Here is a 55,736-nt window from a genome sequence, read left to right as displayed (position 1 = left end):
GCGGTCACGCGCGTCGGGAATGGCCGAAGCAGCGCGCTCCACGCCCTTGTCCAGGCCCAGCTCGCGCATGCTCTCGCGCAGCATGCGCGTGAGATGGCCAATGCGCTGCAGCATCTCGGGCATGTCGCCGTGGTCGGCACCCTGTGCGGCGCTCGCCTGGGCGCCGTCGTGCATCTCGCTCATCAGGCCCCCGCTTTTTCCAGTTTCTCGAAGATCTTGCCCAGCTTTTCGTCCAGCGTGGCGGCCGTGAACGGCTTGACCACGTAGCCGCTGGCGCCGGCCTGCGCGGCGGCGATGATGTTTTCCTTCTTGGCTTCGGCCGTCACCATCAGCACCGGCAGCTTGCTGATGGACGGGTTGGCATCCGCGCGGATGCTCTGCAGCATCTGCAGACCGTCCATGTTCGGCATGTTCCAGTCCGAGATCACGAAATCGAACCGGCCTTCCTTGACCTTGGCCAGGCCGGCCGCGCCATCTTCGGCTTCGTCGACGTTGGCAAAACCGAGTTCCTTGAGCAGGTTACGCACGATCCGGCGCATCGTCGGAAAGTCATCGACGACGAGGAATCGGAACTGGCTCTTGTCCATGGACACAATCTCCACTTACTAAAATTTTGGGGGGGTCGGGCTTCCTTGGCTGTCTTATCGGCGCTCCTGGCCGATTCTTGAGCGCCGCCGATGCAACGACCCGGTTCGCGGCCCATGGCGGGCGGCCCCACGGGCCGCACCGAAGGCGCGGCCAGCCTGAGAGCCGGCCGGCTACACCCGCGTCACGCGGCCATGGGCGGACAGCCGGGCCAGCACGTGCGGGCCGATCTGCGACAGCGGCAGCACCTCGTGCACGCCGCCGTGCGCCACGGCTTCCTTGGGCATGCCGTAGACCACGCACGAGGCCTCGTCCTGGGCCACGTTGTAGGCGCCGGCGTTGCGCATCTCCAGCATGCCTGCCGCGCCGTCCTTGCCCATGCCGGTGAGGATCACGCCCAGGGCATTGGCCCCTGCGTTGCGCGCGGCGGACCGGAACAGCACGTCCACCGCCGGCCGGTGGCGGTTCACGGGCGGGCCCTGGTCCAACTCGGTGACGTAGTTGGCGCCGCTGCGGCCGAGCGACAGGTGCATGTCGCCTGGGGCGATGTAGGCGTGGCCGGGCAGCACGCGCTCGCCGTGCACGGCCTCCTTCACGCGGATGCGGCACAGGCCGTCCAGCCGCTTGGCGAACGAGGTGGTGAAGCCGGCCGGCATGTGCTGCACGATCAGGATGCCGGGGCAGTCGGGCGGCATTTCCAGCAGGAAATCCTTAATCGCCTCGGTGCCGCCGGTGGAGGCACCCACGATGATGAGCTTCTCCGTCGACGAGAAATGGGTACGCGCCGGGGCCGGGGTGGCTGGGGCGTGCTCGGCCCGCACGTGCGTGCCCTGCGGCGCAGCCGTTGCGGCAACGGGGGCGGCAGTGCGCGGACGCAGCCGTGCCCGGGCGGCCGCGCGGATCTTGTCGGCGATCTGGTCGGCGTATTCGTTCATGCCGTCGCGCATGCCGAGCTTGGGCTTGGCGACAAAATCCACCGCGCCGAGCTCCAGCGCACGCAGCGTGGCTTCAGAGCCGCGCTCCGTGAGCGACGAGATCATCACCACCGGCGTCGGGCGCAGGCGCATGAGCTTTTCCAGGAAGTCGAGCCCGTCCATCTTGGGCATTTCGACGTCCAGCGTGAGCACGTCCGGGTTGGTCTGCTTGATGAGGTCGCGCGCGATGATGGGGTCTGGCGCCACGCCCACCACTTCCATGTCGGGCTGCGCGTTGATGATCTCCTTCAGGATGCTGCGGATCAGTGCCGAATCGTCGATACACAGCACCTGAATCTTGCGTTTGTCGTTCATATGGAGAGCAAGGATCAGGAATGATGGGGATACGGGAACGGGATTACGTAAACAGTTGCAGGCGCGAAGGCGGCTTGGCCGCGATGGATTTCGACAGCTTGCTGGCGTACTGCGCTTCGCCATCGAGCTCGGCCGCGGAACTTTGCGAGCGCAGCTTGCGCACCATGATCTGTCCGGTGGACGGCACGAAGTAGACCTTGCGCGGATACACGTCAAAGAGATCCTTGGCCGCCACGGGCAAGCCTTCGTTGCGCAGGAACTCGAGGACGAACTTGCCGTTGCGCTCGCCCACGTCGAGCGTGCTCATGCCGGCCAGAACGGCCGCGCCGCCAAACACCTTGATCTCCAGGTGTTCGCGCCGGGCGCCGGCCTTGTAGAGCTGGTTGAGCAGGACTTCCATGGCGTGCGTGCCGTAGCGCATCGATGGTGACAGGATCGACTCGGCCTCGTTGCGCGAGGGCAGCATGAAATGGTTCATGCCCCCGATGCCGAGGATCTTGTCGCGCACGCAGGCCGTCACGCAGGAGCCGAGCACGGTCACCAGCATCAGGTCTTCCGTGGTGACGTAGTACTCGCCGGGCAGCACCTTCATCGCGCGGCGGCTGAAGGTGGTGTCGTAATACGCGTGCGTGCTGGCGGCCGACTGCGCGAGCGTGGCCATCGCGCCCGCCGTCATGCCGCTGTCGCTGCGCACGGTGTCAGCCGGGGCACGCGGGGTGGCCTTTTTGCCGAATTCGATCATCGCGCGCCCGCCATCTTCGCGCGCACGTCGGGCGCGATCTCATAGACCGTCTTGCCGCGCAGCGACCACGCCTTGCTGATCTGCAGAAAGCTCTCCGAATGGCCCGCAAAGAGCAGGCCGTCGGGCTTCATGACGTCGATGAAGTGCTCCAGGATCTTGGCCTGCGTGGGCTTATCGAAATAGATCATCACGTTGCGGCAGAAGATCACGTCGAACTTCTGCGTGAGCGGCCAGTCGCGGTCGAGCAGGTTGATCTGACGGAAGTCGATCATGGCCTGCAGCTCGGGCCGCACGCGCGCATAGCCTTCGTGCTTGCCGGTGCCGCGCAGGAAGTACTTCTTCAGCCGCTCGGCGGACAGCGCCGCGACGCGCTCCATCGGGTAGATGCCGGCACGCGCGCGGGCCAGCGCGTTCGTGTCCACGTCGGAGGCGATCACGCTCACCTGCCCCGGATGCATCGAGCCGAAGGTCTCGGCCAGGGTGATGGCGATCGAGTACGGCTCTTCCCCGGTGGACGAGGCCGAGCACCACACCGTGAACGGCGTGCGCTTGGCCTTGGCGTGCTCGGCCAGGATCGGGAAGTGGTGCTGCTCGCGGAAGAACGCGGTCAGGTTGGTGGTGAGCGCGTTGGTGAAGGCCTCCCACTCGTCGGGCAGGTGGCCGTTCTCCAGGGCGTCGAGATAATCGCGGAACGAGCCGAGGTTGACCACGCGCAGGCGGCGGGCCAGGCGGCTGTAGACCATCTCGCTCTTGCGGTCGGACAGCGAAATGCCCGCGCGCCGATAGATCAGGCCACGGATGCGGGCGAAATCCTCCGCCGTGAACGAAAACTCACGCGACGCGAGCGTCGGCGAAACCGGCGCCAAGGTGTGTGCCATAGCCATTGATAACTACCCCGTAATTGCGGGTCTGGCGCCCGCTATCCATGCTCGGCGGGCGTCACGACCGTGGCCGCCACGCCAGGTTTGCTGCTGCGGAGCCGGCGTCAGAACGTGCTCCAGTCATCATCATCGGCAGAACCGGCCGCCAGCTTGAGGGCGGGCCCTGCCGATGCGGCCGAAACCGCCGCCACTGCGACGGGATGGGCCGGCACATGTGCTTCGTTGGCCGCTTTTTCTGTGCGTGCGGTGGTCGCCACCGGCGCAGACGGTGCATTCTCCGGCGTCTGCGCGGGCGCGACCGGCGCTGCAGCAGCCTTGCGCGAGGCCTGAGCGCGCGCTACGGCCGGCACGACGTCGTGTCTGGGCGGGTGCGTCTGGCTGCGCGGGGCCGGGCTGGCCGGCGCACGAGCCGCTTCGGCAGCGGGTGCAGCCGCCTCGGCAGACGCATCGGTGCGGAACGCCGCCACGGCGTCGCGCAGCAGTTGCGCCTGCTCTTCCAGCGACAGGGCAGCGGCCGCGGCCTCTTCCACCAGCGCGGCGTTCTGCTGCGTGACCTCGTCCATCTGGTTCACGGCCTGGTTGACCTGCTCGATGCCGCTGCTCTGTTCGTCCGAGGCGGCCGAGATCTCGCCCATGATGTCGGTCACGCGCTTGACGGCAACGACCACCTCGTCGATCACGCTGCCCGCTTCGGCCACCAGCATGGAGCCGTTTTCGACACGGCCCACCGAATCGCTGATCAGTTCCTTGATCTCCTTGGCCGCCGTGGCCGAACGCTGCGCGAGGCTGCGCACCTCGCCGGCCACCACCGCAAAGCCGCGGCCTTGCTCGCCCGCACGCGCAGCTTCCACTGCCGCATTCAGCGCCAGGATGTTGGTCTGGAAGGCAATGCCTTCGATCACCCCGATGATGTCGGCGATCTTCTTGCTGCTTTCATTGATGCCCGCCATGGTCTCCACCACGCGGCCCACGACTTCGCCGCCCTTGACGGCGATATCCGACGCATTGCCCGCCAGCTGGCTCGCCTGCCGGGCGTTGTCGGCGTTCTGCTTCACGATGCTCGTGAGCTCTTCCATGCTCGATGCCGTTTCTTCCAGCGAGCTGGCCTGCTCTTCCGTACGCTGCGACAGATCGGCGTTGCCGGCGGCGATCTGTTGGGTGGCGCTGGCAATGGAATCGGCGGAGCGCTTGATGTTGCTGATGGTGCTGGTCAACTGCTGCTGCATCTGGGCCATGGCGAAGAGCATGCTGTCGCGGTCGCCCGGGCGGGTCTGCACATGCACGGCGAGGTCGCCGGCGGCGATGCGGCGCGCGATGTCGGCCGCGTATGACGGCTCGCCACCCAGCTGGCGCGACAGGCGGCGCGCAATCACGAGCCCCAGCACGATGCCCAGCAGCGCACCGGCACACGCCAGGACGACCATCACGAGCCGCGAGCGCTGGGCATCGTCCCGCGCCTTGACGGTGGACGCCGCAGACACCTCCTCCACGCGCTTGACCATCTTGTCGAGCGTCTTCTCGAACGCAGCGGTGTCGTCGAGCAGGCCGACGTTCTCGGCCGTGACGCGGCTGTCGAACTGCGTCGGGTCCAGGCCCTGCTTGTCCATCAGCGCAACGAAGTCGTTCATGCGCTTGCTCCACACGGGGTAGACGGCATCCACCTCGCGGATCATCTTCTTGCCCTCGTCAGAGGTGAACAGCGGACGCACGTTGTCCACGCCCTCCTTCAGGCGCTGCATGCTGTCGGCGATCTGGCCGCTGAGCGTCTTGCGCTCGCTGAGCGTGGTGGCGATCAGCAGTGCCGTCTGCGCACGGCTGGCATGGGCGAGGCTGTTGGCCGCACCGCCCATCTGCGTGATGGCGCGCATCTGCTTCTGGGCCAGCTCTTCGCTGGCTTTCGTCAACTGCGTGATCGTATAGATGCCCAACCCGCCAATGGCCGCACCCATTGCGGCCACGATCAGGAATCCGCCGGTGAGGACCGTGGACACCGGCAAGCGCTTGATCCAACCCATGTTTGTCTACCCCTCTCTTTCTGTATGCCCCTGTAACCGCTATCGGCCCCCAGGGGACGGCTCTTTAGAACCGCCTAGGGCGCATGCCCCTTCAGAGGGGGATCACCCCGTCTTTGCGACATGACCTGCCCAGGCAAAAAAAAACCTGCCCCGAGGGGCAGGCTGCACACCACAAACACGCACGAGAGAGCTTTCGCGAGCAGCGAAGATCTCGTGCATACATGGTTAAAAGGTTTCCCAGTCGCTGTCGTCGCCGCCTGCGGCGACCAGCTTCGGTGTTTGCAACTTGGGCGCTGGCGCGGCCGCCTTTGCCACAGGGGCGGCGGCTGCGCTGCGCGTGCCTTGTTGTACGGTTGCAGGCGCTGCCGCCACGGCCGCAGCGGTGGCTCGGGCCGGAGCCGCGGCAGTCGGCGTCGGGCGCGCCGCGCGAACACGGGCGGCCTTGGCCTGCGGTTCGGCCCTGGCCACCGCGGTTGCGGCAACGCGCGATTCGGGGTGGCCCGCAGATGGCGTTGCGGCCGGCGTACCCGCTTGCGTGCGGAAGGCCGCCACGGCCTGGCGCAGCCCATCGGCCTGCTCCTGCAGCGACATGGCGGCAGCAGCCGCCTGCTCGACCAGCGCGGCGTTCTGCTGCGTGACCTCGTCCATCTGGTTCACGGCCTGGTTGACCTGCTCGATGCCGCTGCTCTGTTCGTCCGAGGCGGCCGAGATCTCGCCCATGATGTCGGTCACGCGCTTGACGGCCACCACGACTTCTTCGATCACCTCGCCGGCCTCCGCCACCAGCGCCGAGCCGTTGCGCACGCGGCCCACCGAATCGCCAATCAGCGCCTTGATCTCCTTGGCCGCCGTGGCCGAACGCTGCGCGAGGCTGCGCACCTCGCCGGCCACCACCGCAAAGCCGCGGCCTTGCTCGCCCGCACGCGCAGCTTCCACTGCCGCATTCAGCGCCAGGATGTTGGTCTGGAAGGCAATGCCTTCGATCACCCCGATGATGTCGGCGATCTTCTTGCTGCTTTCATTGATGCCCGCCATGGTCTCCACCACGCGGCCCACGACTTCGCCGCCCTTGACGGCGATATCCGACGCATTGCCCGCCAGCTGGCTCGCCTGCCGGGCGTTGTCGGCGTTCTGCTTCACGATGCTCGTGAGCTCTTCCATGCTCGATGCGGTTTCCTCGAGCGCGGAAGCCTGCTGCTCGGTGCGCTGCGACAGATCGGCGTTGCCGCTGGCGATCTGCTGCGTGGCGCTGGCGATCGAGTCGGAGCCCGCGCGCACCTGGCCCACCATCCTCTGCAGGCTTTCCTGCATGCGTTGCAGGGCCAGCAGCAAGCGGCCGGTTTCATCGGCGCGGTCCACATGGATCGTGTGGGTCAGGTCGCCCTGGGTAATGTGCTCGGCCTGCTCGATGGCCTGCATCAGCGGCACCGTGATGGACCGGCGCAGCGCCCATGTCATCAGCCCACCGGCCACGATGCCGCCCAGCAGCAGCGCCGAAGTCAGCGCGCTCAGGTTGTCGTGCTCACGCTGCGTGGCCTCGTAGCTCGCGCGGGCGACATCCACCTGCATGCGGTTGAGGGCGATCACCGTATCGCCCAGCGGGCGGTACAGCGCGGGCATGACGTCCATGACGGTCTTGCTGATGCGCGCCTCGTCATGCGCCTGCACCGCCTGCAGCAGAACCTCCACGCCATCGCGCAGGAAGGCGGCGCGCTGGCTTTCGGCCTGCTCGGCCAGCTTGCGCTCGTCGGCCGCGACCGGCAGCGCGCGATAGCGCTTCCAGGCGGCGTCCGACTTGTCGAGGAACATCCTCGCGCGCTCGATCGTCTTGTCGATCCCTGGCGCATTGGGCGCCATGGCGGCCCGGTCCAGCACGATGCGCAGGCTCAGCAGGTTGGCATCGGACTCCGCCAATGCGACGGCCCCCGCCAGTTGCACGGAGTACGTTTCCTGCACACGGGTATTGGCGTGCCGCATGCCAATGAGGCCCGTCACACCAACGATGACGGCGAGCACTCCCACACCCGCCATCATCAGCCCCAACCGGAGCCGGATGGTCATTCTGCTGAACATGCTTTCCTCCCCTTGAGGCGCTGCACCTGTTGTGGCGGTGTCTTGTCGCCTGCCGGGCCTCCCCGGCCCGGACCGATCGGCCGCGGGCACGCAACGCGCCCCGGCCGGATTCATGTTGCCGATCAGGCCGCTTCGGCCTCGTCGCACAGTGCCATGTCGGCCGACATGAGCAGTCGCTCGATGTCCACCAGGATCAGCATGCGTTCATCGATCGAGCCCAGGCCGCGGATGTACTCCGTGTCCAGCGCCCCCGAAAACTCCGGCGCCGGCTTGATCTGCTGACTTTGCAGCGTCAGCACGTCGGACACGCCATCCACCACGATGCCGACCACGCGGTCCTTCAGGTTCAGGATGATGACGACGGTGTACTGGTTGTACTCCACGCGCTCGAGCTGGAACTTGATGCGCAGGTCCACGATCGGGACGATGATGCCGCGCAGGTTGATCACGCCCTTGATGAAGTCCGGTGCGTTGGCAATGCGCGTGACAGTCTCGTAGCCGCGGATTTCCTGCACCTTCAGGATGTCGATGCCGTATTCCTCGCGGCCCAGCGTGAAGGCCAGGTACTCTTCCCCGCCGGTGTCTTCTCCGATCGCGTGTTCCTTGACTTCCATTGCGGCTCCCCTTGGCCCGTCGGGCCACTAGATTGAATTCGATGTGGGTGGCTGATGCATGCAGCCTGGCGTGGACGCTTATGCCGCGGCCATGGCCTCGGTCGAGAAACGCCCGCCCTGTGCTTCGCCCATCTCCTGCTTTTCGGCAGTAACGGCACGCATGGCGTTTTCTGAATGTCCGGCGCGGGTCTCGCGCATCAGCGCCGACACGTCGACGATCAACGCCACGCTGCCGTCGCCCAGGATCGTCGCGCCAGAGATGCCCGGTACCTTGCGGTAGTTGGTCTCCAGGTTCTTGACCACCACCTGCTGCTGGCCGACCAGCTCGTCGATCTGCAGGGCGATCTTCTTGCCCTCCGAATCGAGGATCACGACGATGCCTTCCGACGGATCGGGAATCGACGGCGTGATGCGGAAGCGCTCGTACAGCGGCACCAGCGTCAGGTATTCGTTGCGCACCTTCAGCAGCCGCCCGCCGCCTGGCACAGCCTTGATGTCTTCGGGGCGCGGCTGCAGCGATTCGGCCACGCACGACAGCGGGAGGATGAACACCTCGTCGCCGGTCTTGACCGACATGCCGTCCAGGATCGCCAGCGTGAGCGGCAGCACGATGCGGATCGTCGTGCCCTTGCCCTTCTGCGACTGGATCTCGACATAGCCGCCCATCGACTGGATGTTCTGCTTCACCACGTCCATGCCCACACCGCGGCCGGACACGTCCGTCACCTGATCGGCGGTGGAGAAGCCCGGCGCGAAGATGAGCTGGTTGATCTCGTCGTCGGTCATGTTGTCCGACACGGGCAGGCCCCGCTCGCGCGCCTTCTTGAGGATCTTGTCGCGGTTCAGGCCCTGGCCGTCGTCGCTCACCTCGATGACGATGTTGCCGCCCTGGTGCGCCGCGGACAGCAGCAGCTGGCCGGTCGCATCCTTGCCAGCCGCGACGCGGGCTTCCGGCGATTCGATGCCGTGGTCCAGGCTGTTGCGCACCAGGTGCGTAAGCGGATCGATGATGCGTTCGATCAGGCCCTTGTCCAGTTCGGTCGACTTGCCGAACGTCGACAGCTCGACCTGCTTGCCGAGCTTGTGCGCCAGGTCGCGCACCAGGCGCGGGAAGCGGTTGAACACGTAGTCCATCGGCATCATGCGGATGGACATGGCGGCTTCCTGCAGGTCGCGTGCGTTGCGTGTGAGCTGCGACAGGCCGGCAAACAGGCGCTCGTTCAACACCGGGTCGAACGACGACGCAGTCTGCGCGAGCATGGCTTGCGTAATCACGAGCTCGCCAACCAGGTTGATGAGCTGGTCAACCTTCTCCACCCCCACGCGGATCGACGTTTCCGCCGCCACGGCCGGCTTTTCGGCTGCGACGGGGCGCGTCGGCACCGGTGCGGCAGCAGCCGGCGCGGGCACCGCCTCGTTGGCGGCCGGCGCATGCACGGCGGTCTGGGCTGCGGCCGGCGTCGGCGCGGCAACGGCGGCTTCGGCCACCGGTGCAACGGCAGCCGGCGCGGCGTCACCAGCGTGCGGCGTGATGACGATCTGATCGGCGTCGATGATGAAGCAGCTCACCGCGATGATGTCGTCGGGCGTGCACGTGCTCTGCAGCACGATGTCGCTGTTGCGGCCGCTGCGCACGTGGCGCAGCACGGTGCCCAGGTGCTTGAGTTCGGTGACGATGAGCTCGCAGTCTTCATTCGAGACGTCGATGAGCTTGATGTCCAGCCCGCCGTCGATGGCGCCCACGGGCGCAGCCACCGGTGCCTCGGCCGCCACCGGCCCGGGTTCGGGGGCCGCCACCGGGGCCGGCGCGGCGGCCACAGGAGCGGGCGCAGCCGGCGCGGCGGCGTCGTCGGCAGTCAGGCTGTTGAGCTTGGCCACCATGTATTCGAGCGTGGCCGTATCGATGGGGTGCTCTTGCCGGTAGGCATCAAGTTGGCTTTTCAACACGTCTTTCGTTTCCAGGAAGGCATCGACCATGTTCTCGCGCAGTTGCAGGGTGCCGGTGCGTGCGCGGTCCAGAATTGACTCCAGCACATGCGTGAGTTCGGTCATGTGCGTGAAACCGAAGGTGGCCGCACCGCCCTTGATGGAATGCGCGCAGCGGAAGATGGCGTTCAGATCATCAGAAGAAGGATTCGCGAGATCGAGATCGAGCAGTAGCCGCTCCATGTCGACGAGCAGCTCTTCCGCTTCTTCGAAGAAGGCGCCGAAAAACTGGCTGAGATCGAGGTTCATGTTGGTCGTCTCGGTCGATTAATGGGCCGACGCAGACCGGTGGGTCTGCGCATGCCATTCGAACAGTTGCATGACAGAATCGGTGAGGCCCTCGGGGTCGAACGGCTTGGGCAGGAAGCCGGTCGCGCCGGCCGCCCGGGCCTGTTCGCGGATCGTGCCGTCGGCCTCTGTGGTGAGCATCAGGATGGGCGTGTCGGCGTAGGCCGGCAGCGCGCGCAGTGCACGGATGAGCGTCAGGCCGTCCATCGAGGGCATGACCTGGTCGGTGATCACGAGGTGATGCGCGCTGCCGGCGTGCTCGCGCACAACGTCGAGCGCCGCGCTGCCGTCGGCGGCCTCCGTCACGGCAAAGCCGCATTCGCGCAGGCACGCGGCAATCATGCGGCGGATCGACGTGGAGTCGTCCACCACCAGGATATGTTTCTCGCTCATTGCGTCTTTCTCCCCTCGGCGCTTGCTGGCTTGGCCGGCGACATCGCATCGGCCACACCCGTGGCGCGTGCGGCGGCGTCGGTCAGCGTGTCCTTGCCGTCGTTGCGAAGGTCGGCCACCGGCTCGACCCCACCCGAGCGCACGGCCTCGGCCGCACGGCTGTTCAACACGACGATGCTGATGCGGCGGTTGATCGGGTTGTAGATATTGGTCTTGTCCAGGGGCACCGATGCCTCCAGGCCCACCACGCGGCTGACCTTCTCGGGCTTCATGCCGCCCGCGATCAGTTCCCGGCGCGAAGCGTTGGCGCGGTCGGCAGAGAGCTCCCAGTTGCTGTAGCCGTGCTGCGTGGCGTATTGCGTGGCATCGGTGTGGCCCGACAGGCTGATCGGGTTGGGCACGTCGTTCAGCGCCGAGCCCAGCTCCCGCAGGATCGTGCGCATGTACGGCTGCACCTCGGCGCTGGCGTTGGCGAACATCGGCCGGTTCTGCTGGTCGACGATCTGGATGCGCAGCCCCTCGCTGGTCATGTCGATCAGCAGCTGGTGCTTGAACTGACTCATCACCGGGTTGGTCTCGACCATCTCGGCGATCTTCTGCTTGAGCTTGTTGAGCACCGCATCATCGGATTCGTCGCGGATGTTGCGCTGGCGCTGCACCGTGGGGCTGGGGCTCGGGTTGGGCTGCGGCATGTTCTGCTTGATGGCCGGACTGCCGTTCAGGATGCTGGACTGGTCGCCCGAACCGGCACCGCCGAACAGCGCCACCTTCAGCGGCGTGCGGAAGTACGTTTCCACCGAGGACAACTCGGCCTTGGTCACGGAGCTCAGCAGCCACATCAGGAGGAAGAACGCCATCATTGCGGTCACGAAATCGGCGTAGGCGATCTTCCACGCGCCACCGTGGTGCGCGTGTCCGCCTTTTTTGTTGCGCCGAATGACAATGAAGGTCGGCGTGCTGGACTTGCTCATGGTCCGTTCCCGTCGGTGTGTACTGCGTCGTTATCCGGCGCGGCTCATCGGCTGCGCTTCGTGGTCATGGGTTCCCGCTACGCCGTCTTGGCACCGCGCACGTGGTCTTCCAGCTCCGCAAACGAGGGGCGCTCGGTCGAGAACAGCACCTTGCGGCCGAATTCCACGGCGATCGCCGGGGCGTAGCCGTTCATGCTGGCAAGCAGCGTCACCTTGATGCACTGGAACAACTTGGTCGATTCTTCGGCGCGCTGCTCGAGCAGCGAACCGAGCGGCCCGATGAAGCCGTACGCCAGCAGGATCCCGAGGAACGTACCGACCAGCGCGGAGGCGATCAGCTTGCCGAGTTCCGCCGGCGGCAGGCCGACCGAACCCATGGTGTGCACCACACCCATCACGGCGGCCACGATGCCGAAGGCCGGCATGGCGTCGCCCACCTTGGTGATGATGCGGGCCGGTTGTTCGGCCTCGTGGTGGTGGGTGTCGATTTCCTGATCCATCAGTGCTTCGATCTGGAACGGATTCAGGTTGCCGCCCACCATCAGGCGCAGGTAATCGCAGATGAAATCGAGCGCGTGGTGATCGGCCTGGATGGCCGGGTAGTTCGCGAACAGCGCGCTTTCGTGCGGGGCTTCGATGTCGGCCTCAATGGACATCATCCCTTCGCGGCGGATCTTGGACAGCACCACGTACAGCAGCGCCATCACTTCCATATAGAGCGCCTTGGTGTATTTCGAGCCCTTGAACAGGCCCGGAAGGGCCTTGAGCGTGGCGCTGATGGCTTTCTTGTCGTTGCCGACGACGAACGCACCGCAGCCGGCGCCGAAAATGATCAGCAGCTCCGTCGGCTGGAACAGGGGGCCCAGATGGCCTCCGGCCAGCATGTAGCCGCCAAACACCGAGGCGAGAATCACGATGTAACCGATGGCGACTAGCACGGGGTGAACTCCTGAATGGGATCCTGCGATCAATACAAGGGGAATAACGGCATGGCACGGGTTAACTGAAGGCTCGCGCAGGCTTTTGCAGCCCCCGCAGGTCCGGAACACCGCGCCGCGCACCCCTTACCCACCATGAACGGCAGCAAAACGGGCGGCTTGAGCATCACCCTCCCAAAGGCGGCCGCGCACCCATGAGAAAAGGGGCGGAAATCGCTTTCCGCCCCCTCTTCTTCGGGTAACCGTGGCGCGCAGGCGGCACCGGGTGCGCCCAACGCGTTCGTCGGGCGCCGTCAACCGGTGGGGCCGTGCCGATACGGAAGGAGGCACATGCACGACGGGACGCACAAAAAAAAACCGGTCTGCAGTTGCCTGCGACCGGCGTACCCCCTTCCCCTTTTTTGACTGTCTGAGCCCCTGTGCTGCTCGTGCGCGGGTTGTGTTCGATATGTGGCGTACTGCGTGCCGGACTGGCCGGCGCTTCCCGTTTCCCGTCTTTCCCGTCCGGCGTTCCCGGCCGTCCGTGTTTCCGTCCCTACCGCGTCAGGCTTCGATCGTCTTCTCTGCGACCGCATCGGCCTGGCCAGCCACGCGCTTCTTCTTCCCGGCGCGCGACGGCGGCTGGCACACACCGCACACGAAATCGTGGTGCAGGTCGTCTGCGTGGGCCACGAAATGGCCGGTGCAGCGCTTGCACTTCACGGTGTGCAGCATCTTCCCCTCGAAGAACTTCAGCATCATCCACGCACGGGTGATCGACAGCACCTCTTCCTGCTCATGGACGTAGATGTGTTCCTGGTACAGCTTGTAGGCCGAGATCAGGCGGCGCACCCCGGTGCTGCGGCTGTTCTCGCCCAGAAAGCGATAGATGTTCAGGAAAATCGACGAATGGATGTTCGGCGACCACGTCAGGAACCAGTCCGCCGAGAACGGCAGCATGCCCTTGGGCGGCGATTCCCCCCGGATTTCCTTGTACAGCTTGACCAGGCGCTCACGGCTGAGCGTGGTCTCCTGTTCCAGCAGTTGCAGACGCGCACCGAGCGAAATCAATTCCGCTGCCAGGTGGATCTGCTCGACTTCATTCATGACGCTGGTGTGTCGCATGGCACTGCTCCCGCTACGCTTGCTACTCATCCAAAGTGCAATCCCTGAACCCGGCGGAAAACCCGCCGCAAACAGTTCAGTTGATCTGCTCAACCGCCTGACGCGCCAGCAGGATCGACATTTGCGATTGCTGCAGGCCCTTGTCACGGTGCGGCTGGGTCACCAGACCCAGGATGGCGTGATCGTCGAAGCGGAAGCGGCACAGCAGCACGTTGGTGCTGGCCAGCTTGACGATCTGCGCGGGCGACATCGTCAGCAGGATGTCAGCCAGTTCTTCGGAGATGCCGAGGCGAAAAAGCGCGGCATCGCGATCCTTGGCCAGCATCTGCTGGGCAAGCATCAGGTAGGTGAGATTCAGCTCGCTGATCTCGGAAACAATGTCTTGCGTATCCATGTTGTCCCGTCGTGTGCAGTAAAAGTACAGCGTGCATCCGACCCCGCACGGTGCTGTCCGGTAGCACAGACTTCGTCTGCACCTACCCTCGCCGGACATGCCCCGATCCCCACAGACCGGATGCTTCTGGCGGTCGGCGCCGTTGCCGGCACTTTCCGCCCCTTCTTACTCACGTCAATCAAGACATGGTGAAGTTGTTTTGTGTTGAACACATTGTGGGTTTCAGTTGAGGGTAAGTAAAGAAGGGTAGCCCCCTACATCAGGGGGGTAAGTTCTCCGACAAACTTGTAGGCCATTTTCCTACAAATGTGTTAACAAACATTGCACGAGAAGCGTTTGTGGGCCGACGGACCCGGGATAGACAATGTGCTAAAGCGGACGTTTGACACGTATTTACCCCAATCTTTGTCTCAAAAAAGCAATATTGTTGCGCTTGTGAACCCTCATTCGACAAAGAAGACGTGGCAGTTTTGCGACTGTGAGCATGGGATGCTCGGTTAACGGTTTGTAGGACACTTCTTACTGCTTCCTACAAGCCATGTAGGACAGTTCCGACCGGCAACAGGCAGCTTTGTAGGATCGCTCCTACAGTACGAACCCAGCTTTGTAGGACAGCTCCTACCCTTCTGTATTACCTATAGATACATGTCTCTCATATTGAGACAAAACCGGCCGGTGCACTTTGTCAGGTGCGGAATCGACGGTATGGCGGAAGGCGCTGCGTGATCTGCGCCGCGCACCCATGGGCCGGGCGTGCCCCCTCGGCGCGCGGAAGATGACCGTCAGGCGAGTTCGAGCCCGCGCCAGCTGGCCTGGAGGACGGTGCCGGTTGCCGACTCCGTGATGACGATGCCCTGACCATCGGGGGTCAGCGCGACGTTGGTGGTGGAGCGCCCGCGGCACGATGCGATGCGGGCCAGCGGCTCGCCGTGGGGCGACAGCGCGAACACCGCGCCCAGCGAGGCATGCGCGACGAGCAGGTTGCCGACCGGGTCCATCGCCATGCCGTCCGGGCCACTGGTGCCATGGAACTGCGCGAAGCGGCCGACCTTGCTGGTGCTGCCGTCGGCAAGCAGCGGCAGGCGCCAGACGGCGTTGTCGCGGGTCATGGCGACAAACAGGGCGGATTCGTCCGGTGTCAGTGCCAGGCCATTCGGGCTGGGCCCGTTCGAGAGCAGGCAGTCGAGGCGTCCATCGGCGCGCAGGCGGTACACGCGGCCGGTCGGGACGGGCCGGCGCAGGGCGGCCGGCATTTCGGCAAGGACGGTGGTCTCGACCGGGGGCCAGTTGCAATACGTCATGACGCAGTCGCCGCGTCGGTCTGCGGCAGATGCCGCGTGGACGCGCCGGTATAGCGGTAGGGCAACTGGCGCGGCATCGGGCCCTTGTTGCGCTCGTCGCGGCCCGACTGCTCCCACGCATGCGCCAGGATGCCCACCGCGCGCGACAGGCAGAACACCCCGCGCGCCAACGGTGCGGCAAACCCGAGCTCGGCATAGATGACGGCAGTCGCCCCATCGATGTTCATCGGGATCGGCCGGCCCTTGCGCGCAGCCAGCAGCGCCGCGATGGCCCGGCCGATGGCGGCATAACGACCGCCGACCACGTTGTCTTGCGCGGCCTCGTCCACCAGTGCGAGCAGACGCACCGCTCGCGGGTCCACCGGATGGAAGCGATGCCCGAAGCCCGGCAGGTACTTGCCGTGCGCGGCGATGAACGCATCGACGCCCGCCGCCGTGGCCGCCTCCAGCGAGGCGCCGTCGAACATGCGCGCCTCGATATCGTGGAACAGCTCGACCGCCTGCTGCCCCGCTCCGCCGTGCACGTCGTCCAGCGCGTTCAACGCAGACGCCATCGCGCCGTTGAGCGGCAGGCCGCAGCTTGTCGCCATCTTCGCGATCGCAATGGATGGCGCATGCGGGCCGTGATCGACCGACGCCACCAGCGCCGCTTCCAGCAAGGCCGCCTGCCCCTTGGCCGGCAGCTCGCCGCGCAGCATCAGCCAGATCATTTCGGCAAAGCCGATCTGGCCGATCAGCTCCTGGATCGGGTAGCCGCGTACGTGGATGCGGCCGGGTTCGATGTCGATGATGTCGGTGCGCCAGTAATCGGCGGCGAGGCCGGCGGCGTCCTGTGTCGGTGCGGTCGTCATGATTAGATGGCGCCTTCGGCGCGCAAGGCTTCGATTTGGTCGTGGCGGTAACCGAGCCTGGCAAGCCAGTCGTCGGTATGGGCGGAGAGCGATGGCGCCGGTGTCTGCGGGCACGGATCTTCGCCCGAGAGGCGGAAGCCCGCGCGCGTCACGTGCTGCCCGGCCTCCGGGAACGAGGTGACGAAGCCGCGGCCCGTCACCTGTTCGTGCGCCAGCACGCCAGGCACGTCGAGCACCAGCCCGGCCGGCACGCCGGCTTCGATCAGCAGCGGCTCCCATTCGGCGGCCGGGCGCGCGGCCAATGCCGTTTCCAGCGCGTCGTTGAGTTGCTGGCGATGTTCCTTGCGTGCATGGCGCTCGGCAAAGCGCGGGTCGGTGGCCAGTTCCGGATGCCCCACCACGCGGCACAGCGCGGCAAACTGCTTGTCTTCGTTGGCGGCGATGTTGATCAGCCCATCGCCCGTGGTGAATGTGCCCGACGGCGCGGCGGTGAAATTCTGGTTGCCCATCGGCTGCGGCGTCACACCGGCGTTCAGGTAGTTGGAGACGACCCAGCCCATGGTGGCGAGCGTCGATTCCAGCATCGACACGTCCACCATGCAGCCCTGCCCCGTACGCTGCGCGCCGAGCAGGCATGCGGTGACGGCCAGCGCCGCCGTGATGCCGCCCACCGTGTCGCTGATCGGGTAACCGACGCGCAGCGGCGCCGATGCGTCGTCGCCGGTGACGCTCATCACGCCGGACATGCCCTGGATGATCTGGTCGTATGCGGGTCTGCCGCTGAGCGGGCCGTCCTTGCCGAAGCCCGAGATGGCGCAGTAGACGAGACGCGGGTTGACCTCGCGCAGCACGTCGTAGCCGAGTTCCAGGCGGTCCATCACGCCGGGGCGGTAGTTCTCGATCAGCGCGTCGGCCTGCGCCACCAGCTTGAGCAGGATCGCGCGCCCCTCGGGGTGCTTCAGGTTGACGGTGACGGACTGCTTGCCCGCATTGACGGCGACAAACGAGGCGCCCATCTTGCGGCGCGCCTGCTCAGGATCGGCGCCCAGACGGCGGGCGAGATCGCCATTGCCCGGCACCTCGATCTTGATGACTTCAGCGCCGAGCAAACCCAGCTGATAGCCGCAGAACGGCCCGGCCAGCACGTTCGACAAGTCGAGCACGCGCAAACCCGCGAGAGGCAAAGCCATGAAAACAACTCCTGCTACACAGTCGGCTCCGCCCCTCGCCCCGCTCAGGAGGTGGGGCGTCTTGGCGGAGCCTAGGTTTTAGAGATCAGTTGGGCAGCGAGACGCAGCGGCGCGGGGTCGCCACCCAGCGTGGACGTGATTTGCGCGGCGTGCTCCAGCACCGGCACGCGCCACGATTGCAGCAGCGCCCCGTCGATGCGCGACGCCGGACCGGCAAGGCACAGCGCACCCCGCAGCGCCTGCTGCACGCCAAACACCGGCACCGACAGGCCCACCGTTTCCCGATCGCGCTCGCCGATCGACACGTAGTAGTGATCGCGCCGGATCGCGTCGTACGTGGCGCCTTGCATGCCGGAGAACGCACACAGCACGCGCCCGCCGGAGCCGCGCTCCAGCGGCAGCACGTCACCCTCGCGCACGTGATCGCGGATGGCGTGGCTCGAATCGACGCGATGCAGGCAGACACGCACATCGCGCTCGCGGATGTAGAACGACACCGCCTCGCCGGTGGCCTCGGCCAGCGCGCGCATGTGCGGCAGCACCACGTCGCCCAGGCGCATGCTGCGCTGGTAGAGCGCGCCGAGCATCAACGGCGCGGCACCGATCTGGTACCGGCCGTCTTCCAGGCGAAACAGCATGCGGTGCTGGATGAGCGAGCCGGCAAGCCGCAGGATCGTGCTCTTGTACAGCCCGGTGCGCGCGGCCAGCTCGGCCAGCGTCAGCGCGTAATCGCCGGGGCGGAACGCAAACAGGATCGAGAACGCGCGGTCCAGCGCAGCCACCCCCGACTGCCCCGGCGTGGCGGCATCGCCCTCGTTGGCGGCGGGCGTGATCTCGTTCTGGGTGGTTTGGCGCTCTGCGGTCATGGCGGGTTGGGCGAGACGGTTCACTTGACCGTCTTCAGGGCTTGGTCGACGAAGCGGTTAGTGTACGTTTTCGCCAGGTCGATCCTGGCGTTGCGGATCTTTTCGTCGTAGCTGGAAAGCACCGTCAGCGCCACCTTGGCATCGGCATCGGTCATCAGGCCGTCCTTGGAGAAGATCGGCTTGGAGTGGCGCAGCGCATCGACAAACACGTCGCGCCCGCCCACCTGCTGCTCCTTGGGCATCTTGTCGGCGATGGCCTCGGGCGTGCTGGCGTCGATCCATTTGAGCGTGCGGATGAAGGCGTTCACCAGACGCTGCACGGTCTCCGGATTCTTCGTCATGAAGTCGCGCGTCACGTACAGCGTGGCGGTCGGGTAGCGGCCGCCGAACACGGCGTTGGAGCCGGCATCGGTGCGCGTATCGACGAGGAACTTGGCGGCGCGGCGCTTCTCCAGCAGGCTCGCCACGGGGTCGAAGTTGACGAGCGCGTCGATCTCCTTGCGATCCAGCGCCACCATGCCCGGCGCGCCGGAACCCACGGCGATGTACGACACGTCGTTCACCTGCAGCCCGCTCTTGATGGCGTAATAGCGGGCAAACAGATCGGTGGACGAGCCCGGTGCGGTGATGCCGATCTTCTTGCCCTTCAGATCCTTGCCGCTCTTGATATCCAGGTCGGGCCGCACGGCCAGCACGATGCCGGGCGTAACGTTGAGCAGCGCGACCGACACAATGTCCTTGCCCTGCGCCTGAATGTGGATGGTGTGGTCATAGAAGCCCACCACCGCATCGGTCGATCCGGCAATCAGCGCCTGCAGTGCCTTGCTGCCGCCGGCCTGGAAGTTCTCCACCTTCACGTTGAGCCCTTCCTTCTGGAAGTTGCCCAGCGACTGCGTAAGCGGCACCGGCATGTAGTTCAGGATCATCGAGCCGACTGACAGGCTCACGTCCTTCTTCTCCGGCTCGGCGGCGTTGGCTGCCGTGCAGACGGCCGCACACAACAGGGCCGAAATCCATCGCTTCATGGTTGTCTCCCTCATTGTGCTTGGGGCTCAGGCGCCCGTTTCGGGGTCGACCTTCGGGCGCCACACCAGCAACTTGCCTTCGAGCGCATCGACGCTGCGGTCCAGCGCAATCACGAAGGCCGACAGCACGACGATTCCCGAGAACACGCCGGTGGCATCGAACACGCCTTCGGCCTGCGCAATCAGGTGGCCCAGGCCAGCGGACGAGCCGAGGTACTCCGCCACGATCGCGCCCATCACGGCCATGCCGACGGAAGCGCGCAGGCTCGAGAGAATCCAGCTGGTGGCCGACGGCACATAGACGTGGCGCAGCAGGCTGATGCGGCTGGCCTTGAGCAGCCGCGCGTTGGCCAGCATGACGGGGTTCACCTCGCGCACGCCCTGGTACGTATTGAAGAACGTGATGAACAGCACCATCGTCGCGCCCAGCGCCACCTTGGAGGTCAGCCCCAGCCCGAACCACATCACGAAGATGGGCGCGAGCAGGATGCGCGGGATCGCATTGAAGACCTTGATGAACGGGTCCAGCACCTCGGCCGCGAGCTTGGACAAGCCGAGCCACAGCCCCAGGCTGATACCGAGCAGCGTGCCGATGCCGAACGAGAGAATCGTCTCGGCCAGGGTGATGGCCAGATGCGTGTAGATGTCGCCGGCGGTGAACCACTCCCAGATGCGCGCGACGATCGACGACGGCATCGAGAAATAGAACGGATCGACCACGCCCGCGCGGCCGAGGCCCTCCCACGAGCCGAACATCAACACCACCACGGCCAGCTGGAACAGGCGGATCTTGGTCCTGTGCGCGAGACCGGCGCGCTGCGTGCCCACGGTAGGCATCGTGTTAGTGCTGGACGGCATGGCTCTTCTCCACTTCGGTGCCGAGGATCGACCAGATCTCGCGATACAGGCGGATGAACGCGTCGGACATGTTGATTTCAGACACGTTGCGCGGACGCGGCAGCGTGATTTCGACATCGCCAACCGGCCGGCTGGCGGGCCCGGCGGACATGACGACCACGCGGTCGGCCAGGGCAATGGCCTCCTCCAGGTCGTGCGTGATGAACAGCAGCGATTTGCGGTCTTCCTGCCAGAGGCGCAGCAGCTCGCTCTGCATGAGGTGGCGCGTGTGCACATCGAGCGCCGAGAACGGCTCGTCCATCAGCACGATCTTGGGCGAGAGAATCAGCGTCTGCGCCATGCTGATGCGCTTCTTCTGCCCGCCCGAGAGCTGATGCGGATAGCGCGCCTCGAAGCCGGCCAGGCCGACCTTCTTCATCCACGGACGGGCGCGCTCGCGGGCCTCGTCCACCGGCATGCCCTGGAACACCAGGCCGAGCGCGACGTTGTCGAGCGCCGTCTTCCAGGGCAGCAGCGAGTCCTGCTGCATCATGAACCCAGCGCTGCCGTTCAGGCCTGTCAGCGGCTCGCCAAACACGTTCACCGTGCCGCCGGCCGGCTTGAGCAGCCCCGTCACGGCGTTGAGCAACGTGCTCTTGCCGCACCCGGTGGGCCCCACCACCGCCACGAATTCCCCCTCGCCGATCGACAGGTCTACGCCCTGCACCGCCGTAAAACTGCCAAACCGCACTGACACCTGATTGAGCTGCACCGCCGGCAAACCGGGAGGCAGCCGGCCATTCGCGGCCGGATGGGAAGAAAGCATGGGCGTCTCCTTGAATGCGTTGCCTCTTTGTCGTTCTGTTATACAGAATCTTGTTCTATTTTACGCAGCATCTTGAGCCGGGATAACAGACGTAAACCCGTAGAAGCCGGGGCAGCATGGCGAACGTCGCCAAGTATCCAACGAGTCTTCTCGCTTTTTGTTTCTTTAGTCGGAATTTAATTCTATCTGCCAGAACGCAGCAGCAGCAAAGAAAGTCGCCGCGACCGCTAAAGTTTTCGCTCGGCCATCCGATCAAGGGCGTACTGATCAGCGAGATGGCAATGCAACTCACTTCCTCGTCCGTTTCTGGCACTGTGGCCACCGGCGCTTCGGGCGGCGGGAGCGGCTCGGCCAATGAAATCGAACGGCTGCAACGGCAGCTCAAGAACCTGCAGAAGTCGATGGCAGACCTGGCCGGGCAGGGATTGCCGGCCGAGCAGAAGAAGCAGCAGATGCAGATGCTGAGCCAGCAGATTCAGATCGTGCAGGCGCAGATCGCCCGCCTTCAGGCCCAGAAAGGGCTGGAGCAGGCCGAGACGCGGTTGGAAACGCGCAAGTCCGCGGACACCGGCAGTGCCGAGGTGGCCACCAAGGCGCGCACGACAGACAAGGTCACCGGCACATCGAGCGTGACCGACGCCCGCTTGCAGGCCCGCCGCGTGGAACAGGCCCAGCCCGCGCATCCGGCCAGCGCCGAAGCGCTCACCCCGGCCGAGCCGCCGCTGGTTTCCCTGCGCGCCTGACGCTGGAACGGCCCTCGCGCGCCGCGCAGAGCCCGCAGCGCGCTATGGACTAAGCACGCAGCGCACTGAGCGACATGCGCTGCCGCCCCTGCGCATCGAAATTCTCGGGCGAGAGCCACCGCTCGAAGGCCGTCCGCAGCTGCGGCCAATCGGCATCGATGATGGAAAACCACGCCGTATCGCGGCTGCGCCCCTTGTAGACGACCGCCTGGCGGAAGATCCCCTCAAACTGGAAGCCGAGCCGCAGTGCAGCCTGACGCGACGGCGCATTCAGGCTGTCGCACTTCCATTCGTAACGGCGATAGCCCAGGTCTTCAAAGACGTGCTTCATGAGCAGGAACTGCGCTTCCGTCGACGCGGGGGTGCGTTGCAGCAACGGCGAAAACGTCACGGCACCGACCTCCACCACGCCGTGCTCGGGCGTGATGCGCATCAATGCCAGCGTGCCGACGGCGCGATCCGTCTGCGCGTCGATCACGGCGTACTGCAGTGGATCCCGCTTGGCCGCAATGCGCTCCACATAGGCACGGTGGGATGCGGCGTCGGCAAACGGCCCTTCCATCAGGTACGTCCAGTGGCGGTCGTCGGGCGCCTGGCGGGCGGCTTCGAACAGCGCATCGGCATGGCGCACGGCGTCGAGCGGCTCCAGGCGGCAGTACCGCCCAGGCAGCGGCGCGTGCGGCGGCAGCGGACGCGCGGTCCAGTCGGGCATCGGCGTGCCGATGGGCTGTTGGTAGGCGTTCAGGGTGGTCATGCGCGCAGCGAGGGGTTGGACAGGATCCGCATTACCGTACCGAATCTCGTGGCTCCATGAAAAGAGCCATGGCGAACGCCATCTGAGGAGCCACGCCGCAACAGAGCGCCAACATCGCATCGCCGGAAACGCCCTCGGACCCAGCCAATTGTTGCGTCGCAGCAACGACCAGGACACAGCGCGGCAGGGCCCCGACATGCGCAGGCCGCACCACGCCAGCGCTGAAATTTGTTGTTACCTTTGGAACAGTCTGTTCACCCGTCGCGATATTGTTCTTCCGCATTGCAACACCTACACTGCGTAACAGTTGTTCAGACATCGATTGCCTGAACAAGCAATGCAAGTGCTGTAAGGAGAACGATGATGAAATGGTTGGATATCGGCGCCGTCATGGCCGCCTGGATCGCAAGCTGCGTCGCAGCAGGCTGGCTCATCAGCGCCGCCGCTTTCCTGGCCTGATCCGGGCCCTCGAAGCAACACGGCCGGGCGGGATATCGCTGCCCGCCCGGCCCTGAACCCCAGTCGATCGATGCGTCAGGCGCGCTTGGCGCCTGCCCACTGAACGAATCGGTCGACGAATCCCTGCAGGAACTGGCGCGTCCGCGCATCCACCACCCCGCCCTGCGCGTCGAAGGGTTCTCCGGCAAAGTGGAAGAACACCTCCGGCAGCGGCAAGACCTGCACCCCCAACGCCGACAACACGTTGCGCAACTGTGCTTGCGACAGGGCCGTCCCGATGGCGCCCGGCGACGCCCCCGCAACGCCGGCCAGCTTGCCGCCCCACACACTCTGGCCATACGGCCGCGAACCCCAGTCGATCGCGTTCTTGAGCACGCCCGGGATGCCGCGGTTGTATTCCGGCGTGACGAACAGGATGGCGTCCACACCCGCCACGGCCGCCTTGAAGCGCTGCACGGGCTCGGGCAGGTTGCTGTCCAGATCCTGGTTGTAGAGCGGCAGCTCACCGATCTCGATGAACTGCGCCTGCGCGCCCGAAGGCAGAAGGCCGACCAGCGCCTGCGCCAGTTGGCGATTGAACGACGCCTTGCGCAGGCTGCCGACGATCACCCCGATAGTCAGATGGCTCATGAACACTCCTCGTTGGCAAAAACGGTTGGGGACGGCCTTGAAACTCAATCGGCCCCAGCGGGCTCGGCGGCGACCTCGCGCTTGATGCGGTCGATCAGGGCAAACATGAGCGGATTGAGCAGGATCGACAGGATCGCCGCCGCAAGCAGCAACCCGCGCGCGCGCACCGGCAGGATCTCCAGGCCGATGCCCAGCCCGATCAGGATGAACGAAAACTCGCCGATCTGCGCTAGGCTCGCCGAGATCGTGAGCGCCGTGCGGTTGCCGTGCCCGAACGCCCGCACCACCGCAAACGCTGCCAGCGACTTGCCCATCACCACGATCAGGACCGTGCCCAGCACCGCCCACGTGTCTTCGACGAGCACGCGGGGGTCGAACAGCATGCCCACCGACACAAAGAACAGCACCGCAAACGCATCGCGCAGCGGCAGTGACTCCTCGGCCGCGCGCTGGCTGAACTCCGATTCGGCCAGGACCATGCCTGCAAAGAACGCGCCCAGAGCGAACGACACGCCAAACAGCACGGTCGCCCCATACGCCACGCCCAGCGCCGTAGCGAGCACGCCCAAGCGGAACAGCTCACGGCTGCCTGTCATGACGATGCGCTCGAGCATCCACGGAATCACGCGGCGGCCGACCACCAGCATCAGCGCCGCGAATGCCACCACCTTGGAGAGCGTGATCGCGAGCACCTTGGCGATGTCCCACGCGCTGACCGACGTGCTGCCCGCGCCGCCAAGCGCGCCGGCCAGCGCCGGCAACAGCACGAGCGTGACCACCATCACGAGGTCTTCCACGATCAGCCAGCCGACGGCGATATGGCCCTCGTGCGAGTGGTCCAGGCCGCGGTCTTCCAGCGCCTTGAGCAGCACCACGGTACTCGCCACCGACAGCGCCAGCCCGAACACCAGCCCCGGCCCCCAGTCCCATCCGAGCAGCCACGCCAGCCCCATGCCCATGAGCGTGGCCAGCGCAATCTGCCCGATGGCGCCCGGAATGGCGATGGCCTTGACGGCCAGCAGCTCCTTCATCGAGAAGTGCAGCCCCACGCCGAACATCAGCAGGATCACGCCCAGCTCCGCCAGCTGCGGGGCAAGGCTCTGGTCGGCCACAAAGCCCGGGGTAAAGGGGCCGGCCACCACGCCCGCCATGAGGTAGCCCACCAGCGGCGGCAGGCGCAGCCGCTGCGCGATGGTGCCGAAGATGAAGGCCAGCACAAGGCCGCCGATGATGGTGGAGATGAGCGGGGTCTCTACGTGCATGCGTTGCTGTGACGTCGGGGCGGATCGAGGATGGGGGAGACAGCGGCGCGGCGGAGCCGGCCAAGATGCGACAGCGCGCACGCCGGTTTGTTCGGCCAGCGTCACACGGAGGACGAATATACGGGATTTCGCTTAGCGGGCCGTACCGCACGCATGGGCAGGCGCAAGAGCGGTGCCAACGCCGCCGGCACCGTCAACGGATGGCAGTTGCCGGCACGCGGCCGGCAATGCACGCCAGATGCGCTCAGGCGTAGTCGCGTGCGTCTTCGATCAGCTTGCCGTCTTGCGGCAGCGAGCCTGCCGCCACGAAGCGCACCTCGCCGCGCAGCCGCGTCACCTCGCGCAGCGAGCCGGCCACGGCTTCACGCAGGCCGGCATCATCGCCGGTGGCGTCGCAGTGCAGCGTCATGACGTCCACGCCCGGCGTGCCCGACACCACGAGCCGTGCGGCGCGGATCTCCGGATGCCGGCGCACCACCTCCGCCACCTGCCCGGGATGCACGAACATGCCCTTGACCTTGGTGGTCTGGTCGGCGCGGCCCAGCCAGCCCTTGAGGCGGATGTTCGTGCGCCCGCATGGGCTGGCCTGCCGCGAAGAGCCAGCCACGATGGCAGACAGGTCGCCGGTGCCGAAGCGGATCAGCGGATAGTCTCCATTGCCGAGCACGGTGACCACCACTTCACCCACCTCCCCCTCCGGCATCGGCTGCGTGCCCCCCGGCTCGACGATCTCCACCAGCACGTTCTCGTCGACGACCCAGCCGTCGCTGCCGTCGGCCTCATAGGCGATGAGGCCCAGGTCGGCCGAACCGTACATCTGGTGCACCACCACGCCTTGCGCAGCGAGCCATTCGCGCAGCGACGGCGGCAGCGCCTCGCCCGAGACGACGGCCTTGGTGAGGCTTGCACAGGGCTGGCCTGCCTCGGCGCTCTTCTCGAGCAGGATGCGCAGGAACGACGGCGTGCCCACGTACGCAGTGGGCTTGAGCATCGACAAGGCCTGCACCTGCATCTCGGTCTGGCCGACACCGGCCGGAAACACGCAGCAGCCCAGCCGGTGCGCGCCGGATTCCATCATCAGCCCCGCCGGCGTGAAGTGATACGAAAACGTGTTGTAGACGAGGTCCCCCGCGCGGAATCCGGCGGCAAACAGCGCCCGCGCCGTGCGCCACCAGTCGGGCCCGTGACCATCGGGCTCATGGATGGGCCCGGGCGACTGAAACACGTGGCGCAGCCCGCCCAGCGGCGTGGCGTTCAGTCCGCCCAGCGGCGGCGACAACTTCTGCATGCCCGCCAGTTCCGATTTGCGCGTGACCGGCAACGCCGCCAGCGCCGCGCGCGACGTCACGGCCTGCGCGTCGACATCGCGCAACCGCTGCGCAAAGTACGGCGCATTCGTCTGCGCATGCGCGATCTGCTTGGACAGCGCGGCAAACAGCGCCTGTTCGCGCAGTTCAGGCGCGCGCGTCTCGAGGGCATCGAAATGTTCCGGCATGGTGGGCAGGCGGTTGGAGGTGTTCGGGAAGACGGGCGGGTTCGGGTCGCTTCAGGCCAGCCAGCGCTTGCGCCGGCGGTAGCTCTTGATGTCGCGGAAGGACTGGCGCGCGCCGGCCTCGTCATCATTGGCGGCCACGCCCAGGTAGAACTCCTTGACGTCTTCGTTGTTGCGCAGCGCTTCGGCCGTGCCGTCCATCACCACGCGGCCGTTCTCGAGGATGTAGCCGTAGTCGGCATGGCGCAGCGCCACCATGGTGTTCTGCTCAGCCAGCAGGAAGCTGACCTTCTCGCGCTGGTTGAGATCGCGCACGATCTCGAAGATCTCTTCGACGATCTGCGGCGCCAGCCCCATCGACGGCTCGTCGAGCAGGATCATCTGCGGCGCCGCCATCATGGCGCGGCCGATGGCGCACATCTGCTGCTCGCCGCCCGAGGTGTAGCCGGCCTGCGACTTGCGCCGCGTCTTCAGACGGGGGAAGTATGCGTAGATGCGTTCGAGCGCGTCTCGGGTCTGGGCGCGCGAGAAGTGACGCGTGTACGCGCCGGTCAGCAGGTTCTCTTCGATCGTCAGATGCGCGAAGCAGTGGCGCCCTTCCATGACCTGGATCACGCCGCGCCGCACGAGGTCATTGGGCGTGAGCTGATCGACGCGGCTGCCGCGGTACTCGATCGATCCCTTGGTCACGTCGCCGCGTTCGGCATGCAGCAGGTTCGAGATGGCTTTGAGCGTGGTCGTCTTGCCGGCGCCATTGGCGCCCAGCAGCGCGACGATGCCCCCCTCGGGCACCGCAAGCGAAACGCCCTTGAGTACCAGGATGACGTGGTCGTAGATGACCTCGATGTTGTTGACGGTCAGCAGGCTCATGGTGCGGTGCAAAGTGGGTCGAAAAGAGGGTGCAGTCAGGCCGTGCCTCGCCCCACGCCGGCGGACGAGGCGGCCGGTGCGGGTTCAGGATTTCACGCACGCCGGCGTGATGCCCTTCTCCTTCGCGTACTGCGCGGCGGTCGCCTTGAACAGCGGATGGACGAGGCCCTTGTTGCCCTCCACCCAGTCAGACACCACGACCCACTTGCTGCCGTCCCACTGCTGGATCTTCACCTTGCCCGAGCCCTCGTGGTTGCTGCAGCTGGTCTGGATTTCCGGCAGCAGGCCCGTGGCCCCGAGCTGCTGCAGGCGCGCGCTGCCCAGGTTCAGGTTCTCGAATGCCCAGCGCATCTGCTCGCCGTTCATGACCTTGCCCTTGCCGAACTTCGCCTGCGCCACGCGGATGGCCTCCACCGTCACCACGGCCGCAGACACGCCGCGGTTGTACAGCACGGAGCCCACCTTCGACGCGTTCTGCATGTTGCCCTTGCCGGCGCCGTACACCACCTTGTCGATGTCGGCGATGAGCGGCACGTTCTTGCCGGCCACGTTCCAGGTTGCGCTCAGGTACCCCTTGGCGGCTTCACCGGCCGGGATGGTGTCTTCCTCCGACCCGGCCCACCAGGAGCCGACCATCTTGTCGCGCGGGTACCCGACCTTCTGCGCGGCCTTCAGCGCGGTCTGGTTCATCACGCCCCAGCCCCAGAAGATGACGTAGTCGGGGTTCTCCTGGCGGATCTTCAGCCACTGCGCGCCCTGCTCGTTGCCGGGGTGCGCCACCGGGATCTCCACCAGGTTGAACTTGCCGAGCTTGGCCTCCGCCTCGAGCGCGACGATCGGCTCCTTGCCATAGGCCGAGTCGTGATACAGGTAGACGATCTTCTTGCCCGCCAGCGACCCCTTGTTCTTGTCCGCGAGGTACTTGACGATGGCCGAGGCCTGCATCTGGTACGTCGTCACGAGCGGAAACGCATACGGAAACACCGAGCCATCCACGGCATCGGTGCGCCCGTAGCCCATCATGACCAGCGGCACCTTGTCGGCGGCGGTCTTGTCGACCAGCGCATACGAAATGCCGGTGGACATGACGTGATACGCCGTCCCGTGCGAGGCGCTGCTGCGCGCCTTCAGGCGCTCGTAGCACTCCACGCCTTTGGCGTTGTTGTATTCGGTCTCGCACTCTTCCCACGCGAGCTTGACGCCGTTGACGCCCCCCTCCTTGAGATTGACGTAGGTCAGGTAGTCGACAAACCCGCCGTACCACGACTGCCCGTTGGTGCCATAGGGCCCGACACGATAGCTCGGGATCGCGATGAACTGCTCGGCGGTCTGCGCCTGCACGGGCGCCGCCAGCGACACCAGTGCGGCCGCCATTCCGAGCGCCGCGGCACTGCGTTGCAGTTTGCTAACCAGCATGTTCATGACCGTCTCCTTCACCTTGGCAGGTGGATTTCGTTTTGGTGGTGACTACGTGATCTCAATGCGGGAATGGCCACAGGCGCAGCTTCTCCTTGCCGATCTGCCACAGCCGCGCCAGCCCGTGCGGCTCGACGATCAGGAAGAAGATGATCAGCGCGCCAAACACCATCAGCTGGATGTGCGACACCGTCGCGTTGGTGAACGGCAGATGCAGCAGTGCGGCCAGCGGCGGCAGCACGTTGTCCAGGAAGATCGGCAACAGCAGGATGAACGCCGCCCCGAGGAACGAGCCCAGGATCGACCCCACGCCGCCGATGATGATCATGAACAGCACGCGGAACGACAGGTCGAGCGAGAAGCCGTCGGGCTCGACCGAGCCGAGATAGCAGAACGCATACAGCGCCCCCGCCACGCCGCAGTAGAACGAGCTCACGGCAAAGGCCGCGAGCTTGGTTCGCATGAGCGGAATGCCGATCACCTCGGCCGCCACGTCCATGTCGCGCACCGACATCCACGCGCGGCCGGTGGAGGAGCGCACGAGGTTCTTCGCCACCATGGCCATCACCGCAACGATGCCGAGCACGAACAGATACCGCTTGACCGGTGTATCGATGGGCACGCCAAACAGGTCGAGCCGCTGCGCCGTGATCACGCCCGAGGAGCTGTTGTTCGAGAACCAGGGAAACTTCGTGAGCACCCACACCACGAAGAACTGCGCAGCCAGCGTGGCCACCGCCAGGTAGAAGCCCTTGATGCGCAGCGACGGCAGGCCGAAGGCCACGCCCACGAGCGCCGCGCTCAAGCCTGCCAGTACGAACGTCAGCAGCACCGGCATTCCCTCCACGCGCAGCTGGAAGTTGTATGCGGCATACGCGCCCACCGCCATGAACGCCGCCGTACCGAGCGACAGCTGGCCCGCATATCCCGTAAGGATGTTGAGCCCCAGCGCCGCGAGCGAAAAGATCAGGAACGGGATCAGGATGGCCGAGAACCAATACTCCGAGCCCACCAGCGGAATTCCCACAAAGGCCACCGCCAGCAGCACGGCCACGCCGATGCGGTCCTGCCGGATCGGGAAGACCTGGCTGTCGGCCTCATAGCTGGTCTTGAACTGGCCGGCTTCGCGATAGAACATGCGCGTCTCCTGAAAAGCGCAACGTGGGCGTCAAACGCGGTCGATATGCCGCTCGCCGAACAGCCCTTCCGGGCGGACCAGCAGGAACAGCAGCGCGAACACATACGGGAACCATCCCTCGATGCCGCCGAAATTGCCGCCGAACATCGACTGGAACACCGGCGGGACATAGATCTCGGCGAGTTTTTCGGACGCGCCGATGATCAGCCCGCCGACAATCGCGCCCGGCACGGAAGTAAAGCCTCCCAGGATCAGCACGGGCAGCGCCTTGAGCGCAGTCAGCGTGAGCGCGAACTGCACGCCATTGCGCGAACCCCACAGCATGCCGGCCACCAGCGCCACGAACCCCGCCACGCCCCACACGATCGCCCAGATGTGCTGCAGCGGAATGCCCAGCGACAGCGCGGCCTGGTGGTCATCCGCCACGGCGCGCAGCGCACGCCCCACCCGTGTGTACTGGAAGAACAGCGCGAGCACCCCGACCAGCAAGCCCGCGATCAGCGCCGAGGTCAGGTCGAACTTCGACACGACCATGTTCAGATGCGTGAGGATCGCCTCGATCGGTTCGTCGACGATGCCCAGATCGATGGGGCGAACCTCGTTGCCGAACAGCATCGGCCCGAGACCCTCCAGGAAGAACGACAGGCCGATGGTCGCCATGAACAGCGTAATGGGTGGCTGGTTCACCAGCTTGCGCAGCACCAGGCGTTCGGTTGCCATGCCCACCACGATCATGATGCCGAACGCGCCGATGGCAGCCGCCCAGATCGGCAAGCCCTTGTCCATCAGCCCGACCACGGCCAGCGCCGCAAAGTAGACCATCGCGCCCTGCGCAAAATTGAATACGCCGGAAGCCTTATAGATCAGCACGAAGCCCAGCGCCACCAGCGAATACATCAGCCCGGACAACAGCCCGCCCACCAGCACTTCAAGGAAGAAACTCATGTCGTGTGCTCCTGCTGCACGCTTCGGTTGTCAGGCGTGGGACTGCCCAAGATAGGCGCGGATGACCTCGGGGTTGGCCTTGACCTCGTCGGGCGTGCCGTCGCCGATCTTCTTGCCGTAGTCGAGCACCACCACGCGGTCGGAGATGTCCATCACCACGCCCATGTCATGCTCGATCAGCACGATGGTGGTCCCGAACTGCCGGTTGACGTCGAGGATGAAGCGGCACATGTCCTGCTTTTCTTCCACGTTCATGCCGGCCATCGGCTCGTCGAGCAGCAACATCGACGGCTCGGCCGCCAGCGCACGGCCCAGCTCCACGCGCTTCTGCAGGCCGTACGGCAGGCGCCCCACCGGCGTCTTGCGGATCGCCTGGATCTCCAGGAAGTCGATCACCTCTTCGACCTTGCGGCGGTGGCGCATCTCTTCGCGGCGCGCGGGGCCGAACCACACGGCATTGGCGAACAGGTTGCTGCGGAACAGCGTGTTGCGCCCCGTCATGATGTTGTCGAGCACCGTCATGCCCTTGAACAGCGCGATGTTCTGGAACGTGCGCGCAATGCCCTGCCGTGCCATGGCGGTCGGGTTCATGCGGCGGCGCTCCTCGCCGCGGAACACGATGCGGCCCTGCTGCGGGTGGTAGACACCGTTGATGACGTTCAGCATGGAGCTCTTGCCCGCGCCGTTCGGCCCGATGATCGCCCGGATCTCGTGCGCGCGAATGTCGAACGAGATATCGGTCAGCGCCTTCACCCCGCCAAACGACAGCGAGATGTGCTGCAGGTCGAGCAGCACCTCGCCTTGCAGCGGGCCGAGACCCGCCTGCGCCCGGCCCCCCGGCAGCCCGATGCCCGCGCCGGTCTGCCTCGCCACACCTTGCCATGCCATTTGCGTCATGTTGTTCCCCGTGCGGCGGTCTGTTGATCTATGCCGCCTTGCGCTGGACCGGCGGCACGATCTTCGCGTCCACCAGCTTCAGCGTTGCGCTGACACTCCCCTCGCGGCCGTCTTCAAACCGGACGCGCGTCTCGATGAACTGCTCGTGCCTGCCCGCATACAGCGCGTCGATCAGTACGGCGTACTTCTCGGCGATGTAGCGGCGGCGCACCTTGCGCGTGCGCGTCAGCTCGTCGTCGTCCGGGTCCAGCTCCTTGTGAAGGATCAGGAAACGCGCGATCTGCGAACCCGACAGCATCGGGTCCTCCGCCAGGTCGGCATTCACCTGCGCCACACACTCCGCAATCATCTCGATCACCTGCGGCTGACCGGCCAGGTCGATATAGCCGGCGTAAGGCAGATGGCGGCGCTCGGCCCAGTTGCCCACGGCCTCGAAGTCAATGTTGATGAACACGCAGACCCGGTCGCGATCGGCGCCAAAGGCCACGGCTTCCTTGATGTACGGGAAGAACTTGAGCTTGTTCTCGATGTACTTGGGCGCGAACACCGAACCGTCGGCCAGCCTGCCGACATCCTTGGCGCGATCGATGATCCGCAGGTGGCCGTCGGCGTCGATGAGACCCGCGTCGCCGGTCATGAAATAGCCGTCGGCGTCGATTGCCTCGCGCGTGGCGTCGTCGCGCTTGTAGTAGCCCTTGAGCAGGCCAACGCCGCGCACCAGCACCTCTCCGCTGTCGGCAATGCGGATCTCCATGCCCGGCGCGGCCGGCCCCACGGAATCGAACTTGACCTGGCCATCGGGCTGCAGGCAGACATAGGCGCAGGTCTCCGTCTGGCCGTAGAACTGCTTCACGTTCACGCCGATGGAGCGGTAGAAGCGGAACAGGTCCGGCCCGATCGCCTCGCCGGCGGTATACGCCACGCGGATGCGGCTCATGCCGAGCACGTTGCGCAGCGGCCCATAGATCAGCAGTTCGCCCAGCGCATAGCGCGCGCGGTCCAGCGCAGCGACGGGCTGCCCGTCGAGAATCTGCGTACCGCAGCGCCGTGCCACGCGCATCGCCCAGTCGAACAGCCTCCGCTTGATCCAGCCCGCGTCTTCCATGCGGATCATCACCTGCGTGAGCAGACCTTCGTAGATGCGCGGCGGCGCGAAGTAGTAGGTCGGGCCGATCTCGCGCAGGTCGGTCATCACCGTCTCGCGCGACTCGGGGCAGTTGACGGTAAAGCCAGCCACCATGGCCTGCGCATACGAAAACAGGTTGTCGCCCACCCACGCCATCGGCAGGTAGGACAGTACGTCGTCATCGGCATGCAGGCCGTCAAAGGCGCAGCCGCGCGTGGCCACGGCAATCAGGCTGCGGTGCGCGTGGCACACCCCCTTGGGCTTGCCGGTGGTGCCGGAGGTGTAGAGGATGATGGCCGTGTCATCGGGGGCGCCGGCCTCCACGGCCGCCTCGTAGAAGCCCGGATGCGCGCGGTCGAACTCGCGGCCGATCTCCTGGATGCGCTCATACGACATCAGCTCGGCATCGTCGTAGTCGCGCAGGCCGCGCGGGTCTTCGTAGACGATCCATTGCAGCGGACGCGCCTGCGCCGCGAGTTGCGGCTGCAGCTCGAGCAGCTTGTCGACCTGCTCCTGGTCTTCGGCAATGGCAAACGCGATCTCGGCATCGGCCAGCACATGCAGCATTTCCGCGGCCACCGCATCCTGGTAGAGCGGGATGGGCACGCCGCCCAGCGCCTGGGCGGCCGTCATCGCCCAGTACAGGCGCGGACGGTTGTCGCCGACCACGGCCAGGTTCATGCCGCGCTCGAAGCCCAGCGCCGCCAGGCCGCAAGCAAGCGCGCGCACTTCCTGCGCCACCTGCGCCCACGTCGTGGTCTGCCAGATGCCGAGATCCTTCTCGCGATAGGCCGGGTGGCCTGGCCTGCTCTGGGCGTGCGCCAGCAGCAGTCGCGGAAAAGTCGTCGCCGACGAATCCTGCATGCGTGTCTCCTGTCCCTTTCGCCTCCCTGACCGGGAGGCCGCTTCTGCTGCTGGTGTCCAGGCTCGGGTGTCCAACCACCCGTTCGTGTATGCCGCCCGTCTTCGCAGGCTGATTTTCCGCACGAGCGTTCGTTCTGGTGCCCGGCCTCAATCGTGACGGTAAGATAGTCCACGCCTTTTTGGCCGGATGTCGCGCCGGTGACAATTCCGGGTTAATCCCTACAGGAACTCCCAAAACCCATGCCGAATGACTTCATCGACCACTGCGCGTGGGCAGCGGACCTGAGCGCGGAACAACGCGAGCGCGTACGGCAGGCCACCTACGTGCGCGAATACGGCCCGGGCGACTACATCAGCCACAAGGGTGAGCGCGCCGAGGAGTGGATGGGCGTGGTCGACGGGCTGGTCAAGATCACCACGGTGTCGCCATCCGGCAAGTCCGTCACGTTTACCGGGGTGCCGACCGGCGGCTGGTTCGGCGAAGGCGCCGTGCTCAAGCACGAAGTGCGCAAGTACGACGTGATGGCGCTGCGCCGCTCCCGCATCGCCTTCATCCCGCGCGAGACCTTCCAATGGCTGCTGGACACGAGCCTGCCCTTCACCCGCTTCCTCCTGATGCAGCTGAACGAGCGGCTCGGCCAGTTCATTGCGGCGGTCGAGTACGAACGGCTGCTCGACATTGATTCGCGCGTGGCACGAGCCGTGTCGTCGCTGTTCAACGAGCTGCTGTATCCGCGGCTGGGCAACACGCTCGAGATCTCGCAGGAAGAGATCGGGCTGCTGGCGGGCATCTCGCGCCAGCGCGCCAACCAGGCCCTGAAGGTGCTCGAACAGCAGGGGCTGGTCAGGGTGGATTACGGTGTGATCGAGGTGCGCGACCTCGTCGGCCTCAGGCAGTACGGCGAGTAGCCACCCTCTGCACAAACGCCTGCACCGTGCGACACTCACCGCCAACACCGCACCGGAGGAGACCCGCATGCCCGCCAAGACTGTCGACTGGTTCTTCGATGTCATCTCGCCATTTGCCTACCTGCAGCTCGAGCAGTTCGACAAGCTGCCCTCGGACATCGTCATCGCGCCGCGCCCCGTGGTGCTCGGCGCCATCCTGAATCACTGGGGCCAGAAAGGCCCGGCAGAGATCGGCGCCAAGCGCGTGTTCACATATCGGCATGCGCTGTTCCGTGCGCAGCAGCTGGGCATTCCGTTTCGCATGCCGCCGGCCCATCCGTTCAACCCCATCAAGGCCTTGCGGCTGACCATCGCCATGGGCGGTTCACTGGAAGCCGTGCGCGCCGTGTTCCGGCACATCTGGCGCGACGGGCACGATGTCGGGTCGACCGAAGGCTTTGCAGCGCTGTGCGAGGCCGTCGGCTTTGCACAAGGGGTGTCCGCCGTCGAGCAGCCGTCCGTCAAGGAGGCACTGCGGCACCACACCGATGCCGCCATCGCGCTGGGCGTGTTCGGCGTGCCGACACTTGCGGCCGACGGCGAGCTGTTCTGGGGCGAGGACGCGACGGCCCTGTTCCTCCGGTGCCAATCGACCGACTGGCTCTCCACCCCGGAAGTCCACCGCATCAGCACGCTGCCGGTGGGCGTGCAGCGTGCGTGAGCCGCAGGACGCCGCGCGCCCGGGCATCAACCGCGCGCGGCTGGCCCACATTGCGGCGTGGTCGATCGACCTGCCCGCCGACGAAGCCGAGCGCGCCAGCACCGGCATCATCGAGCGCACCTACGAGCGCGGCAGCTGCATCTGCGCGAAAGACACGGTGCTGGACTCCTGGACGGGCGTGGTCAGCGGCCTGGTGAAGATCGGCACGGTGTCACCGGAGGGGCGCAACGTCACCTTTACGGGGGTCACGGCCGGCGGCTGGTTCGGCGAGGGCTCCTTGCTCAAGAACGAGCCGCGCCGCTACGACATCATCGCGCTGCGCGACACGCGCATGGCCTTCATGAACCGCGCGACGTTCCAGTGGCTCGTGCAGAACAGCGTCGCGTTCAACCGCTTCCTGGTGCGGCAGCTCAACGAGCGGCTCGGCCACTTCATGGCGCTGCTCGAGTACGACCGCATGCTCGATACCACGCCGCGGCTCGCGCGCTGCATTGCCTCGCTGTTCAACCCGGTCCTCTACCCCAGCGCCGGCGACCACCTCGAGATCACGCAGGAAGAGCTCGGCCTGCTCTCTGGCATGACGCGCCAGGCAGCCAACCAGTCGCTCAAGGCCCTGGAGAGGGACGGTGTGGTGCGGCTGGAATATGGCGGGGTGACGGTCGTCGACCTCGACCGGCTGCGCAGCTACGGCGCCTGAACGTCACCACTATTAACGAATTTTCATCTCGCCGGGCGCGGTCCTCCCGCTAGAATCGCGGCGCAACAAAACAAGATCACTAAGCTGCCGCATGCGCCCCGCGCGCGCGGCAGCCGGAAGAGGGAACAGGGCCGCGCACCCCGTGCGTGCCCGCATCTATGCTGCCGATTCATCTGCTTTCCACCGGCAAGGCGCTGCCGGAGCAACAAGTCACGTCCGCTGAACTGGATGCCCGCCTCGGGCATCGGGCGGGGTACGTGCGCAAGAAGTCCGGCATCGACGTTCGCCACCATGCCACGCTGGCCGAGCGCCAGTCGGAACTCGCCGGCGCTGCCGTGCGCGATGCACTGCGCCGCGCCGATGTTCCGGCTGCGTCCATCGACCTGCTGATCTCCGCCTCGGGCGTGCAAGAACAGGCGCTGCCCAACACGGCCGCGCACATCCTCGAGCCCGCCGGGCTGCCGGCCGGCACGCCTGCGTTTGATGTCAATGCGAGTTGTCTGAGCTTCGTGACGGCGCTGCATGTGGCGGGCAGCCTCCTGACCACGGGCGCGTACAGGCGCATCGCCGTGGTGGCGTCCGACCTCGCCTCGCGCGGCATCGACTGGGACGACGCCGAGACCGCATTGATCTTTGGCGACGGGGCAGCGGCGGTCATCGTTGAAGCGGCACCGTCGATATCCGGCGCGGGCATCCACGCCTACCGCATGGAGACGTACCCCGCCGGCAAAACCTACTGCGAAATCCGCGCGGGCGGCACGCGCCGCAACCCGCGCACCGGCGCGCAACCGACCGATTACCTGTTTCACATGGATGGCAAGCGCGTATTCAAGCTCGCCTCGCAACTGATGGACGGTTTCCTCGATCGGCTGTTCGCCGGCAGCGAATACACGCTGCGCGACATGCATGTCGTCGTGCCGCATCAGGCAAGCCACCTGGGAATGCAGCATCTGCGCAAGCGGTTGGGCGTGCCGGAAGCCAGCGTGGTCGATATCTACGCGCAGCACGGCAACCAGGTAGCCGCGTCGATTCCCACCGCGCTGCATGAAGCCATGACGACCCAACGCATCGAGCCCGGCAAACCGGTGCTGCTGGTCGGCACGGCGGCCGGCCTGACGCTCGGCGGCATGGTGCTGACGCTATGACGACGCTGGTGACAGGCGCCACCGGTGGGCTCGGCCGCAACGCGGTCGACGCGCTGCTCGCGCAAGGCGCCCGCGTGCGCGCGACGGGGCGCGATGCCACGCAACGCGACGCCTTTGCCGCCCGTGGCGCAGACTATGTGCCGGCCGATCTGGCACAGCTGACACCCACCACGCTGGATGCGCTGCTCGACGGTGTCGACACGGTCTGGCATTGCGCGGCGCTGTCATCGCCGTGGGGTGCGTATGCGGACTTCTACGCGGCCAATGTGCGCGCCACGGCGGCGCTCGCCGAAGGTGCCGTCAAGCGTGGCGTCCGCCGCTTCGTGCATATCTCCACACCGTCGATCTATTTCGACTACCAGCATCACGCCGATCTGCCCGAGAGCTATCGCCCCGCGCGCTTCGCCAATCATTACGCGGCGACGAAGATGCTGGCAGAGGCGGCCATCCAGCAGCAGGTCGCCACGCAGCACCGCACGCACTTCGTCATCCTGCGGCCGCGCGGGCTGTTCGGCCCGCACGATCGCGTGGTCCTGCCGCGCATCCTGCACTTGCTGGAGCTGCGCGGCGGCGTGCTGCCCCTGCCCCGTGGCGGCGCGGCGCGCATGGACCTGACCTATCTGGAAAACGTGGTGCACGCCATGCAGTGCGCCACCACAGCCGACGTGCCTTCCGGCGCCGCCTACAACATCACCAACCACGCGCCTGCCACGCTGCGCGATCTGCTCGATCAACTCCTGGGCCAGCAGCTCGGCCTGCGTTATCGCATCCGCGCGGTGCCGTATCCGGCGATGGCATTGGCCGCCCGCGTCATGGAGGCCGGCAGCGCCGTCACGCACCGCGAGCCGCTGCTCACGCGCTACAGCGCCGCGGCTCTGCACTACGACATGACGCTCGCCAACGACCGCGCGCGCATCGAACTCGGCTACGTGCCGCCCATCGACATGGCCGAAGGCATCCGCCGCACGGCTCACTGGTTACGTGAACATGGCAACGTTGTCCGTTTTTGAAGCCGGGTACTGCACGCATACCGCGTGTGTGGCGCTGCGCGGCGCGGGCCTGCGCACCTGCGCGTTTCCCGCACGCGCCTGGCTGATCGAAGCCGCCGGGCGGCGCTGGCTGTGGGACACGGGCTACGCCTCGCATTTTCATGACCACACGCGCAGTGGCCTGTTTGCGATCTATCGCAAGGTCACGCCCGTGTATTTCGACACGTCGGAATCCATGGCGGCGCAGCTTGCGCAACAGGGCGTGCGCCCGGCTGATCTGGATGGATTGATCGTCTCGCATTTCCACGGCGACCACGTTGCCGGCCTGCGCGACTTTCCGGGCGTGCCGGTCATCTGCTCCGGCGAAGGATGGATGCACCTGCGCGCGCTGCGTGGCGTTTCCGCGTTGCGGCGCGCTTTCGTGCCGGGGCTGATTCCCGAAGATTTTGAAACGCGCACGCGCTTTGTCGAACAGTTCGAGCAAGTGGCGCTGCCGCCGGAGCTGGCGCCATTCACATCCGCCTGGGCCTTGCCCGACAGCAACGGCGATGTGCTGCTCGTGCCGCTGCCCGGCCACGCCGCGGGGCACCTTGGCGCGTTCGTGCGCACGCAGGAAGGCTGGGTGCTGCTGGCCGCCGACGCCGCCTGGTCGCCGCTGAGCTATCGGGAGCTGCGTGGGCCGTCGGTATTGGCGTACTCGATCATGGAAGACCGCCATGCCTACTTCGACACGCTGCGCAAGCTGCACGCGCTCGATGCGGGCGGCCACGTGCGCATCCTGCTCACACACGAGGGGGCGTTGTGACGGCGTTGCACCGCCTGCTGTGGTCGTACTGGCAAACGCGCTGGCTGCGGCTGCCTGATCGCGCCGCGCTGGAAGCGCACCAGCAGCGGCAGATCTCGCGCTTCACGCAACGCGTGCTGACTCGCAGCCCGTATTTCCGCCCGTTCGCATCGAAGCCGATGCACGAATGGCCGCTAATGGACAAGGCCACGATGATGGCCAATTTCGACGCCATGAACACCGCCGGCCTGCGCCTGCACGACGTGTTGGCCTGTGCGCAACAGGCCGAGCGGTCACGCGATTTCCGGCCGACGGTCGGTGCGTATTCGGTGGGCTTGTCGTCAGGCACGTCCGGCGGACGCGGCGTATTCGTCGTGAGCCCGACCGAGCGTGCGCAGTGGGCCGGCATTCTGCTCGCCAAGCTGCTGCCGCGCGGGCTGTTGCACGGCGAGCGCGTCGCGCTGTTCCTGCGCGCGAACAGCAATCTGTACACCGCCGTGCGCAACCCGTGGCTGACGTTCTCGTTCTTTGATCTGTTTGCGCCGTTCGAATCGCACCGCGCGCCGCTGGAAGCATTGCAGCCGACCATCATCGTGGGGCCGGCGCAGGTGCTGCGTGCGCTTGCCATGGAGAAGCTTGCCGGCCGGCTCGACATCGCGCCCGTGCAGGTGCTGTCCGGCGCCGAAGTGCTGGAGCCAATGGACCGCGCACTACTTGCACAGGCCTTTGGCAACGTCGGTGAGGTCTATCAGGCCACCGAAGGCTTTCTGGGCGCGACCTGCCCGCACGGCACGCTGCACCTGAACGAAGCGCACGTGCACATCGAGCCGCAATGGCTGGACGCGCGCCGCTTCGTCCCCGTCATTACCGATTTCACACGCCGCACGCAGCCCATCGTGCGCTACCGGCTCGATGACATCCTCATCCGCCGCGAGCCGGCGCTGGGCGCTTGCCCCTGCGGCAATCCGGCGATGGCCATCGAGCGTATCGAAGGCCGTTGCGACGATACGCTCGTCCTGCCCGCGCTGGGCGGCGGCACCGTCACGCTGTTTGCCGACGTGTGTTCGCGGGCGCTGGCACAGGCGCTGCCGCTGCACGCGGATTACCGCCTGGTGCAGACCGATGCGAACACGCTCGCGTTGTCCATTCAACCAGCCGACGCCGACATTGCACGCGCGTGCCGGGCGCACCTGGCCGATGTCTTCGCCTGCCAGGGCGTCGATGCATCGCGCGTGACGTGGCACGCCACACCCGAGCGCATCGCCACCGATTTCACCACCAAGCGCCGCCGCATCGTCCGGCTCACGGCGCCGGGAGCGGCACGATGAGCCCGCTTGCCACGCGCCTGCGTCATATGGCCTTGGGCTGGTGTTCGGTGGGCCTCGTCTATGGCCTCTGCGGAGCGCTGCAAGGCGTTGGCACGATCGTGCCCGAGACTGCACTGGACCGCGCCATTCCGTTCAGCACGTCGGGCATCTGGCTGTACGTGTCGTTCTTCGTGCTCATTCCGCTGGCGTATCTGCGGGCCGACGTGTCGCGCCTGCCTTGGCTGGAACGCGCCATGCAGATGAGCGCGCTCGTAAGCGGTGCGGTGTTCATGCTGTGGCCGACCACGCTGCACTACCCGCCGCTGGCGGATGCATCGTTGCCCGGCAGCGTGCAACGCATGCTGATCGCGATGGATTCGAGCCAGAACTGCCTGCCCTCGCTGCATGGGGCGCTGACGCTGCTCTCGGTGTGGGCGCTCGCGGATTCGCGCAGGCCGATGCGCACGGCGCTCGCCGCAGCCTGGGGGCTCGGCATCCTGTACGCCACGATCCAGACGCGCCGGCACGTCGCACTTGACCTGTCGGCAGGCGTAGCCGTGGGTGTGCTGTGCGGCGCGGCTGTCCGTCTATGGTTGGCGCGGCGCGCGTCAACGCTCTCCATCGAACCGGTGTCCACATGAATGCCTTTGCCTTGCCGCTTGGATTGATGCTCGGCTGCGTGCTGCTGGAACTCGCTGCCCTCAAGTGGTGGCGCGGCCAACCGCTGCCGTGGCGCGACGTCATCCTCAACCTCAACTCCGGCCACGTGCTGATGTGGCTGTGCCGCGGCGTGGAAGTCGCGGGCTTCACGTGGCTATATGCCCATGCCAGCCTGCATTGGGTGGATGGCTGGCACCCGGTTGCGGGTTGGGCCTTCGCGTTTGTCGCATGGGATCTCGGCTTCTACTGGCTGCACCGCATGCATCACAAGATCGGCTTTCTGTGGGCGATCCATGCCGTGCATCACGAAGGCGAGCATTTCAACCTCTCGCTGGGCGTGCGCAACGCGTGGCTGTCGTCGCTGACATCGCTGCCGTTCTTCGTGCCGCTGGCGCTGATCGGCGTCACGCCGGAAATGTTCGTGGCGGTGTCAGGCCTGCATTACTCGGTGCAGTTCTACAACCACTGCGGACTGGTCGGGCGCTCGGGCGTGTTGGACCGCTTCATGGTCACGCCCGCCAACCACCGCGTGCATCACGGCTGCAACCCGGAATACATCGACCGCAACTTCGGCGGCACGCTGCTGCTGTGGGACAAGCTGTTCGGCACCTATCAGCGCGCGCTGGCCGACGTGCCGATCCGCTATGGCGTGCACAAGCCCACCCACAGCGACAACCCGTTCTGGGCCAACGTGGTGCCGGCATTGCAATGGCTGGGGCTGCGTACGCCGCATCTGCAACGCGATACGCGCACCACGCCCGCCGGCTGGATCGCCACCGGCGGTGTGCTGCTGTTTGGCGTGGTGATCGACTATGTGCGCACCGACGGCCTGTGGCCCGGGCACTGGCAAGCGGGCTGGTTCGTGCTCATCCTGCTCCTCACGCTGGCGCTGGGCGGATTGTCGGATGGGCGAGGCTGGGGACGCTGGCTTTGGCCGCTGCTGGCGCTTGCGCTGCCCGTGCTGATGATCGGCATATGCGGCGCGGGCGATGCATTGTCCGACACGTTGGCCGTTGCGCTCGGGTTGCATGGTCTTGCTTGCGGCCTGTGGCACGCGCTGCGGACCGAATCGCCGCTCTCTTCTTCGCCGCATGCCGAATCTCGCTAAGCTCCGCTACGCTTCACCGCGCGCCTCGTCGCTGGCCGAAGATTTGCGCCGTGCCGCGCACGACCATCTGCAGGCGCACGGCGACCATCGCTTTGCCGATGTGCAGTTCATTGCCAAGGGCGCCTTCCTCGTTGTGGTATCCGCCCTCCTGTATGGCGTCATGATGACGGCCACGGGTGCGACGACATTCGTGCTCGCCTACATGGCCTTTCCGTTCATCGCGATGCTGCTGGCCATGAACGTGCTGCACGACGGCGCGCATCGGGCGCTCTCCCCCTGGGCATGGCTGGACCGCCTCATGACGCGTGTGACCGCCATCCCGCTCGGCATCGAACCGGCCTACTGGACGGTGCGCCACGTGCACTATCACCACGCGCATGCCAACGTGGAGCACTACGACCTCGACACCGCTGCAAACCGCTTCCTGCGGCAGACGCCCTTTCAGCCGTGGTATCCGCAGTTTCGCTATCAGCATCGCTACTGGCCGCTGATTGCTGCACTGTCGCTGCCCTACATCAACTGGATCTACGACTGGTCGGATCGCCTTGGCCTCACGCCGCTGGCAGCGGATCGCGTGCTGCCCGGCCTGCGCGGCTGGATGACGTTCCTGTCTGCGAAGGCGTTGCACTTGCTCATTGCGGTGGCGGTGCCGGCCTGGATGGCACATCGGCTCGGCCTCGGCTGGGGCTGGGTGGCATTCGGCTACTTCGCTGGGCAGATGCTGGCCTCATGCGTACTGGTCGCGTTGATCCTGGGCACGCACTGGGCGGACGTGACGTTCTATCTGCCGCCCGAATCGGGCCAGCTGCCGCACACGTGGCACGAGCATGCGTTCCACACCGCGTGCGACTGGCAACCGCAACCGGCGTGGATCGGCTACTGGCTCGGGGGCCTGAACTGGCACCTCACGCATCACCTCTTCCCGACGTATAGCCACCGGCACTATCCAGCGCTGGCTGCACGCGTGGCGGAGGTGGCGCGCGCCCATGGACTTGACTACCGCGCGCTCACCTACCGCGAGTTGCTGACCGCGCAGCAGACCTTCCTGCGCGCCATGGGCCAACGCCCGAACTGACGCGCAGGCAACACGCGCGCGGCCTCAGTTGCGCGCCTCAACCGCGTGCACCGCATCCAGAATCACCTTTGCCACATCTTGCGGCCGCGACTGCTGCGGCACGTGGCTCGTCGGCAGTGTCGTCACCTTGGCGCCAATCTTCCTGGCCATGGCGCGTTCCAGATCCGGCTGGATCATACAGTCGTGCGCGCTGACGATGAACCACGACGGCTTGCTTTGCCATGCCGCCACCGTGGTGCGCTCGCCAAATGCCGTGGCCTTGATGGGACCTTGCGTCGCGGCCATCACGCGTGCCTGCGCGGCGGGCACATCCTGCGCAAAGTCGCTCGCCAGCTCCGCGGGGGGCAGTGACAGATAGCCGTTGGCGTCCGCGACGAGCTTGCCGATGCCCGGCGCGGGCGCGTAGTCCTTGCCCACCTCTTCCGTCGACTGGCCAGCGTCCGGCGCAAACGCCGCCACGTACACGAGGCCGGCCACCTTGCTGTCAGCACCGGCTTCGGTGATGACCGTGCCGCCCCATGAATGCCCCACCAGCACGGCCTTGCCCGGCTGGTTGCCGACGGCGCGGCGCGTGGCGGCCACGTCGTCGGCCAGCGAGTTCAGCCCGTTCTGCACCGCCTGCACCTTCACGCCCTTGGCCTGCAGCAGCGGGATCACCTTGGCCCAGTCGGATCCATCGGCAAGGCGCCGTGCACGATCACGACGGAAGGTGGATCGGCGTCGGCCACCGTGGCGGCCAGCAGGGGCGCACTGACGGCCATGCCAAGTGCCAGCACTGCGATGGAGACGGCCTTGAAGCGTCATCACGGCCGGCATGGCCGCCACGGCCATCACTGTCTGCGCGGCGGTGATGCCGGCCATGAGCGGCGCATCACCGTCCAGCGCGGCGCGCCATGATGTACGACGCAGAGGCGGTGGGCAGCGCCTTGAACAGTGCAGCCGGGGCAGCACCGGCTCAATGGTCAGAAAACGCGGCCTTCCTTCAGGTGCTGCGTTTCGCCATTGAGGTGGTAATCCCCCACCACCCGCGCCTTGTGCAGCAACGGGTTGTGGCTGAAGATCGTCCGCAGGTTGCGCCAGTGACGGTCAAGGTTGTGCGCGCGCGCCGTCATGGATGCACCGCCCGCTTCAAAGAGCTGCTGCGCGGCATGCAGCGCCAGCTTGCCGACAACCAGCTGCGTTTGCGCCGTGGCCAGCGCGCCTTCCAGCACCAGCGCGTCGGCGTTTTCCGCTTCATCGCGGATCGCGTCGGCGGATCGATCCAGCACGCGCGCGTTCTCGCGCACCAGGGCATCGATGGCATGGCCGTGTGCGGCAATGTCGCCCACCACCTGCTGGATGAAGTGGTCCTCCCGCGCGGACGGCGCCGGGCTGTGCAACACCGGCCGCCCATGGTTGACCACATACCGCCGCGCGTCGGCCGCCACATTGCGCACAATGCCTGCCGCCACGGCCACCAGATGCAACTGGCGCAGCGCACCGGTATGGCGTCCCACCAGCGAGCTGCTGACGCGCGAGGCCACCTCGTCTGCGCGCACCTGCACGTGCTCGAACACGATGCTGCCGCTGGCCGTCATGCGCTGGCCCATCCCGTCCCAGTCGTCGATCACCTTCACGCCCTCGCGCGTGACCGGAATGATGATCTGCACGTTTCCGCCTGCGTCATCGTTGACATTGAAGCGGCCGTAATCGGCGAACGCCGTGCCGGTGGTGTAGTACTTGCGGCCGCTGAGGCGGTAGTCGGCGCCGTCGCGCTGGAGGGTCGTGGTGACCTCCCCCGGGCGCGACGTGCCGCGCTCGGTTGAACCGCCGCCAAAGAGGGCGCCCTCCAGCAGCCGATCCAACTGCGTCCGGTGAAACGCATCGAGCGGCGACAGACGGATGACCTCGGTCAGGTCGTAATGAATGCGCAGCGCATGCGCGACGTTCGATTCGTGAGCGGCCAGCGTGCTGATCGTCTCGAACAGGTCGACGAGCGAGCCGCCCAGACCGCCCCACTCCACGGGAATGCGCAGCAAACCCAGGCCTGACGCGCGAAACTGCGCAAAAGCTTCGTACGGCAGCACGCGCCGCACTTCGCGTGCAGCGGCATCCGTCCCGATGCGCCGGGCCAGGGCGGGCAGCTCGGCAAGGGCTTCCTGCAGGCGGTCGGGGAGATGAAGATCGCGTGGCGTGTTCATAAGATCAGCACGATGAAAGCGGCGATGCAGCCGCGCGATTGGTCGGGCGACCGACAGGCCGCGCGAGGCCGAAATGCTCGCGCAGCGTGTGTCCGGCGTATTCGGTTCGAAACAGCCCGCGCTGCTGCAGGATGGGCACCACGCCATCGACGAAGTCCTGCAGCCCGCCCGGCAAGGCGTCGGGCATGAGATTGAAGCCGTCGGCCGCGCCGTGGCGGAACCAGTGCTCGATGTCGTCGGCGATCTGCTCGGGCGTGCCCACCAGCACGCGATGCCCGCCACCGCCGGCCAGTTCGCGAATCAGTTCGCGTACCGTCAATTGCTGGCTGCGCGCCAATGCCAGTGTGGCGTTGAAAAACGTGTGATTGCCATTGCCGTTGTTGGGCAACGGCAAATCGTCCGGCAGGCGTGCGTCGAGTTGCAGGCGCTCGACCGGCACACCGAGCGTGCCGGCCAGCCGCGTGAGGCTGTAATCCCATGGGATCAGGTCGACCAATGCATCACGCCGCGCGCGGGCCTGCGCCTGCGTGGCACCGATGATGGTGGTCAAACCGGGCAACACACGAATCGCCTCCGGCCCTCGCCCCAAAGCCCGAGCGCGTGCCTTGAGTCCGCGCGCATAGGCCAGCGCTTCTTCAAAGCCTTGCGATGCGGAGAACACGGCCTCCGCGTGGCGCGCAGCCAGCTCGCGGCCATCGGCCGAACCGCCCGCCTGCACAAGCACCGGACAGCCCTGCGGAGAACGCGGCAGGTTCAAGGGGCCCTGCACACGAAAGAACTCGCCACGATGGGCGATGGGATGCACCTTCCGTACATCGACAAAGCTGCCGCCGGCCTTGTCGCCAACAAAGGCATCGTCTTCCCAACTGTTCCAGAGATCCTTGACGACGCTCGTGAATTCATCGGCGCGGGCATAGCGCTCGGTGTGGTCGGGCACGGTGTCCCGGCCGAAATTGCGTGCCGACGGCAGATCGGCGGTGGTGACCACGTTCCAGCCCGCGCGGCCGCCGCTCACATGGTCGAGCGTGGCAAAGCGCCGGGCGATGTTGAAAGGCTCGTTGTAGCTGGTCGATGCCGTGCCGATCAGGCCGATGTGCGTGGTGGCCGCTGCGATGCTGGCCAGCAGCACGGTAGGTTCCAGCGCGGTAATCGGCCTGAAGTGGATCTGATCGACGATGGCGGCGTTGTCTGCCAGGAACACGGCATCGAACTTGGCCGCCTCGGCAATCCGCGCCACCTTCACGTAGTGCTGCACGTCGGCAAAGGCGTACGGATCGCTCTCGGCCAGTCTCCAGGCCGACGGTACAAAGCCGGAGTGCAGGATGTTGACGTTCAGGTGCAATTGACGCGGTGCCTGCGTGTCGCTCACGGGAGACCTCGGCGCTTGGACAAGCGCTCACCATACCGGCCATTCCGTGTCGCTCCAACGAAGCAATCGTTGCTTCGATATGCGGATTCACGGCGGTGAACATGCTGCGAATTTGCTACTTCGGTTTTGTTCGTGGACCAGCACTGCACGCCGCTTCTAGACTGGGCCACGTCTTCACCACACACGAGCCACCCCATGAAACGACGCCCTTTCTTTTACGCCCTCCTGGCCGCTGCAACTGCCCTGACGCTGGGCGCCGGCTCCGTGCTGGCGGCAGACAAACCGATCAAGGTCGGTGTGCGCGGCGGTGTTGATGAAGAAATCTGGGAGGTCGTCACTCGCGTGGCCGAAAAGCAGGGCCTGAAGGTCCAGCCCATCGTCATCACCGGCACCGCAAGCCCCAACGAGGCGCTCAACAACGGTGATCTCGACGCCAATGCGTTCCAGCACATCCCTTTCCTGCGCGACCAGATCAAGCAGCGCGGCTACAAGCTGGTGACGGTAGGCAACACGCTCATCTCGCCCATCGCCTTCTACTCGCGCAAATACAAATCGCTCCAAGCCCTGCCGGTGGGCGCCCGCGTCGGCCTGCCCAACGACCCGAGCAACCAGACGCGTGCGCTCGTCATCCTGCGCGATCATGGCCTGATCAAACTGCGCGACGGCTTCGATCCCTTTACCGGCACGGCCACGCTGGCCGACGTGACGGCCAACCCGAAGAAGCTGGAGTGGGTGGAGAGTGCATCGGTGGTGCTTTCGCGCTCGCTGCCCGACGTCGACACGGCGGCCATCGTCAACACCTTTGCCTACCAGGCCGGATTGATTGCCACGCGTGACGGCATCGCGGTGGAGAAGAAGGAACGCAATCCGTACGTCAACGTGATCGTGGTCCGGGAACAGGACAAGAGCGCGCCGTGGGTGGTGCCGCTGGTGAAGGCGTATCAGTCTGAAGAAGTGCGACAGTTCATCCTGAGCAAATACCAGGGCTCGGTCATCCCGGCGTTCTGAGGCAGCCGATCATGCCCCCGCTCGCGCCGCACCTCACTGCATTGCCGAACACGGCAGCCCCGGCCATGCCGCACATTGCGTTCGAACGCATCAGCAAGACCTATCCCGGCGCCAGCACGCTCGCGCTCGACAGCATTTCGTTCACTATCGCGCGCGGCGAGGTGTTCGGCATCATCGGCCGCAGCGGCGCGGGGAAATCCACGCTGCTGCGCACGGTCAACATGCTGGAACGCCCCGACGCGGGCACGATCCGCATCGACGACATCGATGTCGGCCGCCTTGACGAAGACGGCCTGGTCGCGCTCCGCCGGCGCGTCGGCATGATCTTCCAGCACTTCAACCTGTTGTCGGCCAAGACCGTTTTCGAGAACGTTGCGCTGCCGCTTCGTGTGGCGGGTGTGCCGCGCGAAGCCATCGGGCCGCGTGTTATGGAGCTACTCGATCTGGTCGGCCTGTCCGAAAAGGCCGGCGTGTATCCGGCGAAGCTCTCCGGTGGGCAAAAGCAGCGCGTCGGCATTGCCCGCGCGCTGGTGCATCGCCCGGAGATACTGTTGTGCGACGAAGCGACGTCTGCGCTGGACCCTGAAACCACCGAACAGATTCTCCTGCTGCTTGGCGACATCAACCGGCGCCTGGGGCTGACCGTCGTGCTGGTCACGCATGACATGGCGGTGATCCGCGACGCCTGCGATCGCGTCCTGGTGCTCGATCAAGGCCGCATTGCCGAGCACGGCACGGTCGATCAGGTGTTCGCCGATCCGCATGCAGACGCCACGCTGGCACTGCTGCGTCCGCTGCGCCAACGCTCTGGCATGACGCCCACCAAACCTGTTGTCCTCTTGGCCGATCCGCCGGGTCGCGCTTACGCCCATGCTTGAAAAATACCTGCGCGCATTCGGCGAAACGCTCTTGATGGTCAGCAGCGCATGCCTGGTGGTATTCGTCGTCGGCCTGGCGTTGGCCATCGTGCTCACCACGTCGGCGCCGGGCGGCTTGCGGCCCCGGCCGCGCCTGCACCGCGTGCTGTCGGTACTGGTCAATACGTTCCGCTCGATCCCTTTCATCATCCTGCTGGTGGCGATGCTGCCCGTCACCCGGCTCATTGTCGGCACGACCATGGGCACGTGGGCGGCCGTGGTGCCGTTGAGCGCCCATCTGATTCCGTTCTTTGCGCGTGTATCGCAGGTAGGCCTGAACGAGGTCGATCGCGGCCTGGTGGAGGCCGCGCGCGCCATGGGCTGCCGCCGCTGGCACATCGTGCGGCACGTGCTGCTGCCCGAGGCGCTGCCCGCGCTCATCGGCGGCGCCACCGTGACGGTCATCGCCATGATCGGCGCTTCGGCCATGGCAGGTGCGGTGGGCGCCGGCGGGCTGGGCGATCTTGCTATCCGCTACGGTTATGAGCGTTACGAAACCGCCGTCATGTTCAACGTCATCGCCATCCTCATCGTGCTGGTGACGGCCGTGCAGCTGGGCGGCGAGCGGCTGGCGCGCCAGTTCGATCACCGCCACTGACGGCGCCCACCGAGGCCTGCCGATACCGTCAGTTGTGGCAGACCAGCCCATCCTGCAACCGGCTCACCTCGAAGGCAATGTCGCCGGCGCGCTGTGTGCGGGCGCGGGCCAGCGCACCGCCGGTCTTCCAGACGCGCACTGCACGGTCCACATAGTTGGCAGACACGGCATCGCGGGTGCGCAGGGCGATCTGCGCCGCAGTGTTGTCCGGGGCGATGTCGTCTTCCAGCGTGCGGTAGAAGCGCCATTCCGGCAATTGCACCAGCCGTGCCAGCGCTTGCGCATCGTCTGCCAACGCCTGGCACTCGCCCGAAAGGAATCCCCAGATGGCACGGACCGCCGACGGATACTGCCGGGGAATGGCGCCATCACGCGCAGCCAATCCGCTGGCATACGGACTGCCCTGTGCAACGCAGACCGTGCGTGCGCGCAGATCGGCGGCGAAGCGATACGGAGTGTTGCGCAGCACCACCAGCGCGCCCTGCCCGCCGGTATACGCCGTGGGCACAGGCTGCCACGCAGCAGGCGCCGGTTGGCTGCCGGCGACGACCAGGTCGATATGCGCGTCGTGAGGCACTAGGCCGTCTGCCGGCAGGTTGACCAGCCGCAATTGCAATTGCAGGTGCTGCGCCAGCGTGGCTGCGAATTCGGCATCAAAGTGATCGGGCTCCATCGGTGCGGTCACCCCGGGCGGCGCCGGCCGCGCATAGGCGCGCACTGCCACGACCAACTCACCATTACGTTGCGCATCGCGCAGCACCGGGCCCAGCGGCAATGCGGCCCAGTCCGGCTCCGCTTGACGCTGTGCCAGCCAGGCCTGCATCGGCAAGGGCAAGCGCTCGGGCCAATGCGGAACGTGGGGCATCAGCGCCGGCGCACCGAACCAGGCCAGCGCGCCTGTCGCTGCAATGCCCAGCGCAACGAGCCAGGGCCTGCGCAGGCGCCATGCCTGCGCAATCGGCGCGGTCAGGATTGGCACGCGCCATGTGGGCGCACGCTCAGGCATTGAGCGTCAGGCCCTTGCGCCAGCGGGTCAGGCGCCGCTCGATCGATGCCAGGATGGTGTTCAGCACCAGCCCCAGCACGGCCAGCAGAAGAATGCCCGCATACATCGTCGGGATCTGGAACACCTCCTGCGAATTCAGCGTCAGGAAGCCCAGCCCGGAATGCGCACCGATCATCTCCGCTGCCACCAACGCCGTCACGCAATACGTACCGGCCAGGCGGATGCCGGTGAAGATCGACGGCGTGGCCGCCGGCAACACCACCTTGCGGAACACGAACAGGTTCGACGCGCCCATGGAGCGCGCCGAGTGGATCAGCAACTTGTCGACCTGCCGCACCCCGCCGATCGTGCTCAGCAGCACCGGCCAGAACGACGCCCAGAAGATGATGGCCACCTTGGACAGCTCGCCGATCCCCAGAAAGAGGATGAACACCGGAAACAGCGCAAATGCGGAGGTCTGCCGAAACAGCTGGAGGATGGGATCGACAATCGCCTCGAAGCGCGTGAACCAGCCCATCAGCAAGCCCAGCGTCACACCCAGCGCGATGGCCAGCAGCAGACCCCACAAGGAACGCTGCAGACTCGCGGCCACGTGCTTGAGCAGCGCCCCGCTATGCGCGAGCTGCCAGATCGCCTCGGCCACTTGCGACGGCGGGCTCAGGTAGGCATCGCTCACGATGCCCAGGCGCGGCACCAGCTCCCATAGCAGCAAAAATCCTACGATGCCGGCCACCCCCCATGCGTGATCGCCAAGACGGACGGTCAACTTGCGCGTGCTCATCGTGCGGCCTCCGCAACGGCAATCTGGCCACGGACATCGTGCCCTGCGGCGTGCAGCACGGCTTCACCTTCCGCGCGCTCGCGCGGATCGGCAGTGGCGCCCAGCGGCCGGGGCGCGGCGCCCGGGTTGGCAAACTGCACTTCGTCCTTAAGGATGTCCCACGCCTGCTGGCGCAGCGCGACGAACGCCTCTGAATTGCGCAGTTCCGGCAGGCGCGGGCGCGGCAACGGCACCTCGAGGATCTGCTTGACGGTACCGGGCCGGCGCGTCATCACGGCGATGCGGTCCGACAAAAATATGGCCTCATCCAGGCTGTGCGTGATGAAGACGATGGTCTTGCGGTACTGCTCCCAGATGCGCAGCAGTTCGCCCTGCAGGATCTCGCGCGTTTGCGCGTCGAGCGCGGCAAACGGTTCGTCCATCAGCAGTACATCAGGCTTGTAGGCCAGCGAGCGCGCGATCGCCACACGCTGCTTCATGCCGCCCGAAATCTCGTGCGGATAGCGGGCACCCGCGCCCGTCAGGCCCACCAGCTCCAGATGCTCCTGCGCGATGCGGCGGCGTTCCGCCTTGGGCACGCCACGAATCTCCAGACCGACTTCGATGTTCTCCAGCACCGTGCGCCACGGAAACAGCGCGTAGCCCTGGAACACCACGCCTTGCTGCGGGTTGATGCCCGTGAGGGGCTGGCCGTCGATACGGATACTGCCGCCGGTGCGGTCGGTGAGCCCCGCCAGGATGCTGAGAAACGTCGACTTGCCGCACCCGGACGGCCCCAACACCGAAAGAAACTCGCCGTCGCGAATGTCCAGGTCGAAGTCTCGCAAAACGGCCACGTCTTCCCGTTGCCCTGCATCGTTGCGTACGCTGTAATCCATGCGCACACCGCGCGCCACGATCTTGCTGCTCATCGTCGTGTCCTTCAGGCCTTGACGTACGGGTTGAACTCGTTGGTGTAGATATCGCGCGCGGCCACCTTGCCCTTCGCAAGCTTTCCCTCGCGTTCGAGCACGTCGATGTAGTACTGAATGGGCGGCTCGGTGATCACCAGGTCCTCTACATACGCATAGCGATCGACAAACTGCAGATCGAGCTTGATGCGCTGCGAGACCAGCTTGCGTGCATCCTCCGGGTTGGCGTTGACCCAGTTGCCCGCCTTGGCCAGCGCCGTCACCACGTCGCGCACTGCTTCGGGCTGTTCCCGGATGAACTTGCCGTGCGCGCTGTACGGCGCCATGCCGCCCAGGCCGCCGTCGAGGTCGTAGTCGCTCCACAGGCGCACGAGGTTTTGCGCATGATCGGCGCGGCCCGAGAATGGCGCATGGATGATCGCCAGATCGGTGTTGCCTGTGGCCAGTGTCTGCTCGGCCTGGTCATCGGGAATCACAACGAAATTGATCTTGTTGACGTCCACACCCTTCTGCCGCAGGAACGTCTTGGTCACAAACTCGGCGCACGCGCCAAAACTGTTGAAACCGACCGTCTTGCCTTCCAGGTCTTTCGGCTGGCGAATCCCGGAATCCTTGCGCACGAAGTACTTCATGTGGGGCGCTTCTTCCAGCGTCTTGCCGCCGGCGGCCACCACCTTGATATCGGCGCCGCTGGCATAGGCCGAGATGACCAGGGGCACCATGCGCGAGCCGAAGTCGATCTCGCCCGTACCGACCAGCGGAATGATCTGCGGCGCCGCCACCTTGCCGATGTAATTCGGCCGCGTGTTGGTGCCGTCGAAGTAGCCAAGCTGGTCGGCCAGGTAGATCAGGTCGAACGCCGGGTTGTCCGGATATTTGAAACTCACCTTGTCACCGGCTTTCTTGATGACGGCCGGGCCACTGCCCGCCTTGGCGTTCTGCTGACCATCGCTGCGCGAACATGCTGTCAGGCCCAGGCCGGTGCTGCCCAATGCGGCCAGCGTTGCAAGGTGTTTCAACGCCCGGCGGCGCGACGTGAGAGAGAAGGCATTGGATGACATCAGGCGTTCCGCAAAGGTGGAGTGTCTGCAAGCGCCCACAGCATGGGCGCAGCCTAGTATTGGATAGGCCATCCCGCACGACAACGAAGCTTTTCGCGCATCCATATCGGTTGCGCGCTGCGCCCGACATCCCGGCCCGGGCCACGGGTTTTCCTCTAATGCCGGCGGCCCTCAAGCTCCCTACAATGACGAGTCATATAGATGAATAGTTGACCACTTTCGATACCCATGCCCGCCGATCTCCGCCTGCCCCGCTATCAGCAATTGCGCGACGATCTGGCCGCGCAGATCGCCCAGCAGCACTGGCGCCCGGGCGACGCCATCCCCACCGAGGCCGAGCTGGCCAAGACGTACAACGTGGCGGTCGGCACGGTCCGCAAAGCCGTCGATGTGTTGGTGGCGGAGGGCCTGCTCGAACGCTTCCAGGGCCGGGGCACCTTCGTGCGGCGCGCCAGCTTTGCCAGCTCCTTGTTCCGGTTCTTCCGCTTCCAGAGTGAAAGCGGCGAGCGGCGCATTCCTGAGAGCCGCATCCTCAAGCGCGATGTGCTGGATGCGCCGTCTGCCCCCGCTGCGGGCCTGCAGATTGAAACGGGCGCCCCCGTCATTCGCCTGACCCGACTGCGTCTGCTGGATGGCGCGCCCATGCTGGCCGAAGAAATCTGGCTGCCGTACGACCGCTTTGCACCGCTCGCCACGTTGGAACTCGAGGCGTTTGGCGACCTGCTGTATCCGCTGTACGAATCGCACTGCGGGCAGATCATTGCCAGCGCTGAGGAAACGCTCACCGCCGAGGCCGTCAACGCAACGTATGCGCGGCTGTTGCGCATCCAGGCCGGCGATCCGGTGATGGTCATTGAACGCGTTGCGCGGGGCTACGACCGGGTGCCGCTCGAATGGCGGCGCTCGCGCGGCGCGGCGGCGCACTTCCGCTACCACGTCGATATCCGGTAGCGCCGCATACCCTGCAACCCAATCCGACAAAAACACACACAGGAGACAACATCATGCAGGCCAACTCACCGACCGCGCCGCCGCTGCTGGACGTGCGCGGCGTCACGCTGCAGTACAAGACACGCCAGCATCTGGTGACGGCCACCTACCGCGTCGACTTCCAGGTCTATCCCGGCGAGCGCTACATCCTGCTCGGGCCGTCGGGCTGCGGTAAATCGACATTGCTCAAGGCCATCGGTGGCTACCTCACGCCCACCGAGGGCGAGATCCGCCTGAAGGGGCAACCCGTGACCAAGCCCGGGCCGGATCGCATGATGGTGTTCCAGGAGTTCGACCAGCTCCTGCCGTGGAAGACGGTGAAAGAGAACGTGCTGTTCCCGCTGCTCTCCACCGGCAAGCTGGGTGCGCGTGAAGCCGAAGAGCGCGCGCTGCACTACATCAACAAGGTCAACCTCACCAAGTTTGCCGACCATCACCCGCACATGCTGTCAGGCGGGATGAAGCAACGCGTGGCCATTGCGCGCGGCATGGCGATGGAGCCCGACGTGCTGCTGATGGACGAGCCGTTCGCCGCGCTGGACGCGCTCACGCGCCGCAAGATGCAGGACGAGCTGCTGCAGCTGTGGGACGAAACGCGCTTCACCGTGCTGTTCGTCACGCACTCGATTCCGGAGGCGATCCGCTGCGGCAGCCGCATCCTGATCCTGTCGCCGCATCCGGGCCAGGTCCGCGCAGAGCTGCCGAGCCTTGCGCGCGGCGATGATGACCCGGAGCGCTTCAAAGCGCTCGAAGCCGAGATCCACGACATGCTGTTCGCCCGCGCAGTGGAGGAAACCCATGCAGACTGAAACGCTTTCCATGCCAGCCGCCACCGACATCAGCAACCGCGCGCCCGTCTACAGCACGCCCGTGGCGTTCGAGCGCATCGGCGTGGTGGAAAAACCGCTGTCCATTGCCGAGCGTTTGTACGAACAGGCATGGCTGCGCAAGCTCGTCATCCTCGTCGTGCTCGCACTCGTGTGGGAAGGCGGTGCGCGCTGGCTCGACAACCCGCTTCTGCTGCCGACCTTCTCTGACACCGTGCAGGCTTTGTGGGCTGGGTTAGCGAGCGGCACGCTGTTCGCGCGCATCGGCACGTCGATGCAAACGCTGCTGGCAGGCTACGCGCTCGGCTTGGCGTTGTCCTGCGCCCTGGTCGTGCTCGGCATCAGCAACCGGCTCGGGCAGGACTTCCTGGAAACGCTCACCGCCATGTTCAACCCGCTGCCGGCCATTGCGTTGCTGCCGATCGCACTCGTGTGGTTCGGCCTCGGCAACGGCAGCCTGATTTTCGTGATCGTGCATTCGGTGGTGTGGGCGGTGTCGCTCAACACGCATGCCGGTTTCCTGTCGGTATCGAACACGCTGCGCATGGTGGGCCGCAACTACGGGCTCTCCGGCATGGGATACCTGACCAAGATCCTGATCCCGGCCGCGTTCCCCTCCATCCTCACCGGCCTGAAGATCGGCTGGGCCTTCGCATGGCGCACGTTGATCGCCTCCGAACTGGTGTTTGGCGTCAGCTCCGGCCAGGGCGGCCTGGGCTGGTACATCTACGAGAACAAGAACCAGTTGCAGATTCCGGAAGTCTTTGCCGGCCTGCTGACGGTGATCATCATCGGCCTGCTGGTAGAGAACCTAGTATTCCGCACGCTCGAAGCCCGCACCGTCAAACGCTGGGGCATGCAGAACTGAACATGGGCGCAACGCCAGCGCCCAGACGGTGTGGCCGTACCCTGCCCTAGATGGCGCCTTGGATTTTTGTCGCGGGGAGGA

The 55,736-nt window shown here is 66.0% G+C and carries 56 protein-coding genes and 1 pseudogene (1 of these 57 running past the window's edge); 17 read left to right on the top strand and 40 right to left on the bottom strand.

Features of this window, described 5'->3' with window-relative positions; all coding sequences use genetic code 11:
- From cheZ to A6M56_RS05415, 21 genes are all read right to left on the bottom strand, one after another.
- Nucleotides 1–183, bottom strand: the start of a protein-coding gene (cheZ, locus tag A6M56_RS05515) for a protein phosphatase CheZ (protein WP_045219671.1). 477 nt of this gene lie to the left of the window's left edge; 183 of the gene's 660 nt are visible here — the first part of the coding sequence; its start codon is at nucleotides 181–183; the stop codon falls past the left edge of the window.
- Nucleotides 183–587 (bottom strand): chemotaxis response regulator CheY, encoded by a 405-nt coding sequence (gene cheY, locus A6M56_RS05510; RefSeq protein ID WP_045219669.1) that lies wholly within the window; start codon nucleotides 585–587, stop codon nucleotides 183–185. Before cheY ends, cheZ begins: the two co-directional genes overlap by 1 nt.
- Before the next feature lie 171 nt (nucleotides 588–758).
- Nucleotides 759–1,874, bottom strand: a complete 1,116-nt coding sequence (locus tag A6M56_RS05505) for a protein-glutamate methylesterase/protein-glutamine glutaminase (protein ID WP_045219667.1) — start codon at nucleotides 1,872–1,874, stop codon at nucleotides 759–761.
- Nucleotides 1,875–1,917: 43 nt separating this feature from the next.
- Complete coding sequence (cheD, locus tag A6M56_RS05500; RefSeq protein ID WP_045220432.1) at nucleotides 1,918–2,535, bottom strand: chemoreceptor glutamine deamidase CheD; 618 nt, start codon at nucleotides 2,533–2,535, stop codon at nucleotides 1,918–1,920.
- Between the two features lie 77 nt (nucleotides 2,536–2,612).
- The gene (locus tag A6M56_RS05495) at nucleotides 2,613–3,494 is read right to left on the bottom strand and encodes a CheR family methyltransferase (protein ID WP_102079047.1); all 882 of its coding nucleotides are present in this window, start codon (nucleotides 3,492–3,494) and stop codon (nucleotides 2,613–2,615) included.
- 107 nt (nucleotides 3,495–3,601) lie between these two features.
- Complete coding sequence (locus tag A6M56_RS05490; protein ID WP_286757873.1) at nucleotides 3,602–5,512, bottom strand: methyl-accepting chemotaxis protein; 1,911 nt, start codon at nucleotides 5,510–5,512, stop codon at nucleotides 3,602–3,604.
- A 225-nt stretch (nucleotides 5,513–5,737) separates the two neighbouring features.
- The gene (locus A6M56_RS05485; RefSeq protein ID WP_286757872.1) at nucleotides 5,738–7,585 is read right to left on the bottom strand and encodes a methyl-accepting chemotaxis protein; all 1,848 of its coding nucleotides are present in this window, start codon (nucleotides 7,583–7,585) and stop codon (nucleotides 5,738–5,740) included.
- Nucleotides 7,586–7,707: 122 nt separating this feature from the next.
- Nucleotides 7,708–8,199, bottom strand: a complete 492-nt coding sequence (locus tag A6M56_RS05480) for a chemotaxis protein CheW (protein WP_045219660.1) — start codon at nucleotides 8,197–8,199, stop codon at nucleotides 7,708–7,710.
- A 78-nt stretch (nucleotides 8,200–8,277) separates the two neighbouring features.
- Nucleotides 8,278–10,434 carry a chemotaxis protein CheA gene (gene cheA / locus A6M56_RS05475; protein WP_045219658.1) on the bottom strand — a complete coding sequence of 719 codons (2,157 nt, stop codon included), beginning with the start codon at nucleotides 10,432–10,434 and terminating at the stop codon, nucleotides 8,278–8,280.
- A gap of 18 nt (nucleotides 10,435–10,452) precedes the next feature.
- On the bottom strand, nucleotides 10,453–10,866 hold the full coding sequence (locus tag A6M56_RS05470) for a response regulator (RefSeq protein ID WP_045219656.1): 414 nt from the start codon (nucleotides 10,864–10,866) through the stop codon (nucleotides 10,453–10,455).
- Entirely contained in the window at nucleotides 10,863–11,837 is a 975-nt protein-coding gene (motB, locus tag A6M56_RS05465; protein WP_045219654.1) for a flagellar motor protein MotB, read from the bottom strand. Before motB ends, A6M56_RS05470 begins: the two co-directional genes overlap by 4 nt.
- A 77-nt stretch (nucleotides 11,838–11,914) precedes the next feature.
- Entirely contained in the window at nucleotides 11,915–12,775 is an 861-nt protein-coding gene (motA, locus tag A6M56_RS05460; protein WP_045219652.1) for a flagellar motor stator protein MotA, read from the bottom strand.
- A 543-nt stretch (nucleotides 12,776–13,318) separates the two neighbouring features.
- Nucleotides 13,319–13,879 (bottom strand): flagellar transcriptional regulator FlhC, encoded by a 561-nt coding sequence (gene flhC / locus A6M56_RS05455; protein WP_045219651.1) that lies wholly within the window; start codon nucleotides 13,877–13,879, stop codon nucleotides 13,319–13,321.
- 76 nt (nucleotides 13,880–13,955) lie between these two features.
- Nucleotides 13,956–14,273, bottom strand: a complete 318-nt coding sequence (flhD, locus tag A6M56_RS05450; protein ID WP_045219649.1) for a flagellar transcriptional regulator FlhD — start codon at nucleotides 14,271–14,273, stop codon at nucleotides 13,956–13,958.
- Between the two features lie 782 nt (nucleotides 14,274–15,055).
- Nucleotides 15,056–15,574, bottom strand: coding sequence for an SMP-30/gluconolactonase/LRE family protein (locus A6M56_RS05445; RefSeq protein WP_257983910.1), 519 nt, complete (start codon nucleotides 15,572–15,574; stop codon nucleotides 15,056–15,058).
- Nucleotides 15,571–16,425: a citryl-CoA lyase gene (locus A6M56_RS05440; RefSeq protein WP_102079050.1), complete on the bottom strand. Its 855-nt coding sequence runs from the start codon at nucleotides 16,423–16,425 to the stop codon at nucleotides 15,571–15,573. The genes A6M56_RS05445 and A6M56_RS05440 overlap by 4 nt, the downstream gene beginning before the upstream one ends.
- A gap of 2 nt (nucleotides 16,426–16,427) precedes the next feature.
- Nucleotides 16,428–17,615 carry a CaiB/BaiF CoA transferase family protein gene (locus A6M56_RS05435; RefSeq protein ID WP_045219644.1) on the bottom strand — a complete coding sequence of 396 codons (1,188 nt, stop codon included), beginning with the start codon at nucleotides 17,613–17,615 and terminating at the stop codon, nucleotides 16,428–16,430.
- A 71-nt stretch (nucleotides 17,616–17,686) separates the two neighbouring features.
- Nucleotides 17,687–18,481, bottom strand: coding sequence for an IclR family transcriptional regulator (locus A6M56_RS05430; RefSeq protein ID WP_062738861.1), 795 nt, complete (start codon nucleotides 18,479–18,481; stop codon nucleotides 17,687–17,689).
- 20 nt (nucleotides 18,482–18,501) lie between these two features.
- Nucleotides 18,502–19,506: an ABC transporter substrate-binding protein gene (locus A6M56_RS05425; RefSeq protein ID WP_045219640.1), complete on the bottom strand. Its 1,005-nt coding sequence runs from the start codon at nucleotides 19,504–19,506 to the stop codon at nucleotides 18,502–18,504.
- A gap of 27 nt (nucleotides 19,507–19,533) precedes the next feature.
- A complete protein-coding gene (locus tag A6M56_RS05420; RefSeq protein ID WP_102079051.1) occupies nucleotides 19,534–20,364 on the bottom strand; it encodes an ABC transporter permease in 831 nt (276 codons plus the stop codon).
- Entirely contained in the window at nucleotides 20,348–21,169 is an 822-nt protein-coding gene (locus A6M56_RS05415; protein ID WP_045219636.1) for an ABC transporter ATP-binding protein, read from the bottom strand. Before A6M56_RS05415 ends, A6M56_RS05420 begins: the two co-directional genes overlap by 17 nt.
- A 116-nt stretch (nucleotides 21,170–21,285) precedes the next feature.
- Between A6M56_RS05415 and A6M56_RS05410 the strand changes: the two genes are divergently transcribed.
- Complete coding sequence (locus A6M56_RS05410; RefSeq protein ID WP_240480021.1) at nucleotides 21,286–21,912, top strand: FlxA-like family protein; 627 nt, start codon at nucleotides 21,286–21,288, stop codon at nucleotides 21,910–21,912.
- 49 nt (nucleotides 21,913–21,961) lie between these two features.
- Here the strand turns inward: A6M56_RS05410 and A6M56_RS05405 are convergent, their stop codons facing one another.
- The 12 genes from A6M56_RS05405 to A6M56_RS05350 all read right to left on the bottom strand — a co-directional run bounded on the left by A6M56_RS05405 (nucleotide 21,962) and on the right by A6M56_RS05350 (nucleotide 33,765).
- Nucleotides 21,962–22,666 (bottom strand): GNAT family N-acetyltransferase, encoded by a 705-nt coding sequence (locus A6M56_RS05405; protein ID WP_102079052.1) that lies wholly within the window; start codon nucleotides 22,664–22,666, stop codon nucleotides 21,962–21,964.
- Between the two features lie 31 nt (nucleotides 22,667–22,697).
- Nucleotides 22,698–22,985, bottom strand: a complete 288-nt coding sequence (locus A6M56_RS05400) for a hypothetical protein (RefSeq protein ID WP_145997133.1) — start codon at nucleotides 22,983–22,985, stop codon at nucleotides 22,698–22,700.
- A complete protein-coding gene (locus tag A6M56_RS05395) occupies nucleotides 22,978–23,100 on the bottom strand; it encodes a hypothetical protein (RefSeq protein ID WP_257983912.1) in 123 nt (40 codons plus the stop codon). Before A6M56_RS05395 ends, A6M56_RS05400 begins: the two co-directional genes overlap by 8 nt.
- A 100-nt stretch (nucleotides 23,101–23,200) precedes the next feature.
- On the bottom strand, nucleotides 23,201–23,755 hold the full coding sequence (locus A6M56_RS05390; protein ID WP_045219631.1) for an NADPH-dependent FMN reductase: 555 nt from the start codon (nucleotides 23,753–23,755) through the stop codon (nucleotides 23,201–23,203).
- Nucleotides 23,756–23,799: 44 nt separating this feature from the next.
- Entirely contained in the window at nucleotides 23,800–25,017 is a 1,218-nt protein-coding gene (locus A6M56_RS05385; RefSeq protein WP_082062920.1) for a cation:proton antiporter domain-containing protein, read from the bottom strand.
- A gap of 244 nt (nucleotides 25,018–25,261) precedes the next feature.
- Nucleotides 25,262–26,512 carry a phenylacetate--CoA ligase family protein gene (locus tag A6M56_RS05380; RefSeq protein ID WP_102079053.1) on the bottom strand — a complete coding sequence of 417 codons (1,251 nt, stop codon included), beginning with the start codon at nucleotides 26,510–26,512 and terminating at the stop codon, nucleotides 25,262–25,264.
- A 51-nt stretch (nucleotides 26,513–26,563) separates the two neighbouring features.
- Complete coding sequence (locus tag A6M56_RS05375; RefSeq protein ID WP_045219627.1) at nucleotides 26,564–27,379, bottom strand: ABC transporter ATP-binding protein; 816 nt, start codon at nucleotides 27,377–27,379, stop codon at nucleotides 26,564–26,566.
- An 84-nt stretch (nucleotides 27,380–27,463) separates the two neighbouring features.
- A complete protein-coding gene (locus A6M56_RS05370; RefSeq protein ID WP_045219625.1) occupies nucleotides 27,464–28,801 on the bottom strand; it encodes an ABC transporter substrate-binding protein in 1,338 nt (445 codons plus the stop codon).
- A gap of 55 nt (nucleotides 28,802–28,856) precedes the next feature.
- Complete coding sequence (locus A6M56_RS05365; protein ID WP_045219623.1) at nucleotides 28,857–29,933, bottom strand: branched-chain amino acid ABC transporter permease; 1,077 nt, start codon at nucleotides 29,931–29,933, stop codon at nucleotides 28,857–28,859.
- 30 nt (nucleotides 29,934–29,963) lie between these two features.
- The gene (locus tag A6M56_RS05360; RefSeq protein ID WP_045219620.1) at nucleotides 29,964–30,878 is read right to left on the bottom strand and encodes a branched-chain amino acid ABC transporter permease; all 915 of its coding nucleotides are present in this window, start codon (nucleotides 30,876–30,878) and stop codon (nucleotides 29,964–29,966) included.
- A gap of 30 nt (nucleotides 30,879–30,908) precedes the next feature.
- Nucleotides 30,909–31,775 carry an ABC transporter ATP-binding protein gene (locus A6M56_RS05355; RefSeq protein ID WP_062738844.1) on the bottom strand — a complete coding sequence of 289 codons (867 nt, stop codon included), beginning with the start codon at nucleotides 31,773–31,775 and terminating at the stop codon, nucleotides 30,909–30,911.
- A 28-nt stretch (nucleotides 31,776–31,803) separates the two neighbouring features.
- Nucleotides 31,804–33,765, bottom strand: a complete 1,962-nt coding sequence (locus tag A6M56_RS05350; protein ID WP_102079054.1) for an AMP-dependent synthetase/ligase — start codon at nucleotides 33,763–33,765, stop codon at nucleotides 31,804–31,806.
- A 240-nt stretch (nucleotides 33,766–34,005) separates the two neighbouring features.
- Between A6M56_RS05350 and A6M56_RS05345 the strand changes: the two genes are divergently transcribed.
- The 10 genes from A6M56_RS05345 to A6M56_RS05300 all read left to right on the top strand — a co-directional run bounded on the left by A6M56_RS05345 (nucleotide 34,006) and on the right by A6M56_RS05300 (nucleotide 43,139).
- Nucleotides 34,006–34,674, top strand: a complete 669-nt coding sequence (locus A6M56_RS05345) for a Crp/Fnr family transcriptional regulator (protein WP_045219614.1) — start codon at nucleotides 34,006–34,008, stop codon at nucleotides 34,672–34,674.
- Between the two features lie 67 nt (nucleotides 34,675–34,741).
- A complete protein-coding gene (locus A6M56_RS05340) occupies nucleotides 34,742–35,374 on the top strand; it encodes a 2-hydroxychromene-2-carboxylate isomerase (protein WP_045219612.1) in 633 nt (210 codons plus the stop codon).
- Nucleotides 35,367–36,071, top strand: a complete 705-nt coding sequence (locus A6M56_RS05335) for a Crp/Fnr family transcriptional regulator (protein WP_082062919.1) — start codon at nucleotides 35,367–35,369, stop codon at nucleotides 36,069–36,071. Before A6M56_RS05340 ends, A6M56_RS05335 begins: the two co-directional genes overlap by 8 nt.
- A 158-nt stretch (nucleotides 36,072–36,229) precedes the next feature.
- On the top strand, nucleotides 36,230–37,216 hold the full coding sequence (locus A6M56_RS05330) for a 3-oxoacyl-[acyl-carrier-protein] synthase III C-terminal domain-containing protein (protein ID WP_102079055.1): 987 nt from the start codon (nucleotides 36,230–36,232) through the stop codon (nucleotides 37,214–37,216).
- The gene (locus tag A6M56_RS05325) at nucleotides 37,213–38,226 is read left to right on the top strand and encodes an NAD-dependent epimerase/dehydratase family protein (RefSeq protein WP_102079056.1); all 1,014 of its coding nucleotides are present in this window, start codon (nucleotides 37,213–37,215) and stop codon (nucleotides 38,224–38,226) included. The genes A6M56_RS05330 and A6M56_RS05325 overlap by 4 nt, the downstream gene beginning before the upstream one ends.
- Nucleotides 38,204–39,010 (top strand): MBL fold metallo-hydrolase, encoded by an 807-nt coding sequence (locus tag A6M56_RS05320; protein ID WP_062738832.1) that lies wholly within the window; start codon nucleotides 38,204–38,206, stop codon nucleotides 39,008–39,010. The genes A6M56_RS05325 and A6M56_RS05320 overlap by 23 nt, the downstream gene beginning before the upstream one ends.
- Nucleotides 39,007–40,317, top strand: a complete 1,311-nt coding sequence (locus tag A6M56_RS05315; protein ID WP_102079057.1) for a F390 synthetase-related protein — start codon at nucleotides 39,007–39,009, stop codon at nucleotides 40,315–40,317. The genes A6M56_RS05320 and A6M56_RS05315 overlap by 4 nt, the downstream gene beginning before the upstream one ends.
- Complete coding sequence (locus tag A6M56_RS05310) at nucleotides 40,314–40,937, top strand: phosphatase PAP2 family protein (protein ID WP_045219604.1); 624 nt, start codon at nucleotides 40,314–40,316, stop codon at nucleotides 40,935–40,937. The genes A6M56_RS05315 and A6M56_RS05310 overlap by 4 nt, the downstream gene beginning before the upstream one ends.
- Nucleotides 40,934–42,064: a sterol desaturase family protein gene (locus A6M56_RS05305; RefSeq protein ID WP_102079058.1), complete on the top strand. Its 1,131-nt coding sequence runs from the start codon at nucleotides 40,934–40,936 to the stop codon at nucleotides 42,062–42,064. Before A6M56_RS05310 ends, A6M56_RS05305 begins: the two co-directional genes overlap by 4 nt.
- Entirely contained in the window at nucleotides 42,048–43,139 is a 1,092-nt protein-coding gene (locus A6M56_RS05300; RefSeq protein ID WP_102079059.1) for an acyl-CoA desaturase, read from the top strand. Before A6M56_RS05305 ends, A6M56_RS05300 begins: the two co-directional genes overlap by 17 nt.
- Nucleotides 43,140–43,163: 24 nt before the next feature.
- Here A6M56_RS05300 and A6M56_RS05295 read toward each other — a convergent pair.
- The 3 genes and pseudogenes from A6M56_RS05295 to A6M56_RS05285 form a co-directional block, all read right to left on the bottom strand.
- A pseudogene (locus A6M56_RS05295) lies at nucleotides 43,164–43,900 on the bottom strand (alpha/beta fold hydrolase).
- A 201-nt stretch (nucleotides 43,901–44,101) separates the two neighbouring features.
- A complete protein-coding gene (locus tag A6M56_RS05290; RefSeq protein ID WP_102079060.1) occupies nucleotides 44,102–45,319 on the bottom strand; it encodes an acyl-CoA dehydrogenase family protein in 1,218 nt (405 codons plus the stop codon).
- 4 nt (nucleotides 45,320–45,323) lie between these two features.
- Entirely contained in the window at nucleotides 45,324–46,688 is a 1,365-nt protein-coding gene (locus tag A6M56_RS05285) for an LLM class flavin-dependent oxidoreductase (protein ID WP_102079061.1), read from the bottom strand.
- 195 nt (nucleotides 46,689–46,883) lie between these two features.
- On the opposite strand from A6M56_RS05285, the gene A6M56_RS05280 reads away from it, so the two are divergent.
- From A6M56_RS05280 to A6M56_RS05270, 3 genes are read left to right on the top strand one after another with little or no spacing between them, the layout of a single operon-like run.
- Entirely contained in the window at nucleotides 46,884–47,696 is an 813-nt protein-coding gene (locus A6M56_RS05280; RefSeq protein WP_102079062.1) for a MetQ/NlpA family ABC transporter substrate-binding protein, read from the top strand.
- An 11-nt stretch (nucleotides 47,697–47,707) separates the two neighbouring features.
- Entirely contained in the window at nucleotides 47,708–48,574 is an 867-nt protein-coding gene (locus A6M56_RS05275; RefSeq protein WP_082076363.1) for a methionine ABC transporter ATP-binding protein, read from the top strand.
- The gene (locus A6M56_RS05270) at nucleotides 48,567–49,211 is read left to right on the top strand and encodes a methionine ABC transporter permease (protein ID WP_045219594.1); all 645 of its coding nucleotides are present in this window, start codon (nucleotides 48,567–48,569) and stop codon (nucleotides 49,209–49,211) included. Before A6M56_RS05275 ends, A6M56_RS05270 begins: the two co-directional genes overlap by 8 nt.
- A gap of 28 nt (nucleotides 49,212–49,239) precedes the next feature.
- Here A6M56_RS05270 and A6M56_RS05265 read toward each other — a convergent pair whose 3' ends face one another.
- The 4 genes from A6M56_RS05265 to A6M56_RS05250 are packed head-to-tail and all read right to left on the bottom strand — an operon-like array spanning nucleotide 49,240 to nucleotide 52,970.
- Nucleotides 49,240–50,190 carry a transporter substrate-binding domain-containing protein gene (locus tag A6M56_RS05265; protein ID WP_145997134.1) on the bottom strand — a complete coding sequence of 317 codons (951 nt, stop codon included), beginning with the start codon at nucleotides 50,188–50,190 and terminating at the stop codon, nucleotides 49,240–49,242.
- A gap of 19 nt (nucleotides 50,191–50,209) precedes the next feature.
- A complete protein-coding gene (locus A6M56_RS05260) occupies nucleotides 50,210–50,998 on the bottom strand; it encodes an ABC transporter permease (protein WP_045219592.1) in 789 nt (262 codons plus the stop codon).
- A complete protein-coding gene (locus A6M56_RS05255; RefSeq protein WP_045219590.1) occupies nucleotides 50,995–51,909 on the bottom strand; it encodes an ABC transporter ATP-binding protein in 915 nt (304 codons plus the stop codon). Before A6M56_RS05255 ends, A6M56_RS05260 begins: the two co-directional genes overlap by 4 nt.
- 11 nt (nucleotides 51,910–51,920) lie before the next feature.
- On the bottom strand, nucleotides 51,921–52,970 hold the full coding sequence (locus A6M56_RS05250) for an ABC transporter substrate-binding protein (protein WP_082062915.1): 1,050 nt from the start codon (nucleotides 52,968–52,970) through the stop codon (nucleotides 51,921–51,923).
- Nucleotides 52,971–53,198: 228 nt separating this feature from the next.
- Here A6M56_RS05250 and A6M56_RS05245 point away from each other — a divergent pair, with 228 nt between their 5' ends.
- Genes A6M56_RS05245 through A6M56_RS05235 form a run of 3 tightly spaced genes read left to right on the top strand, consistent with a single transcriptional unit; the run spans nucleotide 53,199 to nucleotide 55,655 of the window.
- Nucleotides 53,199–53,921, top strand: a complete 723-nt coding sequence (locus A6M56_RS05245; protein ID WP_027679354.1) for a GntR family transcriptional regulator — start codon at nucleotides 53,199–53,201, stop codon at nucleotides 53,919–53,921.
- 53 nt (nucleotides 53,922–53,974) lie between these two features.
- A complete protein-coding gene (locus A6M56_RS05240) occupies nucleotides 53,975–54,769 on the top strand; it encodes an ABC transporter ATP-binding protein (protein WP_012430126.1) in 795 nt (264 codons plus the stop codon).
- Nucleotides 54,759–55,655 carry an ABC transporter permease gene (locus A6M56_RS05235; protein WP_027679355.1) on the top strand — a complete coding sequence of 299 codons (897 nt, stop codon included), beginning with the start codon at nucleotides 54,759–54,761 and terminating at the stop codon, nucleotides 55,653–55,655. Before A6M56_RS05240 ends, A6M56_RS05235 begins: the two co-directional genes overlap by 11 nt.
- Nucleotides 55,656–55,736 lie beyond the last annotated feature (81 nt).

Origin of the sequence: Ralstonia sp. RL (assembly GCF_001683835.1) — a bacterium.
GTDB lineage: Bacteria > Pseudomonadota > Gammaproteobacteria > Burkholderiales > Burkholderiaceae > Ralstonia > Ralstonia mannitolilytica.
This window is presented reverse-complemented; position numbering and strand designations above follow the sequence as displayed.

Bases quoted from the DNA above. Each gene is read 5' to 3' on its own strand.
- cheY (WP_045219669.1), bottom strand. From the start codon at position 587: ATGGACAAGAGCCAGTTCCGATTCCTCGTCGTCGATGACTTTCCGACG.
- A6M56_RS05505 (WP_045219667.1), bottom strand. From the start codon at position 1,874: ATGAACGACAAACGCAAGATTCAGGTGCTGTGTATCGACGATTCGGCA.
- cheD (WP_045220432.1), bottom strand. From the start codon at position 2,535: ATGGCCACGCTCGCGCAGTCGGCCGCCAGCACGCACGCGTATTACGAC.
- A6M56_RS05495 (WP_102079047.1), bottom strand. From the start codon at position 3,494: ATGGCACACACCTTGGCGCCGGTTTCGCCGACGCTCGCGTCGCGTGAG.
- A6M56_RS05490 (WP_286757873.1), bottom strand. From the start codon at position 5,512: ATGGGTTGGATCAAGCGCTTGCCGGTGTCCACGGTCCTCACCGGCGGA.
- A6M56_RS05485 (WP_286757872.1), bottom strand. From the start codon at position 7,585: ATGTTCAGCAGAATGACCATCCGGCTCCGGTTGGGGCTGATGATGGCG.
- A6M56_RS05480 (WP_045219660.1), bottom strand. From the start codon at position 8,199: ATGGAAGTCAAGGAACACGCGATCGGAGAAGACACCGGCGGGGAAGAG.
- cheA (WP_045219658.1), bottom strand. From the start codon at position 10,434: ATGAACCTCGATCTCAGCCAGTTTTTCGGCGCCTTCTTCGAAGAAGCG.
- A6M56_RS05470 (WP_045219656.1), bottom strand. From the start codon at position 10,866: ATGAGCGAGAAACATATCCTGGTGGTGGACGACTCCACGTCGATCCGC.
- motB (WP_045219654.1), bottom strand. From the start codon at position 11,837: ATGAGCAAGTCCAGCACGCCGACCTTCATTGTCATTCGGCGCAACAAA.
- flhC (WP_045219651.1), bottom strand. From the start codon at position 13,879: ATGCGACACACCAGCGTCATGAATGAAGTCGAGCAGATCCACCTGGCA.
- flhD (WP_045219649.1), bottom strand. From the start codon at position 14,273: ATGGATACGCAAGACATTGTTTCCGAGATCAGCGAGCTGAATCTCACC.
- A6M56_RS05445 (WP_257983910.1), bottom strand. From the start codon at position 15,574: ATGACGTATTGCAACTGGCCCCCGGTCGAGACCACCGTCCTTGCCGAA.
- A6M56_RS05440 (WP_102079050.1), bottom strand. From the start codon at position 16,425: ATGACGACCGCACCGACACAGGACGCCGCCGGCCTCGCCGCCGATTAC.
- A6M56_RS05435 (WP_045219644.1), bottom strand. From the start codon at position 17,615: ATGGCTTTGCCTCTCGCGGGTTTGCGCGTGCTCGACTTGTCGAACGTG.
- A6M56_RS05430 (WP_062738861.1), bottom strand. From the start codon at position 18,481: ATGACCGCAGAGCGCCAAACCACCCAGAACGAGATCACGCCCGCCGCC.
- A6M56_RS05425 (WP_045219640.1), bottom strand. From the start codon at position 19,506: ATGAAGCGATGGATTTCGGCCCTGTTGTGTGCGGCCGTCTGCACGGCA.
- A6M56_RS05420 (WP_102079051.1), bottom strand. From the start codon at position 20,364: ATGCCGTCCAGCACTAACACGATGCCTACCGTGGGCACGCAGCGCGCC.
- A6M56_RS05415 (WP_045219636.1), bottom strand. From the start codon at position 21,169: ATGCTTTCTTCCCATCCGGCCGCGAATGGCCGGCTGCCTCCCGGTTTG.
- A6M56_RS05410 (WP_240480021.1), top strand. From the start codon at position 21,286: ATGGCGAACGTCGCCAAGTATCCAACGAGTCTTCTCGCTTTTTGTTTC.
- A6M56_RS05405 (WP_102079052.1), bottom strand. From the start codon at position 22,666: ATGACCACCCTGAACGCCTACCAACAGCCCATCGGCACGCCGATGCCC.
- A6M56_RS05400 (WP_145997133.1), bottom strand. From the start codon at position 22,985: ATGTCTGAACAACTGTTACGCAGTGTAGGTGTTGCAATGCGGAAGAAC.
- A6M56_RS05395 (WP_257983912.1), bottom strand. From the start codon at position 23,100: ATGAGCCAGCCTGCTGCGACGCAGCTTGCGATCCAGGCGGCCATGACG.
- A6M56_RS05390 (WP_045219631.1), bottom strand. From the start codon at position 23,755: ATGAGCCATCTGACTATCGGGGTGATCGTCGGCAGCCTGCGCAAGGCG.
- A6M56_RS05385 (WP_082062920.1), bottom strand. From the start codon at position 25,017: ATGCACGTAGAGACCCCGCTCATCTCCACCATCATCGGCGGCCTTGTG.
- A6M56_RS05380 (WP_102079053.1), bottom strand. From the start codon at position 26,512: ATGCCGGAACATTTCGATGCCCTCGAGACGCGCGCGCCTGAACTGCGC.
- A6M56_RS05375 (WP_045219627.1), bottom strand. From the start codon at position 27,379: ATGAGCCTGCTGACCGTCAACAACATCGAGGTCATCTACGACCACGTC.
- A6M56_RS05370 (WP_045219625.1), bottom strand. From the start codon at position 28,801: ATGAACATGCTGGTTAGCAAACTGCAACGCAGTGCCGCGGCGCTCGGA.
- A6M56_RS05365 (WP_045219623.1), bottom strand. From the start codon at position 29,933: ATGTTCTATCGCGAAGCCGGCCAGTTCAAGACCAGCTATGAGGCCGAC.
- A6M56_RS05360 (WP_045219620.1), bottom strand. From the start codon at position 30,878: ATGAGTTTCTTCCTTGAAGTGCTGGTGGGCGGGCTGTTGTCCGGGCTG.
- A6M56_RS05355 (WP_062738844.1), bottom strand. From the start codon at position 31,775: ATGACGCAAATGGCATGGCAAGGTGTGGCGAGGCAGACCGGCGCGGGC.
- A6M56_RS05350 (WP_102079054.1), bottom strand. From the start codon at position 33,765: ATGCAGGATTCGTCGGCGACGACTTTTCCGCGACTGCTGCTGGCGCAC.
- A6M56_RS05345 (WP_045219614.1), top strand. From the start codon at position 34,006: ATGCCGAATGACTTCATCGACCACTGCGCGTGGGCAGCGGACCTGAGC.
- A6M56_RS05340 (WP_045219612.1), top strand. From the start codon at position 34,742: ATGCCCGCCAAGACTGTCGACTGGTTCTTCGATGTCATCTCGCCATTT.
- A6M56_RS05330 (WP_102079055.1), top strand. From the start codon at position 36,230: ATGCTGCCGATTCATCTGCTTTCCACCGGCAAGGCGCTGCCGGAGCAA.
- A6M56_RS05325 (WP_102079056.1), top strand. From the start codon at position 37,213: ATGACGACGCTGGTGACAGGCGCCACCGGTGGGCTCGGCCGCAACGCG.
- A6M56_RS05320 (WP_062738832.1), top strand. From the start codon at position 38,204: ATGGCAACGTTGTCCGTTTTTGAAGCCGGGTACTGCACGCATACCGCG.
- A6M56_RS05310 (WP_045219604.1), top strand. From the start codon at position 40,314: ATGAGCCCGCTTGCCACGCGCCTGCGTCATATGGCCTTGGGCTGGTGT.
- A6M56_RS05305 (WP_102079058.1), top strand. From the start codon at position 40,934: ATGAATGCCTTTGCCTTGCCGCTTGGATTGATGCTCGGCTGCGTGCTG.
- A6M56_RS05300 (WP_102079059.1), top strand. From the start codon at position 42,048: ATGCCGAATCTCGCTAAGCTCCGCTACGCTTCACCGCGCGCCTCGTCG.
- A6M56_RS05290 (WP_102079060.1), bottom strand. From the start codon at position 45,319: ATGAACACGCCACGCGATCTTCATCTCCCCGACCGCCTGCAGGAAGCC.
- A6M56_RS05280 (WP_102079062.1), top strand. From the start codon at position 46,884: ATGAAACGACGCCCTTTCTTTTACGCCCTCCTGGCCGCTGCAACTGCC.
- A6M56_RS05275 (WP_082076363.1), top strand. From the start codon at position 47,708: ATGCCCCCGCTCGCGCCGCACCTCACTGCATTGCCGAACACGGCAGCC.
- A6M56_RS05270 (WP_045219594.1), top strand. From the start codon at position 48,567: ATGCTTGAAAAATACCTGCGCGCATTCGGCGAAACGCTCTTGATGGTC.
- A6M56_RS05260 (WP_045219592.1), bottom strand. From the start codon at position 50,998: ATGAGCACGCGCAAGTTGACCGTCCGTCTTGGCGATCACGCATGGGGG.
- A6M56_RS05255 (WP_045219590.1), bottom strand. From the start codon at position 51,909: ATGAGCAGCAAGATCGTGGCGCGCGGTGTGCGCATGGATTACAGCGTA.
- A6M56_RS05250 (WP_082062915.1), bottom strand. From the start codon at position 52,970: ATGTCATCCAATGCCTTCTCTCTCACGTCGCGCCGCCGGGCGTTGAAA.
- A6M56_RS05245 (WP_027679354.1), top strand. From the start codon at position 53,199: ATGCCCGCCGATCTCCGCCTGCCCCGCTATCAGCAATTGCGCGACGAT.
- A6M56_RS05240 (WP_012430126.1), top strand. From the start codon at position 53,975: ATGCAGGCCAACTCACCGACCGCGCCGCCGCTGCTGGACGTGCGCGGC.
- A6M56_RS05235 (WP_027679355.1), top strand. From the start codon at position 54,759: ATGCAGACTGAAACGCTTTCCATGCCAGCCGCCACCGACATCAGCAAC.